Annotated in this window: 54 protein-coding genes; 25 read left to right on the top strand and 29 right to left on the bottom strand. The window is 70.0% G+C overall.

Features of this window, described 5'->3' with window-relative positions:
• Window positions 1–391 precede the first annotated feature (391 nt).
• A complete protein-coding gene (locus AC3EU2_RS17695; protein ID WP_488177584.1) occupies window positions 392–673 on the bottom strand; it encodes a hypothetical protein in 282 nt (93 codons plus the stop codon).
• Between the two features lie 600 nt (window positions 674–1,273).
• Here AC3EU2_RS17695 and AC3EU2_RS17690 point away from each other — a divergent pair.
• Window positions 1,274–2,206, top strand: coding sequence for a phosphotransferase (locus tag AC3EU2_RS17690; RefSeq protein WP_488177583.1), 933 nt, complete (start codon window positions 1,274–1,276; stop codon window positions 2,204–2,206).
• Window positions 2,207–2,233: 27 nt separating this feature from the next.
• On the opposite strand, the gene AC3EU2_RS17685 is transcribed toward AC3EU2_RS17690, so the two are convergent.
• From AC3EU2_RS17685 to AC3EU2_RS17670, 4 genes are all read right to left on the bottom strand, one after another.
• A complete protein-coding gene (locus AC3EU2_RS17685) occupies window positions 2,234–2,827 on the bottom strand; it encodes a DUF4386 family protein (protein WP_488179510.1) in 594 nt (197 codons plus the stop codon).
• 85 nt (window positions 2,828–2,912) lie between these two features.
• Entirely contained in the window at window positions 2,913–3,464 is a 552-nt protein-coding gene (locus AC3EU2_RS17680) for a hypothetical protein (RefSeq protein WP_488177582.1), read from the bottom strand.
• The gene (locus tag AC3EU2_RS17675) at window positions 3,461–4,579 is read right to left on the bottom strand and encodes a serine hydrolase domain-containing protein (RefSeq protein ID WP_488177581.1); all 1,119 of its coding nucleotides are present in this window, start codon (window positions 4,577–4,579) and stop codon (window positions 3,461–3,463) included. The genes AC3EU2_RS17680 and AC3EU2_RS17675 overlap by 4 nt, the downstream gene beginning before the upstream one ends.
• Entirely contained in the window at window positions 4,579–5,208 is a 630-nt protein-coding gene (locus tag AC3EU2_RS17670; RefSeq protein WP_488177580.1) for a DJ-1/PfpI family protein, read from the bottom strand. The genes AC3EU2_RS17675 and AC3EU2_RS17670 overlap by 1 nt, the downstream gene beginning before the upstream one ends.
• Before the next feature lie 95 nt (window positions 5,209–5,303).
• Here AC3EU2_RS17670 and AC3EU2_RS17665 point away from each other — a divergent pair, with 95 nt between their 5' ends.
• Both AC3EU2_RS17665 and AC3EU2_RS17660 read left to right on the top strand, forming a co-directional pair.
• Window positions 5,304–6,038 (top strand): AraC family transcriptional regulator, encoded by a 735-nt coding sequence (locus AC3EU2_RS17665; RefSeq protein WP_488177579.1) that lies wholly within the window; start codon window positions 5,304–5,306, stop codon window positions 6,036–6,038.
• A complete protein-coding gene (locus AC3EU2_RS17660) occupies window positions 5,968–6,360 on the top strand; it encodes a helix-turn-helix domain-containing protein (protein WP_488177578.1) in 393 nt (130 codons plus the stop codon). Before AC3EU2_RS17665 ends, AC3EU2_RS17660 begins: the two co-directional genes overlap by 71 nt.
• Window positions 6,361–6,832: 472 nt before the next feature.
• On the opposite strand, the gene AC3EU2_RS17655 is transcribed toward AC3EU2_RS17660, so the two are convergent.
• Together AC3EU2_RS17655 and aspA are read right to left on the bottom strand one after the other, a co-directional pair.
• The gene (locus tag AC3EU2_RS17655) at window positions 6,833–8,146 is read right to left on the bottom strand and encodes an anaerobic C4-dicarboxylate transporter (protein ID WP_488177577.1); all 1,314 of its coding nucleotides are present in this window, start codon (window positions 8,144–8,146) and stop codon (window positions 6,833–6,835) included.
• Window positions 8,143–9,600 (bottom strand): aspartate ammonia-lyase, encoded by a 1,458-nt coding sequence (gene aspA / locus AC3EU2_RS17650; RefSeq protein WP_488177576.1) that lies wholly within the window; start codon window positions 9,598–9,600, stop codon window positions 8,143–8,145. The genes AC3EU2_RS17655 and aspA overlap by 4 nt, the downstream gene beginning before the upstream one ends.
• Before the next feature lie 197 nt (window positions 9,601–9,797).
• On the opposite strand from aspA, the gene AC3EU2_RS17645 reads away from it, so the two are divergent.
• Window positions 9,798–10,253, top strand: a complete 456-nt coding sequence (locus AC3EU2_RS17645) for a helix-turn-helix domain-containing protein (RefSeq protein WP_488177575.1) — start codon at window positions 9,798–9,800, stop codon at window positions 10,251–10,253.
• A 44-nt stretch (window positions 10,254–10,297) separates the two neighbouring features.
• On the opposite strand, the gene AC3EU2_RS17640 is transcribed toward AC3EU2_RS17645, so the two are convergent.
• From AC3EU2_RS17640 to AC3EU2_RS17630, 3 genes are all read right to left on the bottom strand, one after another.
• Window positions 10,298–10,441, bottom strand: coding sequence for a hypothetical protein (locus tag AC3EU2_RS17640; protein WP_488177574.1), 144 nt, complete (start codon window positions 10,439–10,441; stop codon window positions 10,298–10,300).
• 1,046 nt (window positions 10,442–11,487) lie between these two features.
• Window positions 11,488–12,303 (bottom strand): ABC transporter permease, encoded by an 816-nt coding sequence (locus tag AC3EU2_RS17635; protein WP_488177573.1) that lies wholly within the window; start codon window positions 12,301–12,303, stop codon window positions 11,488–11,490.
• Window positions 12,300–13,199, bottom strand: a complete 900-nt coding sequence (locus tag AC3EU2_RS17630; protein ID WP_488177572.1) for an ABC transporter ATP-binding protein — start codon at window positions 13,197–13,199, stop codon at window positions 12,300–12,302. The genes AC3EU2_RS17635 and AC3EU2_RS17630 overlap by 4 nt, the downstream gene beginning before the upstream one ends.
• Before the next feature lie 282 nt (window positions 13,200–13,481).
• Between AC3EU2_RS17630 and AC3EU2_RS17625 the strand changes: the two genes are divergently transcribed.
• The 4 genes from AC3EU2_RS17625 to AC3EU2_RS17610 all read left to right on the top strand — a co-directional run bounded on the left by AC3EU2_RS17625 (window position 13,482) and on the right by AC3EU2_RS17610 (window position 17,029).
• Complete coding sequence (locus AC3EU2_RS17625; RefSeq protein WP_488177571.1) at window positions 13,482–14,183, top strand: response regulator; 702 nt, start codon at window positions 13,482–13,484, stop codon at window positions 14,181–14,183.
• 303 nt (window positions 14,184–14,486) lie between these two features.
• The gene (locus AC3EU2_RS17620) at window positions 14,487–15,263 is read left to right on the top strand and encodes a methyltransferase domain-containing protein (protein WP_488177570.1); all 777 of its coding nucleotides are present in this window, start codon (window positions 14,487–14,489) and stop codon (window positions 15,261–15,263) included.
• A gap of 8 nt (window positions 15,264–15,271) precedes the next feature.
• Window positions 15,272–16,525 carry a DNA polymerase IV gene (gene dinB / locus AC3EU2_RS17615; protein WP_488177569.1) on the top strand — a complete coding sequence of 418 codons (1,254 nt, stop codon included), beginning with the start codon at window positions 15,272–15,274 and terminating at the stop codon, window positions 16,523–16,525.
• Window positions 16,526–16,633: 108 nt separating this feature from the next.
• Window positions 16,634–17,029 (top strand): DUF3040 domain-containing protein, encoded by a 396-nt coding sequence (locus AC3EU2_RS17610; RefSeq protein ID WP_488177568.1) that lies wholly within the window; start codon window positions 16,634–16,636, stop codon window positions 17,027–17,029.
• Between the two features lie 71 nt (window positions 17,030–17,100).
• Here the strand turns inward: AC3EU2_RS17610 and AC3EU2_RS17605 are convergent, their stop codons facing one another.
• Together AC3EU2_RS17605 and AC3EU2_RS17600 are read right to left on the bottom strand one after the other, a co-directional pair.
• Window positions 17,101–17,595, bottom strand: coding sequence for a DUF456 domain-containing protein (locus AC3EU2_RS17605; protein ID WP_488177567.1), 495 nt, complete (start codon window positions 17,593–17,595; stop codon window positions 17,101–17,103).
• Window positions 17,596–17,602: 7 nt separating this feature from the next.
• A complete protein-coding gene (locus AC3EU2_RS17600) occupies window positions 17,603–17,821 on the bottom strand; it encodes a DUF7455 domain-containing protein (protein WP_035933525.1) in 219 nt (72 codons plus the stop codon).
• A gap of 234 nt (window positions 17,822–18,055) precedes the next feature.
• Here AC3EU2_RS17600 and AC3EU2_RS17595 point away from each other — a divergent pair, with 234 nt between their 5' ends.
• Window positions 18,056–20,203, top strand: coding sequence for a DNA gyrase/topoisomerase IV subunit B (locus tag AC3EU2_RS17595; protein ID WP_488177566.1), 2,148 nt, complete (start codon window positions 18,056–18,058; stop codon window positions 20,201–20,203).
• A 117-nt stretch (window positions 20,204–20,320) separates the two neighbouring features.
• Window positions 20,321–21,796, top strand: a complete 1,476-nt coding sequence (locus tag AC3EU2_RS17590; protein WP_488177565.1) for an APC family permease — start codon at window positions 20,321–20,323, stop codon at window positions 21,794–21,796.
• Between the two features lie 42 nt (window positions 21,797–21,838).
• Here the strand turns inward: AC3EU2_RS17590 and AC3EU2_RS17585 are convergent, their stop codons facing one another.
• From AC3EU2_RS17585 to AC3EU2_RS17560, 6 genes are all read right to left on the bottom strand, one after another.
• Window positions 21,839–22,849, bottom strand: a complete 1,011-nt coding sequence (locus tag AC3EU2_RS17585) for a LacI family DNA-binding transcriptional regulator (protein WP_488177564.1) — start codon at window positions 22,847–22,849, stop codon at window positions 21,839–21,841.
• 28 nt (window positions 22,850–22,877) lie between these two features.
• Complete coding sequence (locus AC3EU2_RS17580; protein WP_488177563.1) at window positions 22,878–23,819, bottom strand: carbohydrate ABC transporter permease; 942 nt, start codon at window positions 23,817–23,819, stop codon at window positions 22,878–22,880.
• A gap of 3 nt (window positions 23,820–23,822) precedes the next feature.
• Window positions 23,823–24,842 carry a carbohydrate ABC transporter permease gene (locus AC3EU2_RS17575; protein WP_488177562.1) on the bottom strand — a complete coding sequence of 340 codons (1,020 nt, stop codon included), beginning with the start codon at window positions 24,840–24,842 and terminating at the stop codon, window positions 23,823–23,825.
• Between the two features lie 95 nt (window positions 24,843–24,937).
• Window positions 24,938–26,320: an ABC transporter substrate-binding protein gene (locus AC3EU2_RS17570; RefSeq protein ID WP_488177561.1), complete on the bottom strand. Its 1,383-nt coding sequence runs from the start codon at window positions 26,318–26,320 to the stop codon at window positions 24,938–24,940.
• A gap of 157 nt (window positions 26,321–26,477) precedes the next feature.
• Window positions 26,478–28,928 (bottom strand): DNA gyrase/topoisomerase IV subunit A, encoded by a 2,451-nt coding sequence (locus tag AC3EU2_RS17565; RefSeq protein ID WP_488177560.1) that lies wholly within the window; start codon window positions 28,926–28,928, stop codon window positions 26,478–26,480.
• 70 nt (window positions 28,929–28,998) lie between these two features.
• Entirely contained in the window at window positions 28,999–29,640 is a 642-nt protein-coding gene (locus AC3EU2_RS17560; protein ID WP_488177559.1) for a nitroreductase family protein, read from the bottom strand.
• Window positions 29,641–29,671: 31 nt separating this feature from the next.
• Here AC3EU2_RS17560 and AC3EU2_RS17555 point away from each other — a divergent pair, with 31 nt between their 5' ends.
• From AC3EU2_RS17555 to AC3EU2_RS17540, 4 genes are all read left to right on the top strand, one after another.
• Window positions 29,672–32,335: a bifunctional acetate--CoA ligase family protein/GNAT family N-acetyltransferase gene (locus AC3EU2_RS17555; protein ID WP_488177558.1), complete on the top strand. Its 2,664-nt coding sequence runs from the start codon at window positions 29,672–29,674 to the stop codon at window positions 32,333–32,335.
• Window positions 32,336–32,397: 62 nt separating this feature from the next.
• Window positions 32,398–33,024, top strand: a complete 627-nt coding sequence (locus tag AC3EU2_RS17550; protein WP_488177557.1) for a DUF5998 family protein — start codon at window positions 32,398–32,400, stop codon at window positions 33,022–33,024.
• Entirely contained in the window at window positions 33,021–34,193 is a 1,173-nt protein-coding gene (locus AC3EU2_RS17545) for an alkaline phosphatase family protein (protein ID WP_488177556.1), read from the top strand. The genes AC3EU2_RS17550 and AC3EU2_RS17545 overlap by 4 nt, the downstream gene beginning before the upstream one ends.
• An 11-nt stretch (window positions 34,194–34,204) precedes the next feature.
• Window positions 34,205–34,882 (top strand): thymidine kinase, encoded by a 678-nt coding sequence (locus AC3EU2_RS17540; RefSeq protein WP_488177555.1) that lies wholly within the window; start codon window positions 34,205–34,207, stop codon window positions 34,880–34,882.
• 136 nt (window positions 34,883–35,018) lie between these two features.
• On the opposite strand, the gene AC3EU2_RS17535 is transcribed toward AC3EU2_RS17540, so the two are convergent.
• Window positions 35,019–35,354 (bottom strand): hypothetical protein, encoded by a 336-nt coding sequence (locus AC3EU2_RS17535; protein WP_488177554.1) that lies wholly within the window; start codon window positions 35,352–35,354, stop codon window positions 35,019–35,021.
• A 367-nt stretch (window positions 35,355–35,721) separates the two neighbouring features.
• Between AC3EU2_RS17535 and AC3EU2_RS17530 the strand changes: the two genes are divergently transcribed.
• Window positions 35,722–36,702, top strand: coding sequence for an HNH endonuclease signature motif containing protein (locus AC3EU2_RS17530; protein WP_488177553.1), 981 nt, complete (start codon window positions 35,722–35,724; stop codon window positions 36,700–36,702).
• A gap of 50 nt (window positions 36,703–36,752) precedes the next feature.
• On the opposite strand, the gene AC3EU2_RS17525 is transcribed toward AC3EU2_RS17530, so the two are convergent.
• The 4 genes from AC3EU2_RS17525 to sepH all read right to left on the bottom strand — a co-directional run bounded on the left by AC3EU2_RS17525 (window position 36,753) and on the right by sepH (window position 39,973).
• On the bottom strand, window positions 36,753–37,037 hold the full coding sequence (locus AC3EU2_RS17525) for an Ada metal-binding domain-containing protein (protein WP_488177552.1): 285 nt from the start codon (window positions 37,035–37,037) through the stop codon (window positions 36,753–36,755).
• A gap of 54 nt (window positions 37,038–37,091) precedes the next feature.
• Window positions 37,092–37,931 carry an alpha/beta fold hydrolase gene (locus AC3EU2_RS17520; protein ID WP_488177551.1) on the bottom strand — a complete coding sequence of 280 codons (840 nt, stop codon included), beginning with the start codon at window positions 37,929–37,931 and terminating at the stop codon, window positions 37,092–37,094.
• A 73-nt stretch (window positions 37,932–38,004) separates the two neighbouring features.
• Window positions 38,005–38,553 carry a GNAT family N-acetyltransferase gene (locus AC3EU2_RS17515; RefSeq protein WP_488177550.1) on the bottom strand — a complete coding sequence of 183 codons (549 nt, stop codon included), beginning with the start codon at window positions 38,551–38,553 and terminating at the stop codon, window positions 38,005–38,007.
• 64 nt (window positions 38,554–38,617) lie between these two features.
• Window positions 38,618–39,973 (bottom strand): septation protein SepH, encoded by a 1,356-nt coding sequence (gene sepH, locus AC3EU2_RS17510; protein WP_488177549.1) that lies wholly within the window; start codon window positions 39,971–39,973, stop codon window positions 38,618–38,620.
• A gap of 114 nt (window positions 39,974–40,087) precedes the next feature.
• Here sepH and AC3EU2_RS17505 point away from each other — a divergent pair, with 114 nt between their 5' ends.
• From AC3EU2_RS17505 to AC3EU2_RS17475, 7 genes are all read left to right on the top strand, one after another.
• Entirely contained in the window at window positions 40,088–41,206 is a 1,119-nt protein-coding gene (locus tag AC3EU2_RS17505; RefSeq protein ID WP_488177548.1) for a ferrochelatase, read from the top strand.
• Window position 41,207: 1 nt separating this feature from the next.
• On the top strand, window positions 41,208–42,056 hold the full coding sequence (locus AC3EU2_RS17500) for an inositol monophosphatase family protein (protein WP_488177547.1): 849 nt from the start codon (window positions 41,208–41,210) through the stop codon (window positions 42,054–42,056).
• A 159-nt stretch (window positions 42,057–42,215) separates the two neighbouring features.
• Window positions 42,216–42,515 carry a DUF4193 domain-containing protein gene (locus AC3EU2_RS17495; RefSeq protein WP_035933564.1) on the top strand — a complete coding sequence of 100 codons (300 nt, stop codon included), beginning with the start codon at window positions 42,216–42,218 and terminating at the stop codon, window positions 42,513–42,515.
• A 53-nt stretch (window positions 42,516–42,568) separates the two neighbouring features.
• The gene (gene dut / locus AC3EU2_RS17490) at window positions 42,569–43,063 is read left to right on the top strand and encodes a dUTP diphosphatase (protein ID WP_488177546.1); all 495 of its coding nucleotides are present in this window, start codon (window positions 42,569–42,571) and stop codon (window positions 43,061–43,063) included.
• Complete coding sequence (locus AC3EU2_RS17485) at window positions 43,060–43,827, top strand: DUF3710 domain-containing protein (RefSeq protein WP_488177545.1); 768 nt, start codon at window positions 43,060–43,062, stop codon at window positions 43,825–43,827. The genes dut and AC3EU2_RS17485 overlap by 4 nt, the downstream gene beginning before the upstream one ends.
• Window positions 43,827–44,195, top strand: coding sequence for an OB-fold nucleic acid binding domain-containing protein (locus tag AC3EU2_RS17480; RefSeq protein ID WP_035933567.1), 369 nt, complete (start codon window positions 43,827–43,829; stop codon window positions 44,193–44,195). Before AC3EU2_RS17485 ends, AC3EU2_RS17480 begins: the two co-directional genes overlap by 1 nt.
• Window positions 44,192–44,938, top strand: a complete 747-nt coding sequence (locus AC3EU2_RS17475) for a DUF3159 domain-containing protein (RefSeq protein WP_488177544.1) — start codon at window positions 44,192–44,194, stop codon at window positions 44,936–44,938. Before AC3EU2_RS17480 ends, AC3EU2_RS17475 begins: the two co-directional genes overlap by 4 nt.
• Here the strand turns inward: AC3EU2_RS17475 and AC3EU2_RS17470 are convergent.
• Window positions 44,923–45,609, bottom strand: coding sequence for a potassium channel family protein (locus tag AC3EU2_RS17470; protein WP_035933569.1), 687 nt, complete (start codon window positions 45,607–45,609; stop codon window positions 44,923–44,925). The two genes, AC3EU2_RS17475 and AC3EU2_RS17470, sit on opposite strands and share 16 nt — an antisense overlap.
• Before the next feature lie 18 nt (window positions 45,610–45,627).
• Entirely contained in the window at window positions 45,628–46,290 is a 663-nt protein-coding gene (locus AC3EU2_RS17465; RefSeq protein ID WP_488177543.1) for a potassium channel family protein, read from the bottom strand.
• 63 nt (window positions 46,291–46,353) lie between these two features.
• Between AC3EU2_RS17465 and AC3EU2_RS17460 the strand changes: the two genes are divergently transcribed.
• From AC3EU2_RS17460 to AC3EU2_RS17450, 3 genes are all read left to right on the top strand, one after another.
• The gene (locus AC3EU2_RS17460) at window positions 46,354–48,363 is read left to right on the top strand and encodes an APC family permease (RefSeq protein WP_488177542.1); all 2,010 of its coding nucleotides are present in this window, start codon (window positions 46,354–46,356) and stop codon (window positions 48,361–48,363) included.
• Entirely contained in the window at window positions 48,360–49,667 is a 1,308-nt protein-coding gene (locus AC3EU2_RS17455) for a class I SAM-dependent RNA methyltransferase (RefSeq protein ID WP_488177541.1), read from the top strand. Before AC3EU2_RS17460 ends, AC3EU2_RS17455 begins: the two co-directional genes overlap by 4 nt.
• Before the next feature lie 105 nt (window positions 49,668–49,772).
• A complete protein-coding gene (locus AC3EU2_RS17450) occupies window positions 49,773–52,583 on the top strand; it encodes an aconitate hydratase (protein ID WP_488177540.1) in 2,811 nt (936 codons plus the stop codon).
• 101 nt (window positions 52,584–52,684) lie between these two features.
• Here the strand turns inward: AC3EU2_RS17450 and AC3EU2_RS17445 are convergent, their stop codons facing one another.
• Genes AC3EU2_RS17445 through AC3EU2_RS17430 form a run of 4 tightly spaced genes read right to left on the bottom strand, consistent with a single transcriptional unit; the run spans window position 52,685 to window position 56,491 of the window.
• Window positions 52,685–53,212, bottom strand: a complete 528-nt coding sequence (locus AC3EU2_RS17445) for a DinB family protein (protein ID WP_488177539.1) — start codon at window positions 53,210–53,212, stop codon at window positions 52,685–52,687.
• A 40-nt stretch (window positions 53,213–53,252) separates the two neighbouring features.
• Window positions 53,253–54,107 (bottom strand): carbohydrate ABC transporter permease, encoded by an 855-nt coding sequence (locus AC3EU2_RS17440; RefSeq protein WP_488177538.1) that lies wholly within the window; start codon window positions 54,105–54,107, stop codon window positions 53,253–53,255.
• Window positions 54,104–55,231: a carbohydrate ABC transporter permease gene (locus AC3EU2_RS17435; protein WP_488177537.1), complete on the bottom strand. Its 1,128-nt coding sequence runs from the start codon at window positions 55,229–55,231 to the stop codon at window positions 54,104–54,106. Before AC3EU2_RS17435 ends, AC3EU2_RS17440 begins: the two co-directional genes overlap by 4 nt.
• A gap of 3 nt (window positions 55,232–55,234) precedes the next feature.
• Window positions 55,235–56,491 carry an extracellular solute-binding protein gene (locus AC3EU2_RS17430; RefSeq protein ID WP_488177536.1) on the bottom strand — a complete coding sequence of 419 codons (1,257 nt, stop codon included), beginning with the start codon at window positions 56,489–56,491 and terminating at the stop codon, window positions 55,235–55,237.
• Window positions 56,492–56,526: the final 35 nt, after the last annotated feature.

Here is a 56,526-nt window from a genome sequence, read left to right as displayed (position 1 = left end):
CGGCGTCAATAGGCGCCAACCTCACGTCCAGGGACTCGGCCCGCGGCAAGCGCAGAGAGCGACGACACTGGCCGGAGGAATCCTCGCTGGCAAGCGTCTGTACCCGTACCTGCGTCGATCCGCCGCCAGAGAACGCGGGCGGCGCGACTATCGGAAGAGGGCCAGCGTCCGCGTGGTCGGTGCCTGGTCGTGAGAGCGGCGACCAGGGTCAGGCCGTGCTGCTGGTCGCCGCCTGAGGTGACTCCATGTCCGCTTCGAGACTCTTCTGCCGTTCCAGCCGTCGTCTACGTCGACCGCCCAGCTGGCGGCCGTCTCCTACCTGGCCCGCTACAGCGGGCGAACGCACACCCTGTACTCCTTCCAGCTGAAGGAGTGGTTCGCGTGGTGTGAGTCAAACACGCTCGACGCCCTGGTGGGGGGTCCAGCGCAGCACGTCGAGCTGTACATCCGGAGCCTGGGTGACCGGGGCCTGATGGATTCCTCTGTCGTGACGATGATGCACGGCGTTCGCGGATACTTCCGGTTCGCGCACATCGACGGTCTGATTCCGGCCGACCCTGCCGTGTGTGCGCGGCTCCCGAAGGTGCATCGCGACGAGTCCCGCACCCAAGGGCTGGACCCGCTTGAGCTGATTCGCTTTCTGCAGATCGCCCAGACCATCACGGTCCATCACGGGCGCTGGCTTACCTGCTCGGGATCAATGCGCTGCGTGCCTCGGAGGCGGCCGCAGTGCGGATCGAGGACTACGCCGACACCCTTCGCGGGCACCGGGTGCTGCACCTGGTGGGCAAGGGCAATAAGCCTGCCACCATGCCCGTGACGGTCCCGGTTTTGCTGCATTGGAGGCCTGCCACGGTCAGCGCACTGACGGCCCTCTGATCCTGCGGCCCGTGACCGGCAAGCCGGTCGATCGCCGGGATGTCTATCGGATGGTCGCCCGGGTCGCGAAGGCGGCGGCCTCCCGCGGCACATCAGCCCGCACTCGCTGCGGCACGCGGCGATGACCAACACCCTGGACGCCGGGGTCCCTTTGCGCGACGCGCAGATCCTGGCTCGGCACGCCGACCTTTGAACCACCGAGCACTACGACAGGGCACGCGGCAACCTCGACCGACACGGCGTCCACTTCCTCACCGCCTACGTCGCCGGCATCTGAACCGACTGCCCCGACCCGCGTCAACTCTGCCCAGATTGATGCGGGCAGCCGCCCGGCGGGAACGAGGCGTTCTCAAAACCGGGTGCGGGACTGAGCGCCAGCCGCTACAACGGGACAGTGACCGAGCCCTGGACCGACCCCCAGTGGCTTGCGGGTGCGCACGCGTGGGTTGACGAGCAGACCGACGCTCTCGGGCTGGAGCGCGCCGGCGACGCGGAGCAGCCGCACATCACGGTCTGGTCGACCGTGCTCAAGGTTCCGACGACCGCCGGGCCGGTGTGGTTCAAGGCCAACCACGCTCCCCTTCGCCATGAAGCGGCACTGGTCACGCTGCTCGCTGAGCGCGTCCCCGACCGGGTCGAGCCGCTCCTGGCCGCGGACCTCGACCGGGGCTGGATGCTGATGCGCGATGCGGGCACGCGGATGCGTGAGCTGGTGGTCGTCGAGGCGAGCCTGGCGCGGTGGCACCCCGTGCTGGACTCGGTGGCGCGGATCAGCGTCGCCATGGAGGACGACATCGACGCCCTCCTCGGGATCGGGGTCCCCGACGTGCGGCTGGCCATCCTCCCGGCGAGCTACGCCGCGCTCATGGAGGAGAGCGACGCCGCGCCTCGCTTCCGGGCCGCGACCAGCTGGGTGGCGGAGCTGTGTGAGCAGCTCGCGGTCTACGGCATCAGGGAGTCCCTGCAGCACGACGACCTTCACGACGGGCAGGTCTTCGTGCGCGATGGTCGCCACTGGGTCGTCGACTGGGGGGACGCCTGCGTCTCCCACCCGTTCTTCGCACTCGCCGTCGCGCTGGAGGGTCAGATCGCCTGGGGCCTTGACGACGTCGAGAACTCCGTCGACACCGGACCGTTCCGCGACACGTTCCTCGCGCCCTACGCGGCCGCATACCCGAACCTCTCGCACGCCGACCTGGTGGAGGCCGCGCGCCTCGCGACCCGGCTTGGCTGGGCTGCCAGAGCTGTCAACGGGCATCTCTCCGTCGACCGGGCGAGCACCCGGCGGCGGCTGGAGATGTTCGTCGACGGCCGGGTGGAGGACTGAGCCCAGAACAAGTCACTGCCCGGTGGATCAGGGAAAGAGCGGCGCTGCAGAAAGATGCCCGCGTTGGACCTGCGTCTCTCCGCCGCGGGCCGGTCGCGGGTACTCCCAAGCAACAGTCGCTAGGTGCGTGGGATGGCGGACGATTGTGATTGCCCGACCCGCTAGGCGAGGCATTCTCCTCAGCGAGGATCCGGGCCCTGTCCCTGGGCCGAAGCGGTCCATCGTTGCGGGCGGCGGGCCGCTTCTGCTCCGGCTGTGCGTCAGGCGCCAGGAGGTGCTGCGGCGCCCCAGTCGCGCTGATGGCTGAAGCCTTGGACGACCAGGCAGATAGCGAGGGTCAGCTCCCAGACGAAGATCAGCGCGCCACGGGGGCGAAGCAGACGGAGCCCTGCTCGATGAACCCGAGGTCGTTGCGATGCTCGCTGCGAGGAGCGGGAGGACGGCGAGCGGGCCCATGGCCGGGATGATGCGCGACACGATGCGCGACCGGTACAAGATCATGCCGATCATCAGCGCGTTGAGGGCGGCACTGACGTCCTGGCCGAACCGGAAGGTGGAGTCGCGGATCGCGACGAGTGTGTGGCCGGTAGTTGTGAGGGGTTCTGCGTTCCGGGGGGCAATAGCGGCGAGGGGGCCATGTCAGCCTCTTCGACGTGTGTGTTGAGGCGTCCTGAGCGATGTATGGGGCTACCCCGGCTACATGGGCTCAGGCGAGGCTCGCACCCACGATTGCTGCGGACATGAGCAGGTTTGCGAAGACACCAACAGGGTGCCGGTGGGCCGAGGTGTCGTGCTCGACCCACGTCAGGGCGGGCCAGCGCCATGCTGCTCTGAAGGCGCTGGCGCTCACCAGGGCGACCAGGAGAAGCCAGACGCCCAGCGGTGTCGTGACCCAGTTCAGGTTGAGCCACGCCATGGCCAGGCCTGCTGCGGCTGCGGCGAAACGACTGAGCAGCGCCCAGCGGTTGTTGGCGGCGAGCTGGCCGTGGGTTCTCCAGACTCCGGTCGCGAAAGCGGCGATGAGCCAAGCGATGGCGGCGAGCTTCCAATCGTCCAGAGCGTCGGTGGCCAGCGCGACAACGGCGAACGCAGTCATCGCCCTGAGGTGGCCCGTTCCGAGCATCTGACGGACTCGCTCCGGGATGGTGCCGTGGGAGTGCGCGAGAGCCACGATGAGGGAAGTCAGGAATCCGATGGCCATGCCCAACGGAGCGTGCAGAGCCAACGAGGCGGTGGTGGCAAGAACCACGTAGGTCATGACATGCCTACGAGGATCGTGAGGGCGGCGTCCTCGACCGGCGCCCTGGTATTGGACAGGATGATCACCGCTCGATGGTTGGCCCGGTCAAGCGCGATCGCCGCGCAGAAGCCCCCCGTGGCGCCGCCGTGAAAGGTCACTGTCCTCCCTTCCAGCTGCATGGTGTTCCAGGCGTAGCCCACCCGGGTGCCGTGTCCTTGGTCCCATCGTGGGGTCAGGGCGTCCATTCCCGGTGCGCTGCTGTTCAGGAGCGCCGTCGCGTACGCCGTCATGTCTGCCGCAGTCGAGCGCATCCCTCCCGCTGGCGCCCATGCGTGCGTCACCGACGGCTTGTGAGGTTGCCCGTCTGCGCCGTAACCCTGCGACGCATCGGCCGGCAGGTCGCTGCCCCTGATGGGAACACTCGTGCTGCTCATGCCGAGCGGCCCGAAAATGCGCTGCTGCATGAGCTGGCGATAGTCGGTGTTGGCCACTGAGGCGAGGCCCTCGCCTAGCAGGGCCGTTCCCAGGTTGGAGTACGCGTAGCGCCCCCGGTCGGTCAGTCGTGCCGAGCGGGCCACGGCGAGCAGGTCCGGGAGATCCTGCGTGAAAGCGTCACGGTGGGTCAGCAACCGCAGGTTCTCGCGAACCGTGGGGCTTGTCCCCACGCGAGGAAGCCCGGAACGGTGGCTGGCGAGCTCTGCCAGCGTCACGTTCTCGACTTCCTTCCCGCGCACCGGCAACAGGTCACCCAGCTTGGTGTCGGCCGTGACCTCCCCGCGTGAGATGGCGTCTGCCAGCGCGGCGGACGTGAACGTCTTGGTGACCGAACCGATCTCGTAGACAGTGGTTTCGTCGGCGCCGAATCCGGCGTAGCGGATCGTGGCGTCGTCGACGGTGGCGATGCTCACCACGTCCAAGGCGTCCCGCAGGTGGGGAAGAGCTTGGGCCGCCAGGTCCTGGTCCCCGGTCACCTGCGTCGACATCGAGGGCACCCGCGGCATGAATGCAAGTCCCAGGAGTGCGACCAGCACCCCCAAGGTGGCCGCCACCAGGACGCGGGCTGGGGTGGGGCGCCACGCCCCGGATGAATCATCGTGAGGGTCTGCGAAGAAAAGGTTCTGGTTGGGGGACATCAGCTGCACCTCTGTGCGTAGTAGGAACGGACGAGCTCGCCGATGTCGGCGGGCGCCTTCGCCGGAGAGCCGGCGTCGAAGGGGGGTTGGGGGTCGTACTCCAGGGCGAGCTGCACGGCTTGAGCGACAGCCGGGCCGTGGCTGAGGCCCAGGAGGGTCAGGGCGAGGTCGATGCCGGCAGTGGCGCCGGCCGAGGTCAGGACCTTCCCGTTGCGCACGACGCGCTGCGCGCTGTAGGTCACTCCCGCGTCGGTCAGGCGCTGCGCTGAGGCCCAGTGCGTGGCGGCCGTCCCGCCCTCCAGTGCGCCCGCGGCCGCCAGGTAGCTGGAGCCGGTACCGACGCTGAGCGTCCACGTCGTCGTCGGGTGCACCGTGCGGATCCACTCGACCAGCTCGGGATCAAGGCCGCACGAACAGTCGCTGCCGGGGACGACGACCACGTCGGCGGACACGACATCACCCAGGCACGCGGACGCGTGGAGCGCGCAGAGCCCGGTGTCGTCGATGACGGACCCGGCGGAGGTGGCCACGAACACGCTGCGGACGCCCGGTGCGGCGGCCAGGACCTGGAAGGGCCCCACCACGTCCAGCGCGGTGAACCGGGGGTAGAGCAGGTAGGCAACCTTCATGACTTCAGCGTGTGGCCGGGCTGGTCGAGCCACAAGGACACGTCCTTGACGATGACGGCCTCGCCCCGGGCGTACCGTCGACGCATGGACACCCAATGACCGCGGCGATGACGGCACCGTCGAGCGAGGTGGGCCTCGATCTACCCACCGAGCGGCGAGTGGTCATCGTGACCTTCGAATCAGGCCAGATCCTCGATGTCACCGGGCCCATGGAGGTCTTCTCTCACGCCTCCCGCTTCCTGCCCTCGGTCCGCTACCTCACCCAGGTCGTGACGAATGGTGGTGGCCCCGTCGTCGCCAGCTGCGGACTGGAGTTCACGTCCTCCGCGGTCAGTGACGTCACCGACCCCATCGACACGTTGGTGGTGGCCGGTGGCGCCGGCATCGACGCGGCCGTGGCGGATACCGAACTGCTCGACCAGATTCGACGACTCGCCCGTGACGCACGGCGCGTGACCTCGGTGTGTTCCGGTGCGTTCCTCCTTGCTGCTGCAGGGCTCCTCGATGGACGACGTGCCACCACGCACTGGGCGGACTGCGGGCTCCTCGGCAGCACCTACACCGAGGTGACCGTCGACCCCGACGCCATCTACGTCCACGACGGCAACGTCTGGACCTCCGCAGGCGTCACGGCCGGCATCGACCTCTCCCTTGCGCTGGTGGCTGACGACCACGGACGTCAGGCCGCCGCCACCGTCGCCCGCCAGCTCGTCGTCTACCTCCAGCGCACAGGCGGTCAGGCCCAGTTCTCCGCGCTCCTTGCGGGACAAGCAGCCGACACAGCCGGTTCGCGACCTGCTCGCCTGGCTGCACGACCACCTCACCGATGACCTGTCCATCGCCGCGCTCGCCCGGCAGATCAACCTCTCCGAACGGCAGTTCACTCGTGTCTTCAAGGCCGAGGTGGGTGCCACCGCAGCGGACCACGTCGAAGCGGTCCGCCTCGACTCCGCGTGCCGGCTCCTCGAGAGCACCAACAGGACTATCGAACAGATCGCCAAGACCTGTGGTTTCGGCACACCCGAAACCATGAACCGGGCCTTCCGCAGGCGGCTGAACACCACCCCCGGTGAACATCGCCACCACTTCCGCGGAGACCAAGGGCTCCGCAGCAATCCGGCGCATGAGCAGGCTCAGACCGCACAGCAGTAGAGGCATTGCGTCGCCCGCGATGCGCTCGGACGGCCAGCGCGTCACTCCGGCTCCGAGCTGACCGTGCCAAGGGGCGGCAAGTCGGTCGGAATGTTGGACCTTTCCGCCTCCGGTCATGTGACGGTATGGATACCGATGGGTGCCACCAAGAGGGAGTGCGCAGACAGCAGGTCGCCTTCGCAGGAGACCGGGGGAGTGCGGCCCCCAGCCACTGTCGATCCAGAACCCTTTTCGAGGGGGACTGCGGTGCTCACGCCACCGGTAGGGCTGCTGCTGGTGGTCCCGGCAGGGCGACCCCCGTCCCTGCGACGGAGGTCGCCAGCTGCCAGCCGCCGGACGTCGTGGTGGCCACATGGTTGATGGTCTCGCCCTCCGTGCGGGGTCGCACTTCGCCCACCGCACACCGGCGGCCGGGACAGCCGACAGGCCGTAGCGCATCGGTGCGACGCGCCAGCGGAGTTTCACCGCCCGATCAGAGGATGAACGATCCGAACAGGAAGCCCAGGGCCACTGCGATCGTGATGTTGATCGCCCCCGGCACCAGGAACGGGTGGTTGAACACGTACTTGCCGATCTGGGTTGTGCCGGTGTCGTCAAGCTCGACCGCGGCCAGCAGGGTCGGATAGGTGGGCAGGACGAACAGGGCCGACACCGCCGGGAAGGCAGCCACGATGCCCAACGGGGCGACGCCGATCGCCAGCGCGGTGGGCATCAAGGCCGCGGTGGTTGCCGCCTGCGAGTAGAGCAGGGCCGAAGCGAAGAAGAGCACAATGGCGAGCGTCCAGGCGTGGTTGCGCAGCAGGTCGCCCGCGGCATCGGTGATCTGGGTCTCGTGGGCGCTGACGAAAGTGCTGCCCAGCCAGGCGATACCCAGGACGCAGATGCTCGCGCTCATCCCCGACTTGAAGGTCGACGCCTCGAGGATCGCAGGGGTTTTCACCTTGCAGGCGACGACGATGACGATGGCGATCGTCAGCATGAAGGCGATGATCGCGGAATCCCGCTCCATCACCGGATCGGTCACCAGCCCCACCTTCTCGCTGATGAAGATGGAGTAGCCCACCACAGCCACCAGTCCGATGGCAAAGGTCAAGACGGAGAGCCGGGCTCGCGGCAGGAGGTGTCGCTCCAACTGCCCCTTTGCGCTGACGGTGCCCAAGGCAAGTCGTCGCTGGTACTCGGGATGGGTGTCCAGGTCGGTCGCGTGCCGCATTCTGTCAACGGTCATCATGATCGCCGCTGTCGCCATGCAGGCGATGAAGGTCGAGGGCACGGCGACCGCCAGCAGCTCGAGGTAGTCCACGCCCTTCTTCTCCAGCACGCTGGAGAAGAACACGACCGCCGCCGAGATCGGCGAGGCCGTGATGGCGAGCTGGGAGGCCACGACCGCGATGGACAGGGGACGCGAAGGCCGGATGTTGTTCTCCTTCGCGACCTCGGTGATGACCGGCAAGGTCGCGAACGCGGTGAACCCGGTGCCGGCCATGAACGTCATCGAGTAGGTGATGATCGGAGCAAGGAAGGTGAGATGGCGGGGGTTCTTCCGCAGGACCCGGTCGGCCAGGTCAACCAGATAGTCCATTCCTCCCGCCACCTGCATCGCGGCGATGGCCACGATCACGCTGATGATGATGGAGATCACGTTGAGCGGGAGCTCGCCGGGTGAAACCCCGAGTATCGCCAGGACGAGCACCCCCAGGCCACCCGCGAAGCCGATCGCAATGCCGCCCATCCGCGCACCGATGAAGATCGCCGCAAGGACGACTGCGAACTCGACAACGATCATCTGGGGTCCCCGGCCACCACGGTTGAACGCTCTTGGTCGGCGTACACCTTGCCGCGGTAGAGCGGCCGCATGAGGTTCTCCGGGGCGAAGTTCTCGTCCAGCTCGGCCTCGGTCAGCAAGCCCAGCTCCAAAACGACCTCGCGCACACTGCGTCCGGATCGGGCGCACTCCTTCCCGACGAGGTCACCGTTGTGATGACCGATCACGGGGTTGAGGTAGGTGACGATGCCGATCGAGTGCATGACGTAGTCGTTGCACACCTCACGGTTTGCAGTGATCCCGTCGACGCACCTGTCCCGCAGGCTCCGACAGGCGTTCCGCAGCAGAGAGACCGACTCGAAGAGCGCCTGGGCCATCACGGGCTCCATCACGTTGAGCTGGAGCTGCCCAGCCTCGGCAGCCATCGAGACTGTCACGTCGTTGCCGATGACCTTGAAGCACACCTGGTTGACCACCTCCGGAAGGACCGGGTTCACCTTCGCCGGCATGATCGAGGACCCAGCTTGGAGCTCCGGCAGGTTGATCTCGTTGAGGCCGGTGCGGGGTCCGGAAGAAAGCAGACGGAGGTCGTTGCAGATCTTGCTGAGCTTGACGGCCACTCGCTTGACCGCGGCGTGCATCGACACGTACGCACCGGTGTCGGAGGTCGCCTCGATGAGGTTCCCCGCCAGCACCACCGGCAGACCCGTGACCTCGGCCAGCTTCGATACCGCACACTGCGCGTAACCGTCCGGGGTGTTCAGACCGGTGCCGATGGCCGTCGCGCCGAGGTTGACCTCGAGGAGCAGCTCGGCCGCCCGCGTGAGCTGCCGGATCTCGTCGCGCATCAGGTCGCCGTACACCTTGAACTCCTGGCCCAAGGTCATCGGAACGGCATCCTGAAGCTGGGTCCGTCCCATCTTCAGGACGTCGGCGAACTCCACGGCCTTGCTGTCGAAGGCGTCCGACAGCTCCGCTATCTCGTACTTGAGCTCCTCAACGGCGTTGAAGACCGCGAGGTGCAACCCGGTCGGATAGGCGTCGTTGGTCGACTGGCACCGGTTGACGTGGTCGTTGGGGTCGATCACGTCGTAGCGTCCCTTCGCCAGTCCCAGTGTCTCGAGGGCGAGGTTCGCGATCACCTCGTTGGTGTTCATGTTGACCGACGTGCCAGCACCGCCCTGGAACACGTCGATCGGGAACTGGTCCATGCATCGACCCTCTTGGAGGATCTGGTCACAGGCAGCGACAATCGCGTCTGCCTTCAGGCCCGACATGGTGCGCAGCTCCTTGTTGGCCAGCGCTGAGGCCTTCTTGACCTGGACCATCGCGCGCACCATCTCTGGTAGGTCGCTGATGGTGACGTCACTGATCGTGAAGTTCTCCATGGCGCGGACCGTGTGAATGCCGAAGTAGGCATGACCCGGAACGTCCTTCGGCCCCAACAGGTCTTCTTCTACGCGTACGTCGTCCATGACGGATGCCTCCTCGACTGGCCCAGAGCCGTTCGATTGACGCCGCTGAGCGGGTCACGAGGCAACGGGGGTGGTGCGGGCCACTGGATGGAGGCCCTGCTGTCGCAGTTTGTCGTCCAGGACCACCGGTCGCCAAGGGACCAATGTCCTGACTTGCTCGTCGAAGGCGATCGGTACAGGTGCGCAGCCGTCCCGGCGTGACCCGAGCCGAGTCCGAGGAGGTCAGGGACCTGCGTCGGCGCAACCGGCTGTTGGCGCAGGGCAATGAGGTCCTGCGCCGGGCCGCGGCGTACCTGTCGCAGGCGAACCTGAGGCTTGGGTCAGTCCCCACAATGACGTTCCCGCTGGTCCTGGACCTTGCCGCGTACGGGATTCCCGTCGCGGTGACCTGCGGGTTGCTCGGCTTCTCCCGGCAGCCGTTCTACGCGTGGAGGGCGAGCCCCATCAGCCAGCGCGAGCTCGTCGATGCCTACGCCACCCACGCCGCCCGCGGGGTCCACGCCGACGACCCGGGGTTCGGGCACCGGTTCATCGCGGACGAGCTCGCGGAGGCCGGCCACGCCGTGTCCGAGCGGCGGGTGTGGCGCCTGTGCTCCCAGGCCGGCCTCGTCTCGGCGCACTCCCGCAACCAGATCTTCAGCAGTCCCCAATGAACACGTAGCCAGTGCGGACATCTGAGTATCGACGAAGTCCAACGTCATGCGGCTCGTTCGAAGCACTCGAGCGCGAGGTCGGCGATCGCGGCCGGGGCGTCATCGGTGATCAAATGCGCCGCGTCATCGACGAGGGGGAACTCGACGCGATCGGCGAACCGCTCCGGGTCGCGGCAGACGTGCGCCATGATCTCCTCGGTCCGGGGGCGACGGGGCGGCCGATGACGACGAGGGTGGGCACCGTGAGGCGCTGGCGTCGGTACACGCCGCACGCTATGCGAATGGCTTCGGGCAGGACCATCCCGCGGTAGCGAACGCACTGCGCCGTCGATGTCGGGGCGGCGCATCGGGGCGAGGTGGGCATCGACGACTTGCGTCGGTATCGGGCGCGCGACGAACTCCTTCGAGAAGGTCCCGCGCAGTGAGGCTGTCGCAGCGGTGTGGCGATGTCGACCTCAGTCGGCTCAGTGCCGTACAGCAGGCCGACCGGCATGTCAGGGGCCAGGTCCTTGTGGACGCGCAGCCAGACGTGGTCGAAGGACTGGACCACGACACGCTCGGCCTTGAGTGCGCGCTCGAGCGCCGGCCGCGAGCGCAGCACCTTGTCGAGATCGCGCTCGATGCCGAGTGCAGCTCGGGCGTCCTGGGCTCGAGCAGCATCCCGGCCTGCTGTCAGCCGCTGTTGACCCCCTCGTCAGGGTCGGCACCCGCTCTCCGGTGAACTCAGGGGCGAACCTGGAACCCGCGTCGAGCTGCTCGATGTCGGCGAGGCAGAAGGCACGGACGTTCCAAGGAGCCCAAGGCCACCTGCAAGGCTGGGTTCCACAAGGCGCTCGATGCTCTCGGCGGGTCTCCGACCGTCCTGCGGTTCAGGGGCTGGACTGGTCGTTTCGAGTCAATCCACGTGGTGGGCCGCGGTCGCGACCTTCACCGTGGTTTCGGCCATCCCGAGGTGCACCTGACATTCGGGTGCGTGCCCTGACCGCCCACCACCGAGGACCCTCCGAGAGTCGCAGCGCCACGCGGGCCACCGGCATACCCGAATCAGGTTAAGCCCCAACGAAATCCCACTGCAATGATCACGAGCCCACGCCGGTGGCCCCATGAAACAGCGTCGTGAGCCAGGGCCGCGCCGCTGACCGGGCACAACGTCGCTTCAAGGAGCCGCCGACCGGACACAAGCTGTGACAGCGTGTGCCCGGTCAGCGCCTCTCTCAGGAACCTGGTTGCCCGGTCACTTCACCTCGGAGTGGCGCAGGAACCACAGCCCGACCACGAGTGGAGCCACGATCCAGATCGACGTGGTGGAGCCGAGCATGGCCCACTCGCGACCTGTGTCGGTGGCTCCCTCGAAGAGGTTGACCTGGGTGTAGTTCCAGTCGATCCAGGGCTGCAGGTCGGCGAACCACTCGCGCACCTGGGCGAGCAGCGCGAGGATGCCGGGCAGCACCAGCGAGACGACGAAGTAGCCGACGATGGCCGCGGCTGAGTTGCGGAGGACGACGCCGAGCGTGAAGCCGATGGCCATCCCCACGACGTTCCCCAGCACGATCTGCGACGCATCGACGAGGGTGACGTCCCAGAGGGTGTCGACACCGGCGAGGTTCGAGCCGATCACATTGCCGAGGGCGCCGATGGCGAAGGCGACGGCCATCGACACAACCCCGACCAAGAGGGTCGCGATCGCTTTGGCCCCGATCACGCGGCCGCGACTCGGCATCAGGGTGAACGTCGTGAGCCCGCTGCGCTGACTCCACTCGCTGGTGACGGAGAGAATCGCGATCATCGGCAGGATCACCGACATCGGGAAGCCAAACGCGGTGGCGAAGTTCGTGTAGGTGACGGCCTCGTCCGGCGCGAGGATGATCACGGCGCCGGTGGCGATCACCGAGAGGACACCGATGCTGACCAGCATCCAGAAGCCGGAGCGGGTGTTGAACATCTTGCGCAGCTCGACCTTGACGAGGCGAGTCGTCGGGATGGGGCGGGCAGTGCGTCGTACGGGCGCAACCGCCGCGGCGGTGCGGGGAGAGATGGTCGTGGCGGTCATGCCGCAACTCCTTCGCGTTGGGTGTCGGCGGTGAGGGACAGGAACATGTCTTCGAGGCCCGCGCCTTCGGCGGACCTGAGTTCAGTGAGAGCGATGCCGGCAGCCAGGGCGACGCTGCCCACCTGGGCGGGATCGGCGTCGGTACGAACCGAGCCGTCACCGGCCAGGTTGCTGGGGATCCCCGCCTGCTCGAGAGCATGGGCCAGGTCGCGAGGTGACGCAGCGCGGGCGAGGGTGCCAGCCGCGGCAAGCAGTTCCTCCTTGGTGCCGGAGGCGACGATCCTGCCGTTGCCGATCACGACGAGGTCGTCGGCGATGACCTCAATCTCGTGCAGCAGGTGCGAGGACAGCAGCACGGTGCCGCCGTTGTTGGCATAGCCGCGCAGCAGGTCGCGCATCCAGCGGATGCCGGCCGGGTCGAGACCGTTGGCCGGCTCGTCGAGGATCAACACCTTCGGGTCACCCAGTAGTGCGGTGGCGATGCCGAGGCGCTGGCGCATGCCGAGTGAGTAGTTGCGCACGCGCCGCCTTGCCTCAGTCGGGGTCAGGCTGACCAGGTCGAGCATCTCGTCGACGCGCTGGCGGGACAGGCCCATCGTGTCGACAGCGACGGTGAGGATCTCGCGGCCGGTGCGTCCCGCGTGCTGCGCCGAGGCGTCGAGGAGGACGCCGACCTCGAGGCCCGGGTTGGGGAGGTCGGCGTACCGGACTCCGTCGATGGTGGCGGTGCCGGAGGTGGGGGCGGTGAGGCCGACCATGACCCGCATGGTGGTGGACTTGCCAGCGCCGTTCGGGCCGAGGAATCCTGTGACGCGGCCGGGCCGGGCAGTGAAGGAGACGTTGTCGACGGCGGTGAAGCCGGCGTACTTCCGGGTGAGGGAGTCAATGGTGATCATGTGCTCCATGCTTGCGGCAGAGCACGGTGGGGCACATCGGGTGTCGCCCCCCAGACAACCCCGATCTGACCCCCGGTCGACCCTGAGTTGCAGATGGCGTTGCGCAGTGGCCGGCCACGAGCGAGAACGCCGGCCACGTGGTCGAGATGGGCCGTGGCGGGGTGCCGATCGGATGGGCACCAGTCCGGAGTGGCGATGGCGAGGGGCCTGGCCCGTTCGACTGGGCGGACACGTCGTGCCGCTCGAGATGCGGAAGAAGGCCGCGTGTTGCACCATGAGCCCGTGACCACTGCCCCGGACTCGTCCGACCGTATTCGGATACTCATCGTCGACGATCACGACCTCTACCGTCGCGGCATGCAGGCAGTCCTGGGACTCGAGCCCGACCTGGACATCGTGGCCGAGGCCGAGTCGGCCCGCGAGGCGATCGGCAAGGTCCGTGAGGTCCAGCCCGACCTCGTCCTTCTCGACCTCCGCATGCGCGGAATGAGCGGCATCGAGGCGTGCCGAGCGTTCAAGGAGGAGTCGTTCGGCACGAGGGTCGTGCTGCTCACGGCGTCCGACGACGAGGCCGACCTGTTCTCGGCGATCAAGGCAGGAGCCAGCGGCTACGTCCTCAAGGACGAGCCGACGGAACGGATCGCCGAGGTGATCCGCCTGGTTCATTCGGGGCAGTCCGTCATCCCTCCCCGTCTGGCCAGTCTGTTGGTTGCCGAGTTCGGGCGACTGGGCACCGTCCCTGCTCCGGAGACCCCGTTGGGGATTCGCCTCACACCACGTGAGCGCGAGGTGCTCGTCCTGCTCGCACGGGGATGCTCCAACAGACAGATCGCGAAGCAGTTGTTCGTCAGCGAGAACACGGTGAAGAACCACATGCGCAACAGCATGGAGAAGCTGCAGGTGCGCACGCGTGTTGAGGCGGCGATGTACGCGCTTCAGCATGGGCTCGAAGGACTGGAAGCTCCCACGGCGTCCCAGCCCTAGCCGTCCACAGGGTGGACGAAGAACCTGCCGGGCGAGGTGGCCCTGCGTTCCTGAACCGGGAGTCGTGCGCGTGAACGGCCCCAGCGGCCGAGTGACCCCCGACTCGCACGGTCCTACCCCAAGTCCAGCTGCTCGTTGACCTGGATCAAAGCGCCCACGCGGGTAGCAGCTGCCCTTCGCGCAGGACTTCATCGTCCCGCCCGCCACGCGACCAGTGGCTGTCCCCGCAGACAACTAGGCTCGGTCGCGCACACCGCGACGTCGGCGTGCGCCCGAGCAGAGCCCCCAGGAGAGGTGACACCCGTGAGTGACGACCCGTCGAGCACCCGACGCGCGGGAGTCTCGACCTCACCCCGGACCGCCGCCATGTGGGCCGCCGTCGACGAGGTCGTCCACGCCCGCTCGGACGAGCTCCAGCGCCCGCTCCGCGTCATCGACCTGGGCGGAGGCACCGGCGGCCTCGCGGTGCCGCTGGCCGTCGCCGGCCACGACGTCACGGTCGTCGACCCCAGCCCGGACGCACTCGCCTCGCTGCGCCGCCGAGCCGCGGAGGCCCAGGCGTCCTCGCGGGTGAGCGCGGTCCAGGGCGACGCCGACACCCTGTCCTCGCTCGTGGGCCGCGACCAGCCCGACCTCGTCCTCTGCCACGGCACCCTCGAGTACGTCGACGACCCGGCGACCACGCTCGCCCAGGTCGCCGCCGTCCTGCCGCCCGGCGGCATCCTCAGCCTCGTCGTCCCGCAACGGGCCGGCGCCGTGGTGGCGCGAGCCCTCGCCGGGCAGTTCGCGCAGGCCCGGGCCGCGATGGAGCGCCCCGACGGGCGCTGGGGCGACGCCGACCCGGTCCCGCGACGCTTCGACCGGGACGGCATCATCGCCCTCCTCGAGACCGCCGGCCTCACGACGACGCGAGCACACGGCATACGCATCTTCAGCGACCTCGTGCCCTCGGTCCTCGTCGACTCCGACGCCGACCGGGCCGCCCTGCTCGACCTCGAGCGGGCCGTGGCCACGCACCCCGACTTCGCCGCCCTCGCCGACCTCGGGACCTCCCTGCACGTCATCGCCACCCGAGCCTGAGAGCGGCCATGAGCCGTCGCCAGTTCAGCCTCCCCCAGCGCTCGTCGAGCGAACCGCCCGACGACACCGGGTGCACCGTCCTGCACGTCGACATGGACGCCTTCTACGCGTCGGCGACCCTGCTCTCGCACCCCGAGCTCGTCGGCACCCCCGTCATCATCGGGGGCGGCAACCGCGGCGTCGTCCTGTCGGCGACCTACGAGGCACGCCGGTTCGGGGTCGCCTCCGCGATGCCGATGACCCGGGCCCGCCGGCTCTGCCCCCAGGCGGTCGTGCTCCCGCCCGACCACGCGCTCTACGCGGAGATCTCGGCCGGCGTGATGCAGACCTTCCGAGCGGTCACCCCCGACATCGAGCCGCTGTCGCTCGACGAGGCCTTCCTCGACGTGGCGGGTGCCATCCGCCGGCTCGGCTCACCGGCGAGCATCGGTGCACGCATCCGCGACACGGTCCACGACGAGCAGGGCATCACCTGCTCGGTCGGGGTGGCCTCGACGAAGTTCGTCGCCAAGATCGCGTCCGGGCTGGCCAAGCCCGACGGGATGGTCGTCGTCCCGCGCGACGAGGTCATCCCCTTCGTGCAGCAGCTGCCCGTGGGGGCACTCTGGGGCGTGGGGGAGAAGACGGAGGAGCAGCTGACCCGGCTCGGCCTGCGCACCGTCGCCGACATCGCGCACACCCCCCTCCCGACCCTCGTCCGAGGGCTGGGGGAGGCGACGGGCCACCACCTTCACGAGCTCTCGTGGGGGCGCGACCCGCGCACCGTCCAGCGCGAGCAGCGCGAGAAGAGCGTCGGTGCCGACGAGACCTTCGAGTACGACATCGACGACCCCCGCGAGATCCACCGCCACCTGCTCAAGCTGAGCGACCGCGTCGCTGCCCGGCTCCGTGCGGCGGGCCTCACCGGGCGCACCGTCTCGATCAAGGTCCGCTTCGCCGACTTCACGACCATCACCCGGGCCCGCACCCTGCGCGAGCCGACCGACGGCAGCCGTGAGATCTACGAGACGGCCACGTCGCTCTACGACGCCCTCGGGCTGCAGCGGGCCCGGATCCGGCTCGTCGGCGTGCGTCTCGAGAAGCTCGTCGCCGTCGAGGCCGCCCCCATCCAGGGCATGCTCGGCGAGAACGAACACGGCTGGCGCGAGGCCGATCGGGCCGTCGACAGGGCCAGCGCCCGCTTCGGCGCGGGGTCGGTCCGGCCTGCGAGCCTGATCACCCGGGGCCAACCTTCCCCCCGGACCGATCGCGACCTATCCTGAGGAGACCAGCACCCCAGCTGGCGAATGCAACGAAACCGCGGCGTCGTGCGTTGTCCCTGATGGAGGATGATCAGAGGACCACGCACCGTCGCACACCGGGAGGACGCCGTGCCGCTTTCAGAGCACGAGCAGAGGATGCTCGCGCAGTTGGAGCAGGCCCTCGCCGAGGAGGACCCCAAGTTCGCCTCGAGCATGGAGGGCACGCGCCGCGGCGGTCCCACGCGTCTGCGCTGGATCATCGGCGTCACCGGTGTGGTCGTCGGCCTCGGCCTCGTCCTCGTCGGCATCAACACGACGATGTGGGTCGGTGCGGCCGGATTCGCCGTGATGGTGGCGGCTGTCGCCTTCTCCCTCACCCCGCCGCGACGCGGCAAGCTCACCGTCGTACGCGACGACGGCACGGCCGGTCCGGCCGGGTCGGGGCGCCGCCAGAAGAGCGGCTCGGGGTTCATGGACAAGCTCGACGACCGATGGGACCGGCGCGGCCGCGACGGCTGGAGCTGACCGCCGGCGTATGCCGGCCGCGCGCCTTCCCGGGTCCCGCTCGGTGGCCGGATCTCAGGTGCGGCTGGACCTCAGGTGGCGAGGACGCCGACGACCCACGTCACGGCGATGAGCACGCCGGCGCACAGCTCGATGCCCATGCTCGTCATCACGGCGACGACGGCGTGCTTGGTGCGGGCCCACGCCTGGGCCCGGTCACGGCTGCGGCCCTGCTCGACGAGGAAGATGCCACCGACGAAGCCGATGACGAAGCCGACGACCGGGATGACGAACATCCCGACGACGCCGAGGAGGACGGCGAGGAGCAACGTCGAGGTCGTGACGCCCTGGGAGCGCAGCCGCTTGCCCGGCACGAGGAACTGGATGACCACGCCCGCAAGGTAGATCGCGACGCAGATGCCGAAGACGGTCCACGCGGTGGAACCGCCGGTCTCGTAGGCCCAGAGGAGCACCCCGACCACCGCGACGAGCAGGCCGGGGACGACCGGGACGACGATGCCGACGATCCCCACGATGATGAGGATCGCCGGCACCCAGACGCTGGTGCCCTCCGGAAGGAGGTTCAACCCGGGGTCAGACGTCGATGTCCGCGGCGGCGGGCGGCTCCGTGAGTCGGTCGCTCTCGTCCACGATGTCGGCGTGGTCGCGCAGCTTGGGCAGGTGCTCGCGCCCGTGGTGGGCGCAGAAGAGCAGCTCACCACCGACGTGGAGCGTCGCTCGCACATAGGCCTGGGCACCACAGCGGTCGCAGCGGTCCGCGGTGGTCAGGATGGGTGCCAGTGCGGTGGTCACATCGGCCTCCTTGGCTGATCTCGTCAATGGGCCCACGCGATTACGTGGGCGTCAGGCGTTGCAACAGTCAAACACGCCCAGCTCTTCCCGAGGGGGAGGCGCCCGTGATGTGACCGTTCCGATGCCAACACGAGGAATTCTTCCCCACGGGTCCGACAGCGCGCCTCGGCGGGGTCGTCAGGGGCCCCGGTTAGCCTGTGGACTCCGCCCGCACGAGCTCCCCGAGAGGACCGCATGACCCCCGCGTCCACGGCCAAGAAGGTCGCGACGAGCAAGTCGTCGTCCGACTACAGCGCCCACCACCTCCAGGTCCTCGAGGGCCTGGAGGCCGTGCGCAAGCGGCCGGGCATGTACATCGGGTCGACCGACAGCCGCGGCCTCATGCACTGCCTCTGGGAGATCATCGACAACGCGGTCGACGAGGCGCTCGGCGGGCACGGCGACCGGATCGAGGTCATCCTCCACCTCGACGGCTCGGTCGAGGTCCGCGACACCGCCCGTGGCATCCCCGTCGACATCGAGCCCCGCACGGGGCTCACCGGCGTCGAGGTCGTCTTCACCAAGCTCCACGCGGGCGGCAAGTTCGGCGGCGGCTCCTACACCGCCTCCGGTGGCCTGCACGGCGTCGGCGCCTCGGTGGTCAACGCCCTCTCGGCCCGCCTCGACGTCGAGGTCGACCGCGGCGGCAAGACCTACGCGATGAGCTTCCGCCGCGGTGAGCCCGGCTACTTCCCCGACGTGGCCAGCTCGGACAAGAGCCCCGACCACGAGTTCACCCCCTACGAGCGCACCAGCGAGCTCGCGGTCATCGGCAGGTCCAAGCGGGGCGCGACCGGCACGCGCGTGCGCTACTGGTCGGACCCGCAGATCTTCCTCAAGGACGCCGACTTCGACTACGAGGGCCTCGTCGGTCGCGCCCGCCAGACCTCCTTCCTCGTCCCCGGGCTCACCCTCGTCATCCGTGACGAGCGCCGCCTGCCGGGCACGCCGGGGGAGCACGGACCGCACGAGGAGGTCTTCGTCCACGACGGCGGCATCAGCGAGTTCGCCGAGTTCCTCGCGCCGGACCCGTCCGTGACCGACGTGTGGCGCCTGCGGGGCACGGGCCACTTCACCGAGACCGTGCCGGTGCTCGACGCCAAGGGCCACATGAGCCCGCAGGACGTCGAGCGCGAGTGCGAGGTCGACATCGCCGTCCGGTGGGGGACCGGCTACGACGCGAAGGTGCGCTCCTTCGTCAACATCATCGCCACGCCCAAGGGCGGCACCCACATGGCCGGCTTCGAGCAGGCGCTGCTCAAGGTCTTCCGCAAGCAGCTCGAGGTCAACGCCCGCCGCCTCAAGGTCGGCAGCAACAAGGTCGACAAGGACGACGTCCTCGCCGGGCTCACCTCGGTCGTCACCGTGCGCCTGGCCGAGCCGCAGTTCGAGGGCCAGACCAAGGAGGTGCTCGGCACCAACGCCGTGCGCGCCATCGTCGCGCGCGTGGTCGAGAAGGAGCTGACCAACGCCCTCACCTCGACCAAGCGCGGCGAGAAGCAGCAGGCGGCGATGCTCCTCGAGAAGGTCACCGCGGAGATGAAGTCGCGGATCAGCGCGCGGCTGCACAAGGAGACCCAGCGCAAGAAGAACGCGCTCGAGACCTCGTCGCTGCCCGCCAAGCTGGCCGACTGCCGCAGCAACGACCTCGAGCGCACCGAGCTCTTCATCGTCGAGGGCGACAGCGCGCTCGGGACCGCCAAGCTCGCGCGCGACTCCGACGTCCAGGCGCTGCTCCCGATCCGCGGCAAGATCCTCAACGTCCAGAAGGCCTCGCTCACCGACATGCTCGGCAACGCCGAGTGCGCGGCGATCATCCAGGTCATCGGCGCCGGCTCCGGGCGCAGCTTCGACGTCGACGCCGCCCGCTACGGCAAGGTCATCATCATGACCGACGCCGACGTCGACGGCGCCCACATCCGCACGCTGCTGCTCACCCTCTTCTTCCGCTACATGCGTCCCCTCGTCGAGGCCGGCAAGGTGTATGCCGCCGTGCCCCCGTTGCACCGCATCGAGGTCTCGGCGGCGGGCGCCCGCAAGGGCGAGCTGCTCTACACGTACTCCGAGGGGGAGATGCGCCGGACCGTCGCGTCCCTGACGAAGCGGGGCCGCACGATCAAGCAGCCGATGCAGCGCTACAAGGGCCTGGGCGAGATGGATGCCGACCAGCTGGCCGAGACGACGATGGACCCGCGCCACCGCACGCTGCGCAAGGTGACGATGGCCGACGCCGAGGACTCCGAGCGCGTCTTCGAGCTGCTCATGGGCAACGAGGTCGCGCCCCGTCGTGACTTCATCGTCAGGGGTTCGGCCCAGCTCGACCGCGAGCGGATCGACGCCTGACCCGCGAACCCATCTCGCGGCATACCGCGCGTTTGCGTTGCCCTCGGACGTGATGTGGGACACAGTGAGCCCCAAGGCGTCCCGATGTCCCGGGACCCCGGACGAGGAGGCCTGCAGATGAGTGGTCACACCGACGACCGCGGTGGCACGGGGGTCATCGACGAGTCCCACCACGGTGAGCCCGAGCTCAACCGGGTCATGGGCCCGAAGCTGTTGCTCCTCTTCATCGTCGGCGACATCCTCGGCACCGGCGTGTACGCCCTGACCGGTGCCGTCGCAGGCGAGGTCGGTGGCGCCGCCTGGGCGCCCTTCCTCGTCGCTTTCGTCATCGCCACCATCACGGCGTTCTCCTACCTCGAGCTCGTGACGAAGTACCCGCAGGCGGCCGGTGCGGCGCTCTACACGCACAAGGCGTTCGGCATCCACTTCGTGACCTTCCTCGTGGCGTTCGCCGTCATGTGCTCGGGCATCACCTCGGCCTCGACCGCCTCCAACGCCTTCGCCGGGTTCCTGCGCGACGGCATCGGGACCGACTGGGAGGCCGGCAGCACCCCGCTGCTCCTCATCGCCCTCGGCTTCATGGCGCTGGTCGCGGCGATCAACTTCCGAGGTGTGGGCGAGAGCGTCAAGGCGAACGTCGTCCTGACGATGGTGGAGCTCTCCGGTCTGCTCCTCATCATCTTCATCGGCCTGTATGCCGTCACGCAGGGCAAGGCGGACTTCTCCCGTGCCGTCGTGTTCGACAGCCCGAGCGACAAGAGCACCTTCTTCGCGATCACCGCGGCGACGTCGCTCGCGTTCTTCGCGATGGTCGGCTTCGAGGACTCGGTCAACATGGCCGAGGAGACCAAGGACCCGGTCCGCGACTTCCCCCGGGTGATGCTCACCGGCCTGGGGATCACCGGTCTCATCTACGTCCTCGTCTCCATCACCGCGGTGGCGCTCGTCCCGGTGGGCGAGCTCGCCAACCCCGACAACGATTCGGCGCTCACCCAGGTCGTTGCGACCGGAGCGCCGGACTTCCCGTTCGACAAGGTCTTCCCCTTCATCGGGATGTTCGCCGTGGCCAACTCGGCGCTCATCAACATGCTCATGGCCAGCCGGCTGCTCTACGGCATGGCCAAGCAGGAGGTGCTTCCGCCGGTGCTCGGGCGCGTGCACCGCAGCCGCCGCACCCCGTGGGTCGCGATCCTCTTCACCACGGCGATCTCGTTCGGGCTCATCTACTTCGTGTCGACCCAGTCCGACTCCGAGATCATCGCGGCGCTGGGCGGCACCACCGCCCTGCTCCTGCTCGGGGTCTTCACGATCGTCAACATCTGCGTGCTCGTCCTGCGCAAGAACCCGATCGACCGGAAGCACTTCGTCGCCCCGACGGCTCTGCCGGTCCTCGGGGCCCTGCTCTGCGCCTTCATGGTCGGCCCTTGGACCGGGCGCGACACGATCCAGTACCGCATCGCCGGGTGGCTGCTCGCCATCGGCGTCGTCCTGTGGGCCCTGACGTGGCTGGCCAACCGGTTCTTCTTCGCGAAGAAGACCTACATGCGTGACCCGGAGGAGCTCGAGGACCCCGACCACGCCCGTCACCACTGACCAAGAGTCGCCACCCCTGCCTCGGCGGGGGTGGCGAGGCAGTCAGGCCGGGGGAGCGGTGCTCGCGCGCACGACGAGCTCGGTCGGCACGACCACGTGGGTGCCCGCGTCCTCGCCGGCGGTGAAGCCGAGCTGCCGGAGGAGGATCTCGGCCGCCAGCCGTCCCTGCGCCGTGACGTCCTGGCGCACCGTGCTCAGGCCGAGGACGTTGCTCAGCGCGTGGTCGTCGATCCCGATGACCGAGAGGTCCTCGGGGATGCGCAGGCCCTCCGCTCGCGCGGCCGCCATGACGCCGATGGCCATCTCGTCCGAGGCCGCGGCGACGGCGGTCGGCCGCTCGGGCGCGTGCAGCAGCACGCGCGTGTCTGCGGCGGCGCTGTCCGCGCTCCAGTCCGAGCCGAGGATCCACTGCTTGTGCTCGGCGAGCCCGTGGCTGCGCATGACGTCGCGGAAGGCCTCGAGGCGGGCCTGAGGCGTCTGGATGTGCGCGACGTTGGAGGGCACGGCGCCGACGTAGGCGATGCGCTGGTGCCCGAGGGAGACGAGGTACTCGGTGGCGTCCCGCATCGCCTGGGCGTCGTCGATGCGGACGTTGGGCCGGTCGGCGACCGGTGTCCCGATCGCGACCAGCGGCAGCCCGAGCCGGTCGACGAGCTCGAGCTCCTCGGCCGTCATGGGCAGGTTGAGGGTGATGACGCCGTCGACGCGCTTCCACAGCATGTTCTGTGACAGGGGGAGGCGTCGGTCGTAGGACTCGTCCTCCAGGTCGAACAGCAGCACGTGGTGGCCGTGCTGGCGCAGCGTCTTCTCGATGGCGCTGACCACCGTGGCGAAGAACCAGCGGGTGAGGAACGGCGCGACGACGCCGACGACCTGGGTGCGACCCGAGGCCAGCGACGTCGCCGTGGGGCTGGCGACGTAGTCGAGGCGCTCGGCGACCTTGAACACCCGCTCACGGGTGCGCGGGCTCACGCGGTCCAGGCCGCGGAGCGCGCGGGAGACCGTGGCCACGGAGACCCCGGCCTCCCGCGCGACATCGGTGATGGTGCTCATCCGCCGACGCCGGTCTGGGGCAGTCATGTCAGCCCTTCAGGCCACCTGCGAGCAGGCCTCGGACGAAGAACCGCTGCAGGGCGAGGAACACGGCGACGGGGACGATCATCGAGATGAACGCACCTGCCGACAGGAGGTACCAGGCACTGCCTCGAGAACCCGAGAGCTCGGCCACCCGGACGGTGATCGGAGCGACGTCGGGCGTCCCACCGAGGAAGACCAAGGAGACGAGCAGGTCGTTCCAGACCCAGAGGAACTGGAAGATCCCGAACGCCGCGAGGGCCGGGGTGAGCAGGGGGAGGAGGATCTTGAAGAAGATCGTCACGTGCCCCGCGCCGTCCACCCGTGCCGCCTCCATGAGCTCGGCCGGCAGCTCGCGCATGAAGTTGTGGATGAGGAAGGTCGCCAGTGGCAGCGCGAAGATCGTGTGCGACAGCCACACGCTCCAGTACGACGCCCCGAAGCCGAGCTTGTTGACGTAGATGTCGAGCAGCGGGATGAGGGCGATCTGCAGCGGGACGATCTGCAGCGCGAACACGGCGACGAAGAGCGCGTTGCGCCCCGGGAACGGCATCCACGCGAACGCGTAGGCCGCGAGCGAGGCCAGGAAGAGCGGCAGGAGCACCGCCGGCACCGTGATGACGATCGTGTTGATGAAGTACTGGCTGAGGCCGGCCGAGCTGCCGGGCTGGAGGGCCTCGCGGTAGTTCTCCAGCGTGAAGCCGCTGGGATCGGTCAGCGCCGTCCACCAGCCGCTGCGGTTGATGTCCCGCTGGGTGCGGAACGACGTGACGAGCAGGCCGAGGGTGGGGGTCGTCCACAGGACCGCGATGAGCACCGCGACGAGCGAGGCCCAGCGGGACTGCAGGGCGCCGGCTGCCTCGCCGGTCGACTTCTTGAGCTTCTGGGCGACGGGCGCGGCGTCGGGGGCCACCGACTCGGGCGTGACCGCGGGTTGCAGGGTGCTCACGGCTCAGGCCTCCTTTCGCATCTGGATGATGTTGTAGACGACGATCGGGATGACGAGGATGAAGAGCAGCACCGCCAGCGCCGCACCGAGGCCGGGGGCGTTGTAGCGGAAGCTCTGGCTGTAGAACTCGTTGGCGACCACCGAGGTGTCGAACTGGCCCGCGGTCATGGTCCGCACGATGTCGAAGACCTTGAGCGTGCCTATCGCGATGGTCGTGAGGACGACCACGAGAGCCGCGCGGATGCTCGGCAGGGTGATGTGCCGGAACATCTTCAGGCCGGCGACGCCGTCGAGCCGCGCGGCCTCGATGATGTCGTCGGGGATCGCCTTGATCGCGGCCGACAGGATCGTCATCGCGAAGCCGGCCTGGATCCAGACCATGACGATGATGAGCATGATGGTGTTGAGCGGTGCATCGAGCAGGAACTGCCGCGACTCGAAGCCGAGGCTCTTGAGGATCTGGTTGAGCAGGCCGATCTGGGGACGCTCGGTCTGCTTGTACTGGTAGACGAACTTCCAGATGATGCCGGCGCCGACCATGGAGATGGCCATGGGCAGGAAGATGAGCGCCTTGGCGAACGCCTCGCCCCGGGCCCGGTCGATGAGGATCGCGTAGAGCAGGCCGATCGCGGTCGCGAGGAACGGCACGAGGATGACCCAGAGGGCGGTGTTGCGCAGCACGACGAGCAGCTCGGGCTGGGTGAACATCGCCACGTAGTTGGAGAAGGTGAAGCCGCCCTCACCCGACTTGCCGCGTACCGACTGGATGATCGTGAGGACGGCCGGGTAGACGAGGCCGATGGAGAGGAGCAGGACGGCGGGCGCCGCGAACAGCGCGCCCTGCGCCTGCTCGCCCTTGCGGCCCTTGAACAGCGAGGCCACGAAGAGCACCAGGCCGAACACGGCGGCGAAGAACGCCACCGCGAAGAACATGAGGAAGAACTTCCCCGCGACGCTCTCGGCTCGCAGGAACGGCTCGGGGATGATTCCCGACGGCGCGACGCTCAGCACGCTCGCGACCATGACTCCACCTCCAGGTGTGGGGGGTGCAACGAAGGAAGCCGGGGTGGGGTGGGCGAACCACCCCACCCCGGCGTGTGACCGATCAGCAGATCAGGTCAGGACTTGGGCCAGGAGTTCTCGATGTAGTCGAGAGTGGCCTTGTCGTCCTGCCCCGTGATCCAGTTGGTCATGCCCTTCCAGAAGGTGCCCGAACCCACGGCGCCCGGCATGAGGTCGGAGGCGTCGAACCGGAACGTCGCACTCTTGTCGGTGAGGATCTCCGCAGAGAGCTTGTCGACCGGGTTCTTGAGCAGGGTCGGGTCGGCGTTCTTGTTCGCGGTCACGCAACCGCCGCCACCACAGGACTTGGCGCGGCTGTCGGCCCACTCGACCGAGGCGAGGTAGGTCTGGAACGCCTTGACCTCGGGACGGTCGGCGAAGGCGGCGACGAACTCGCCACCACCGAGGACCGGCTTGGTCGAGGTGTCCTTGGCCGGGAGGTAGAAGGCCCAGACGTCGCCATCCTCGGCGACGTTCGTGCCCTTCGGGAAGTTCGCCGCGTAGAACGACGCCTGACGGTGCATGTAGCAGCCACCGTTGTCGAGGAGCGGCAGACCGGCGTCCTGGAACGCCGTGGACGCGATCGTCTTCACGTCACCCTGACCGCCGTTGACGAACTTGTCGTTCTTGAGGATCTTGCCGACCTCGGCGAGGGCCGTGGCGACCGCGGGGTCGTTGAAGGGGATCTCGTGGTTGGTCCACTTGTCGTAGACCTCGGGACCGGCCGTGCGGAGCATGACGTCCTCGACCCAGTCGGTGGCCGGCCAGCCGGTGGCGTCGCCGGACTCGATGCCCGCACACCACGGCTTGGAGTCGGGGTCGTCGGCGGCGATCTTGTCGGAGAGTGCCAGGAGGTCGTCCCACGTGGTGGGGATCTCGTAGCCCTTCTCCTCGAAGGCGGCCGGCGAGTACCAGACGAAGGACTTGACGTTGGCACCGAGCGCGGCAGCGTAGAACTTGCCGTCGACCGTGCCGTAGTTCTTCCAGTCGGGCATGTTCTTGTCGACGTTCGCCGCGACCTCCGCCGGGGCGGGGATGACCTTGCCGGTGGCGACCATGGTCTTGAGCAGGCCGGGCTGGGGCAGGTAGGCGATGTCGGGGGCGTTGCCACCCTTGACGCGCACGGGCAGCTGGGCCTCGAACTCCTTGGAGCCCTCGTACTTGATCTCGGCGCCGGTGCAGTCGATGAACGGCTTGTACGAGGCGATGTGCGGCGCGTCCTCGGGGGCGGTGATCGAGGTGTAGACCGTCACGGTCTTGCCCTTGATGTCACCGAACGCCTCGTACGGCTTGCAGTCGATCGCGCTCGCGCTGCCGGACGCACCGGCGTCCGCGCCGTCGTCTCCGTCGTCGGAGGAGCCGCAGGCCGCGACACCGAGGGAAACCGCCACGAGGCTCGAGAGGAGCATCGCGGATCGGCGCTGTGATTTGTGGGCCATTGCCCGCCTCCATCTGTTGGGGGACGCGCCGGGCCCTGGCTTAGGTCCTCGGCGCTGAGGGATCCTTTGGCAGTGTAAAAGCGCTTACACACGAGCGGAATGCTTTGGCCGCGATTCCCGGTCACGATCCCGTAACGCGGCGGTCACCGCGCCCACCTCACGAGAGCGGGCCGGCGATCCCCGTGATGACGGCCGAGCCCGGGATGCCGGAGCCGTCCCGGCGACCAGTGGCCTCGGGCAGCTCGAGGGCGACACCGCCGGCGCCACTGGCGCGGGCCGGGATCGGGCCGACCCACGCGAGCACGAGCGTGTCCTCACCCTTGAGGAAGCGGTGCGCGCGCACCCCGCCGGTGCCGCGTCCCTTGGCGGGGTACTCGGTGTAGGGGGTGGCCTTGATGGCTCCCGGCTGGGTGCCGGGGAGGGCGTCGGCCGCGCCGCTGGCGGTGACGACGACCGACTCGCGGGACGGGTCGACGACGCCGAAGAAGGCGACCTGCTCACCCGCAGCGAGCCGGACGCCCGCCATGCCACCGGCCGAACGGCCCTGCGGCCGGACCGCGCTGGCCGGGAAGCGCAGGAGCTGGGCGTCGGTGGTGACGAAGACGAGGTCCTCGTCGCCGGTGACGACCTGGCCGGCGCCGACGACGCGGTCGCCGTCCTTGAGGGAGACGACCTCCCAGTCGCGCGAGCGCGGTTGGTCCGGGATGACCCGCTTGACGACGCCCTGCGCCGTCCCGAGCGCCAGTCCCGGACCCTCAGGGTCGATCGAGACGACGGTGACCGGCTCCTCGCCGCGGGGGAGGTCGACGTAGGCGGCGAGCGGAGCACCGCCCGAGAGACTGGGCGCCCCGCCGAGCGGCGGGAGCGTCGGCAGCTCGAGCGCGCTGATCCGGACCATCCGGCCGAGGCTGGTGAGCAGCCCCACCTCGCCCCGGGCGGTCGTGCGGACGGCCGCGATGACGGCGTCGTGCTTGGCGCGCGGGCCCTCCGCGGGGATGGGGTCGTCGGTGGACGTGCGGGCGAGCAGCCCGGTGGAGGACAGCAGGACCCAGCAGGGGTCGTCGGTGACCTCGAGGGGCGCGGCGGAGCTCACCGGGTTGCCGGCCGACTCGAGGAGCACCGTGCGGCGTGGGGTGCCGTGCTTCTTCGCGACGTCGGCGAGCTCGCTGGACACGGTGCGCTGCAGGAGCTTCTCGTCGCCGAGGATGGCGGACAGCTCCTCGATCCGGGTCCGCAGCTCGTCGCGCTGGGTCTCGAGGTCGAGGCGGGAGAACTTCGTCAGCCGGCGCAGCTGGAGGTCGAGGATGTGGTTGGCCTGGATCTCGGACAGGTCGAAGACGCTCATGAGCCGGGAGCGCGCCGTGGCGGTGTCCTCGCTCGTGCGGATGAGCTGGATGACCTCGTCGATGTCGAGGATCGCGACGAGCAGGCCCTCGACGAGGTGCAGCTGGGCCTCGGCCTTGCGCAGCCGGTGGGCGGTGCGTCGCCGGACGACGTCGATGCGGAACTCGACGTAGTGGCGGAGCAGGTCCTTGAGGCCGAGGGTCTGCGGCTGGCCGTCGACGAGGGCGACGCTGTTGATGCCGAAGGAGTCCTCCATCGGCGTGAGCTTGTAGAGCTGCTCGAGGACCGCCTCGGGGTTGAAGCCGTTCTTGACCTCGATGACGAGCCGGAGCCCGTGCTTGCGGTCGGTGAGGTCCTTGACGTCGCTGACGCCCAGGAGCTTCTTGCCCTGGACGAGCGTCTTCATCCGCTCGATGACCTTCTCCGGGCCGACGAGGTAGGGGAGCTCGGTGACGACGATCCCGGCCCTGCGCGGGGTGATCTTCTCGATCCGCACCGTCGCGCGGGTCCGGAAGCTGCCCTTGCCGGTGAGGTAGGCGTCGCGGATGCCGTCGAGGCCGACGATCCGACCACCCAGGGGCAGGTCCGGGCCGGGGACGAACTTCATGAGGTCGTCGAGGCTGCAGTCCGGGTGGGCGATGAGGTGACGGGCGGCGCCGACGACCTCGACGAGGTTGTGCGGCGGCATGTTGGTGGCGAAGCCGACCGCGATGCCGGCGACCCCGTTGACGAGCAGGTTGGGGTAGGCGGCGGGCAGCACGCCCGGCTGGAGCAGCTGGTCGTCGTAGTTCGGCACGAAGTCGACGGTGTCCTCGTCGAGGCCGGCGGTCATGACGAGCGCCGCGGCGGCGAGGCGGGCCTCGGTGTAGCGGGAGGCGGCCGGGCCGTCGTCGAGCGATCCGAAGTTGCCGTGACCGTCGACGAGCGGCAGCCGCATCGTGAACGGCTGGGCCATGCGCACGAGGGCGTCGTAGATCGCCGTGTCGCCGTGGGGGTGGTACTTGCCCATGACGTCGCCGACGACCCGGGAGGACTTCACGTGGCCGCGGTCGGGTCGCAGCCCCATCTCGCTCATCGAGTAGAGGATCCGGCGCTGCACCGGCTTGAGGCCGTCACGCACGTCGGGCAGGGCCCGCGAGTGGATGACCGAGACGGAGTACTCGAGGAACGCGTTCTGCATCTCGAGGCCGACGTCGATGTCGACGACGCGGCCGTCACCGACCGCGAGGTCGTCGGGAGGGGTGGTCGTCGTGCGCTTGGCCATGGGGCGGGGGTCTACCTCGGTGGTGTCGTGGTCTCGCGGACCTGCCGCGGGTCGATCACCGCATCCTCCCTCAGGGGCTCGACGTCCCCGACCCCGACGCGCCGAACCGTCCGCGGTGCAGGACGTCCTCGACCGGGCGGCGCCCCCTCGTGAGGGACGGGCTGCGCACCCGCTCCGCCTCGTGGCCCAGAGCGATGACGCCTACGACCCGACGGTCGGACGGGACGGCATACGCCGTCCTGAGCGCGTCGTGACGGGACCCGGGGACGCCGAAGAACAGGGCTCCGAGCCCGGCGTCGACCGCCCCGAGCAGGACGATCATCGCGGCCATCGCCGTGTCGGTGTCCCAGTACGGGATGGGCCAGCGGTCGAGGGAGCGGTCGGTCCACCCCTTGTCCGGCTCCGCGTAACGGTCGAGGTATGCCGTCGGGTCGGCGAGCATGACGAGCAGCACCGGGGCGGCCGACACCCCGCGCAGCCATCGAGAATTCTGGTCGGGCTCCGGTGCGTTTCGCTCGCGGGTCACCTCCCAGAAGCGCTCGCGGTCGGCGGCGTCGGTGAGCGCGAGGACGTCCCAGCCCTGGGTGTGCCCGGCGCTGGGGGCGCGCTGCGCCAGACGGACGAAGCGCTCGACCGTGTCGAACGGCACGTCGCGATCGGGCCGGAAGCGTCGCACCATCCGGCGTCGCGACACCGCGTCGATGAGATCCATGCCGCACATCGTGCCGTGCCACGATGTGCCCATGAGCGAGGACGTCGAGCTGCCGCCGGGCTACCCGGTGCAGTGGGAGGCCGACGTCGTGCTCCGTGACGGCAGCGTCGGCCACCTGCGCCCGATCCTGCCCACCGACGAGGAGAAGATCCACGCGTTCCACGCGCGGCAGTCGGACGAGTCGATCTACATGAGGTTCTTCGCGCCGCTGCGGCGCCTCTCCGACAAGGACGTCCACCGCTTCACCCACGTCGACTACGCCGACCGCGTCGCGCTGGTCATCACGGTGAGCGACGAGATCCTCGGCATCGGGCGCTACGACCGGATCGACGCCACCTCGGCCGAGGTCGCCTTCAACGTCAGCGACCACTACCAGGGTCGTGGCATCGGGTCGGTGCTGCTCGAGCACCTGGCCGCGATCGCCCAGGAGTTCGGCATCACCCGCTTCACGGCCGAGGTGCTGCCCCAGAACCGCAAGATGCTCACGGTCTTCTCGGAGGCGGGCTACGAGGTCAGCCGCAAGGTCGAGGACGGCATCGTCGCCCTGCACTTCGACATCGAGCCGACCGACCGCTCCAAGGCCGTCGCGATGTCGCGCGAGCACCGCGCCGAGGCGATCAGCGTCAGCCGGATCATGCGTCCCCGGATCGTCGCCGTCATCGGCGCCGGGCGGTCCCCGCAGACGATGGGGCACCACTTCCTCAAGAACCTCCTCGAGGGCGAGTTCACGGGCGAGGTCCACCCCGTCAACCGCAAGGCGAAGGCGATCCTCGGGCGGACGGCATACGACACGATCGGTGACGTGCCCGGTCCGGTCGACCTCGCGGTCATCGCGGTGCCGGCGCCGAAGGTGCTCAAGGTCGTCGACGAGTGCGCGGAGGCGGGCGTCGCGGCGCTGCTCGTCGTCAGCTCCGGGTTCGGCGAGGGTGGGGGCGAGGGGGACGAGCTCCAGGCGGAGCTCGTGCGGCGGGTGCGCGGGTCAGGGATGCGCATCGTCGGGCCCAACTCGTTCGGGATCATCAACACCCACCCCGGGATGTCGCTCAACGCCTCGCTGTCGCCGGCCATGCCCCCGGTCGGGCACCTCGGCCTCTTCGCGCAGTCCGGCGCGCTCGGCATCGCCGTCCTCGCGTCGGCGGCCCGGCGCAACCTCGGGATCTCGACGTTCGCCTCGGCGGGCAACCGGGTCGACGTCTCGGGCAACGACCTCATGCAGTACTGGATCGACGACGACGACACCCACGCCGTCGGTCTCTACCTCGAGTCGATGGGCAACCCGCGCAAGTTCTCGCGGATCGCCCGCAACCTCGGCCTCATCAAGCCGGTCATCGTCGTCCAGTCCGGCATCTCGGCCTACGGCACCCCGCCCGGTCACCGGGTCCGGCGGACGAAGGTGCGCCCGGCGGTGTTCGGCGCGATGCTGCGGCAGGCCGGGGTGGTGAGGGTCTCCAACGTCCACCAGCTCTTCGACGTCGCCCAGCTCGTCGTCCACCAGCCCCTGCCCGCCGGGCGGCGCGTGGCCATCGTCGGCAACTCGGCGGCGCTGGGTGCGCTGTCGGCCGGTGCGGTCGCGGGTCGCGGGCTCACCGTGACGCACGGGCCCGTGAGCCTGCCGTCGGACGCCACCCTCGAGGCGTTCCGGGACGCGCTCACCACCGCCTTCGACGACCCCGACGTCGACTCGGTGATGACCTGCTTCATCCCCCCGATCGTCGCCCACGACGAGGACGTCACCGATGCCGTGCGCGCCGCGGCCCGCGGGTCCGACAAGACCTGCGTCGCGACGTTCCTCGGGATGCGGGGGGTGGACTCCTCCACCCACATCGACGAGGGTGGCACCGGGCAGGCGATCCCCATCTACGCGATGCCGGAGGACGCGGCATACGCGCTCGCGAAGGCGACGAAGTACGCCGAGTGGCGCAACAAGGACCACGGCGTCCCGGTCGCCCCGGTGGGGATCAACCGGCGCGTGGCCGAGGACGTGGTCCACACCGTCCTGTCGGTCAGCCCCGAGGGACGGCGCCTCAACCCGGACGAGACACGGGCGCTGCTGACCGCCTACGGGATCGAGGTCTGGCCGTCCCGGCAGGTGACGACGGTCGAGGAGGCGGTGGAGGCGGCCGACGAGATCGGCTACCCCGTGGTCCTCAAGTCGACCGCGCCGATGCTGCGTCACCAGGGCGGGATCACCGGGGTACGGGTCGACCTCGGCAACGCGCAGTCGGTGACCGAGGCATGGGTCTCGCTCCACGACCGGCTCTCGCCGCTCGCGGCCGGCCAGCTCGAGGTGCAGCAGATGGCGACCCCCGGTGTCGCGTGCCTCGTGTCGTCGGACGAGGACGCGCTCTTCGGGCCGGTGGTGAGCTTCGGCGTGGCGGGGCTCCCGACCGAGCTGCTCGACGACATCGCCCACCGCATCCCGCCGCTCACCGACGTCGCCGTCTCGGAGCTCATCTCCTCGGTCAAGGCGGCGCCGGTGCTGCACGGGCACCGCGGGTCGACCCCGGTGCACCGCGCCGCGCTCGCCGACCTCATCGCGCGGGTGTCGGTCATCAGCGACGACATGCCCGAGGTGGTCTCGATGCGGCTCAACCCGGTCAACGCGCACCCCGGGGGCGTCGAGGTACTCGGCGCCGAGGTCACCGTGGCACCGATGGCCCGCCGCACCGACCCGGGGCGGCGCTCGCTCACCTGAGCACCGCGGGCGGACGGCGGGGACGGGGCGGACGGCGGGCGGGGTCGGCGCCGTGCGGCAGAATGGCGGGTATGAAGCCCTCGTTCGACGTCCCCACCCTGCCGGTGGACCTCACCTCCGCGATCGAGCGGGCGGGGTACTACCCGGCGCTCGTCGGCGACGTCGTCTCGGCCGCGCTCGCCGGTGAGGAGGTCCGCTCGCACCTCGTCCACCTCGAGACGACGTTCGACCGCGACGTCATCCGGCGCCACGTCACCGTCCTCGTGCTCACGCCGTCGCGGCTCGTCATCGCCCACGCCGACGACCACGCCGACGAGGGGGCCGGTGAGGCCGAGGGCGCGCCCGCCGGTGTCGTCGAGCAGGAGGTCGCCACCGCGACCACCGAGAGCATCCCGCTCTCCGCCGTGCGCGGGGTCATGCTGACCCACGTCGTCGCGGACCCCCAGAACTACGTCCCCGGGTCACTCGGGCGTGAGCTCACGCTGACCCTCGGCTGGGGCGCCGTCAGCCGCGTCGACCTCCTCCCCGCGACCTGCGGCGAGCCGGGCTGCGACGCCGACCACGGCTACGACGGCACGATCTCCAGCGACGACATCGCGCTGCGCGTCTCGGCCACGGCCGACGGCGACTCGGCGCTCCAGCAGGCCATCTCGTTCGCGCACGCCCTGTCGGCCTCGCTCGGCCGGTGACGTCGAGCGCGCCGGTGCCGTCGTCCCGGGCTGCACCCGGGCTCGCACCCGCTCCGTCGTATGCCGCGGGCGGACTCGGTGACGTCCTGCCGTCCGTCCTCGCCGCCCTGGGCGTGCCCGGTTCCGGGCCTCGCTGGACGCTGGCGCCGGCGCGCAGCGCCGTCGTCGTCCTCGTCGACGGCCTGGGCTACGACCTGCTGCGCCGCCGCGGTGGGCACGCCCCCTGGCTGCGCACCCTCTTCGCCGACGGGCTGCGGGTGGCCAGCGGGTTCCCGTCGACGACGCCCGTGTCGATGGGCTCGTTCGGCACGGGTCTGAGCCCGGGCTCGCACGGGCTGGTCGGGTTCGAGGTGCTCGTGCCCGGCGAGGACCGGCTGCTCAACGAGCTGTCGTGGGAGAACGGCCCCGTGCCCGAGCGCTGGCAGCCGCGCGCGACCTGCTTCGAGCGGGCCGTGGCCGGTGGTCTCGACGTGGCCCGGATCGGACCGGCGTTCTTCGACGGCTCCGGCCTCACCCGCGCGGCCCTGCGGGGAGGTCGCTTCGTCTCCGCGAAGACCCTCGACGCCCGCGTCGACGCAACCCTGGCCCACGCACGCTCCCGGCCGGCGTCGCTGACCTACCTGTACTGGGGTGACCTCGACAAGGTCGGCCACGTCCACGGGTGCGAGTCGTGGCAGTGGGGCGACGAGCTCGAGACGATCGACCGGGCGCTGGCGCGGCTGGCCGACGGGCTGCCGTCCGACTGCTCGCTCACCATCACCGCGGACCACGGGATGGTCGACGTCCCGATGGCCAACCGCGCGGACGTCGCGTACGACGCGGAGCTCGCCGCGGGGGTGCGGCACACCGGCGGTGAGCCGCGGGCACCCCAGCTGTACTGCGAGACGGGCGCGGTGGACGACGTCCTGGCGACGTGGCGCGCCCGGCTGGGCGACGTGGCCTGGGTGCTGTCCCAGGAGGAGGCGGTCTCGGGCGGACTCTTCGGTGCCGTCCACGACGAGCACCTCGCCCGCATCGGTGACGTCGTCGTCGCCATGCGCGAGCCGCACGCCGTCGTCGACTCGCGCCACCACCGCCCGGAGCTGCTGGCCCTCGTCGGCCTGCACGGCTCGCTCACCGACGACGAGGTGCCGGTGCCGATGTTCCACGTCCCCGCACGCTCGTCATAGGGTGTCGGCTCGTGGCTGAGTTGGTGTTCTTCTCCGGGACGATGGACTGCGGCAAGTCCACCCTCGCGCTCCAGATGGACCACAACCATCGGGCTCGCCAGCGGGTCGGGCTGATCTTCACCAAGCTCGACCGCATGGGGGAGTCGGTGCTCTCCTCCCGGCTCGGCCTCTCGACGCAGGCGCACGAGGTCTCCGACGACCTCGACTTCTGGGACGTCGTCGTCGAGCACCTCACCCACGGCCAGCGCGCCGACTACCTCATCTGCGACGAGGCCCAGTTCTTCACCTCCGCGCAGATCGAGCAGCTCGCCCGGATCGTCGACGAGCTCGGCATCGACGTCACCTGCTTCGGCATCACCGCGGACTTCCGCACGGAGCTGTTCCCGGGCTCGAAGCGGCTCTTCGAGCTCGCCGACCGCGTGCAGGTCCTCCAGGTCGCGGCGCTCTGCTGGTGCGGCGCCCGAGCCACCCACAACGCGCGCATCATCGACGGTGTCATGGTCGTCGAGGGGGAGCAGGTCGTCGTCGGCGACACGGCGGCCACGAGCGACAGCCTCGTCGAGTACGAGGTGCTCTGCCGGCGCCACTACATGCGCCGGATGAACAGCCACGCGGCGCGGCTCGCGTCCGCGACCCCGGACGTCCTGCCGTTCGACCTCGACGTGTGTGCGGTGCCTCCGAGCGGCTGACCGCCCGCTCCTTCTCCGCCGTATGCCGTGTGCTCGCGCCGGTGTTCGCGCACGGCCTCGTGGGCCAACGCCGTTCTCCTGCATGCCTGGTGACCGGTTTCGGCCACGGGTGACTGTCAGTGGTCGCCGGTAGGTTTCAGGTATGGAGATCGACGAGGCACTGCGGACCCTGCGGGAGTCCACCGCCGGTGTCGCGCGCGCTCTGGCCGACGCCGACCTCGCAGCGCTGTCGCGCGAGCAGCTGCTCGCGGTCGTCGAGGAGACGCACCGGTCGACGAACATCCTGGCCGGCGTGCAGACCGTCGCGGTCGCGCACGTCGCCGCGGTGGAGGACGTCGTCGACCGCAACGGCGAGTGGGTGCAGCAGCACCGCGGGCTGGGGCACCGGTCCCTGGACGCCCCCGAGCTCGTCGGACCGATGCTGGGGATCACCGAGCAGGCCGCGACGACCCGGGTCGAGGTCGCGATCCACCAGGTGACCACGACGCCACGATTGGTCACGGAGATGGTGTCCGGCGAGCTCGACGCGTGGCGGGCGCGGGTGGTGACGACGGAGGTCGAGGTGTGCCCCGACGGGAGTGCGCGCGCCATCGTCGACGCGCTGGTGGCGCACTACGGCGCCCGGGGTGGGTGGGACGAGACCACGGGTCCGTTGCGGGCTCGGGTGCGGCGGATGATCGCGCGGGCTCACCCGGAGCTGGTGGCGGCGCAGGCCAAGGCGGCCCGGGAGGGGCGGTCGGTGCGTCGCTCGCCGGCGTCGCTGGGGACCGACCACTGGGAGGCCGAGCTCCCGGTGGAGCAGTCGGCCCCGATGTGGCAGGCCGTCGACACGTTGGCGCGTGCCCTGCGCCGCGCCGACCCCGACCTCACCCTCTCGCAGGCCCGCGCCGACGCGCTGGCCCAAGCTGGTCCTCGCGCAGGCCGACGTCACCGTCCACCTCCACGCGACGGTGCCGGCAGATGCCACGGTCCCCGCGGAGGGCGCCACCGCGACCTCCGTCCGTACGGACGCACCACAGGGTGCATCGCCCCGGACCGCCGCCGCCGCCGACGTCGCGACCGATGCGACCGATGCCTCCTCGCGGCTGACCGAGGTCGGCGGCCTGGGGTCGACGGTGCCCACCCTGGTGGACCTCGAGGCCCTCGCGGCGAGCGTGTCGCTGGTGCCGTCGACGCCACTGTCGTGCGACGCGGACACCGGCGCCGTCGTCGGTGGGGTCGTCCCGGCGTCGTTGGCCAAGCGTGCTCGCAAGGACGCCGCGCGCCGCAGCGACGGGTATGTCGTCCCACCGGACATGGCGCGCCTGGTCCGGCTGCGCGACGGGCGATGTCGGTTCCCGAACTGCTCCACCAACGCGATGTTCACCGACCAGGACCACGTCATCGCCTGGCCCGTCGGAGCCACCACGCCCACCAACCTCATGTGCTTGTGCCGTCGACATCACCGGATCAAGCAACGACGCGGGTGGACCGTCCGACTCGACCCCGACGGGACCGCGTACTGGACCGACCCCGCCGGCCGGAGGTCGACGACCCACCCCATCGACCACCTCGACCGCGCCATCGTCCCTCTCGCATCGTCGACGTCGCCTCCGTGTGACCCGACCAGGGGTGGCAGCGAACATGCCCCAGCGGCCCGGGAAGCACAGAGCGTCCGAGCCGAGGGCTCGTCACGGGGGCGCGAGCTCGGTGCTCATGACGTCCCGTCCTTGCTCGAGGACCACCTGTGGCGGCAGGTCGAGCTGCTGGAGCGGGACGGGGCGCCGGCCCCGGTCACGGTGTGGTGGGTGCCGCGGGCGACGGCGCAGCCACCGTTCTGAACCGCGGACGCGCACGGCCGAAACGCCGAGGCTGGGTGGCGACACGAGGCTCAGGCCTCGGCATCCGAGACCTTGCGCGACTCCTCGCCTGCCAGCCACTGGCGGTACGTCGACCGGAGGCAGTGGCCGCAGGGTCGGTACCCGGCAGCGATGGCCACCTCCTCGTCGGCGAAGAACACCCGGTGCTGGACGTACTGGCCCTTGGCGAGGTGGCGCAGGGCCGTCGGGCAGTCGAGCCGGCCGTAGATCTTGCCGCGCCGGTGTCCGCCGACCGTTCCGGGTGCGGCTGACTGGAACGGTCGACCATCGTGATCCAGCATGGTGTAGGTCTTCACAGCTCCGAGTGTGCTCGGGAGGAGCCACGTGCGGGGCGGGGTTGGGCGAGCTGCTCAGGCGTTCTCAACGAGCCGGTCCATCGCGGCGAGGACGCAGCCCGGTGCCTCGTGCCAGAGGAAGTGTCCCGCGCCCGGCTCGATGTGGGACCAGGCGCCCGGGATGCGCTCGGCGGTGCCGACGCCGGCGCTGGGTGGCATCGGGCTCAGCTCTCCCACGAGGACGCCGACGGGCACGCTGATCGTCGGAAGCGACGCTTCCAGCTCCGGCAGGTGGGTCATGAGGTCGGAGAACAGACCTTGGCTCGCGGGCTGGGAGAACTCCACGTGTGGCATCGGCGGGGCCGAGCGAGGATCGGCGAAGTACGACCCCCAGAAGAGGGACAACGCCTCGTGCACCTCATCGGGCGTCGACTGCCCGGCGGAGTCCTTCTCGTCCAGGGCGCGAGCCCGGTCCCGCAGGGCCTCCGGGACGCGCGCGAGCATCTCGGCCGCGAACGCGCCTTCGCCGCCGTCGCCAACCCCACCGAGCGGGTCGACCGACAGCACGCCGGCGAGCCGGTCCGGGAGGGCCACCGCGGCATGGAACGCCAGGTGTCCACCCCATGAGTGACCCATGAGGTGGGCCGTCTCCCATCCCAAGCCGTCCAGGACGGCGGCGATGTCGGCCAAGGCCTCGGCGATGGTGAACTCGCCCTGATCCGTGGAGGGGGCGAGACCCCGTTGTTGGTAGGTCGCCACCGTGTAGCGGGCTGCCAGCTCCGCCACGGCATCGTCGAGGTAGTCATAGTTCATCCCCGGACCGCCGTGAATCGCCAGCACTCGCGGCCCTACGCCGCTGACCCAACCCGACAGCGCACCGGAGCTGGTGGGAACCGAGAAGCGAGCTCGTTCCATGACCGAAGCGTAGGACTCCGCCTTGTGTTGGGCAGCGCTTGCGCCCGAGCAGACGATCGAACCGTTCGACCGGTCAGGGACCCGCGACGACGTCGTGCCACGGCCGTGGGTCGGTCCGCAGCAGCGAGTAGAGCAGCACGTCCTGGTTGCGACCGTCGTTGAAGAACGCGCCGCGCACGGTCCCCTCGAGCACGAACCCGCACTTGTCGGCGACGCGGCGGGAGGCGAGGTTCTCGCCCACGATGACGAGGTGGATGCGGTGCTCCTTCTTGGCGCCGAAGAGGTGGTCCACGAGCAGCTGGACCGCTTCGGTCACGAAGCCCCGGCCTGCGTACCGGTCGTCGTACAGCTGGTAGGACAGCTCGAACGCATCCCAGTACGAGACCGGACGGAAGAACTCGATGTGCCCGGCGATCTCGCCGTCCGGGGACTCGATGACGAGCATCCCCTCGGTCTTCTGCCAGAAGCCGTGCTCGGCGAACTCGCGACGGAAGGCGGTCTGCGACATGACCCCGAGCGGGAAGTAGGCACCTCGGTTGCGGATGTTCGTGTGGGCGTCGTACAGCGCGTCCAGATCCGTCTCGCGGACCTGACGCAGGGTCACCGACCTACCCGCCAGCACCCGTCCAGCGTAGGCCCGGACCGAAACCCCGCGGGAGGTCACGGGCGACCCCCCCCCGTGCGGGTCAGGCGCTGCTGCCGCCGCGTCCGCCGCCGAACATGATGTCGTCCCAGCTGGGGACGCTGGTGCGGCCGGCCTTGCGGCCACCGCTCTTGCGGCCTCGCGGGGCCGCCGTCGGAGCGGCCACCGGCTCGTCCCGCGCCGCCGGGCTCCGGTCGCCGGCCTCGTCCGAGTGGTCTGGATCGTCAGCGTCAGCGTCAGCGTCGGCCCGGCCGTCGTCCGTGTCGACCTCGTCCGTGTCGCCGTCGATCGAGTCGGTGTCCGCCGAGCCGTCCGGCACCACGTCGTGCGCCGCCGGCGACCCGGAGAGCTCGTCGTCGGAGAAGGACGCGCTCGGGTCGGACGGCTGCTCGTCGTGCGCATCGACGTCGGAGAACTCCGGGGTCGTGTCCAGGTCAGCCTCGGCACGCTCGTCGAGGTGCGCGCCCACCGGGTGCTCACCCCGTGCAGCGGGAGGCTCAGGAGCGTCGGCGGTGTCCATGACGAGGTCCTCGAGCGGGAGGGCGTCCTCGCGCGGCGCGTCGGTGACGGGCGTGTGGGTCGGCGTCGTGCGGCCACGAGAGCGTCCACGACGCGAGCGGGTCGACTGCTCCCGCATCGCCGCCATGAGGTCGATGGGCTCACGAGCCGACGACGACGACGATGACGACGACGACGACGACGCACGGCGCGCCGGCTTCGTCGCGTCGACGCCACCTTCGGCCTCGAGGTCGAAGACCGCGTTGGCCGGGTTGGCGTTGCTCGCCACGTGCGGGGTCGGGATCGCCGAGTCGGCGCTGACCTCCTCGCTCAGCCAGCGGGCCTCGTCGTTGACGGGGATCAGCGAGCGCAGGCGCGGGTCGAAGCGCCACGACGCGGTTCGCTCCCGACCGCCGGCGGGGAAGGTCACGGCGACGGTCCAGCGGCCGTCGTCCAGGCGGGCCGAGTCCCACTGCACGAGCTCGCCGCGCACGCCGCGCTCCTTGAGCCGCTCGTCGGAGCGGGACCCGAGGGTCTGCTCCGGACCGGCGGAACCCGACGCGGACCGGAGGTGCCCGACGACGCAGGTGCGGGCCTGCTGGGCGATGTACTCGCGCTCGGCCAGCACCGGGCCCTCGAACTTCTGCACCTTCTGGATGGTCCAGCCGGCACGGTCGGCGACCTCCTCGGTGGACAGCCCCGACCGGATGAGGGCCTGGACGTCGCGCGGACGCAGCCCCCCGTCGATCTCGATCTGGAGCTGGCCGAGCCGTGGCCGGTCGCGCCGGGCCGCAGCGCGCATGGCCTCGTCGAGGGGTGCCCGGTAGCGCTGCCCCTCGGCGTCGGACAGGAGGACGTGCTCGCCGTCCTCGTGGACGCCGATGAGGCGAAGGTCCTTCATCTGAACTCTCCCGGGCTGTGGTGCGGTCCCCCTGACTGTGCCATCCCTGGCCCGCACGTCAAAGCAGCCCACGCCGGTCACGATCTCCTGACCTCGCCTCGTTAGGTTGGACCCATGCCGACCACGTCCCACGACGACGCCCTCGCCCCGTACGACGCCGTCCTCCTCCTGTCCTTCGGGGGCCCCGAGGCGCCCGACGAGGTCATGCCCTTCCTCAGGCGCGTCACCGCCGGCCGGGACGTCCCCGAGGACCGCCTCCAGGAGGTGGCGACGCACTACCACCACTTCGGTGGGCGCAGCCCGATCAACGACCAGAACCGGGAGCTCCGCGCCGCCCTCGAGGCCGAGGTCGCGCGTCGCGGCTCGACGGTCCCGGTCCTCTGGGGCAACCGCAACAGCGACCCCTACGTCACCGACACCCTGCGCGGGGCCCGGGCCGAGGGGATGCTGCGCATCTGCGTCGTCGTCACCTCCGCCTACTCGTCCTACTCGGGGTGCCGCCAGTACCGCGAGGACCTGGCCGCGGCCACCGAGGAGCTCGGCGGCGCCGGAGTCGACCTCGAGATCGACAAGGTCCGCCCCTACGCCCTCCACCCGGGCTTCGTCGCGGTCAACACCGAACGCCTCGTCGAGGCCGTCGCCGACGTCCCCGCGGCCGACCTCGCCGGAGCACGGCTCCTCTTCGTCACCCACTCGGTGCCCGAGGCGATGGACGACACCTCCGGTCCGGGCGACGGTGACGGCAACCTTTACGTCGAGCAGCACCTCCGCGCCGGCCACCTCATCGCGCAGGGCCTCGCAACGCGCACCGGCACGACCCTCGAGCACGAGCTCGTCTTCTGCTCCCGGTCGGGCAGCCCCCGCACCCCGTGGCTCGAGCCCGACGTCAACGACCGGATCGAGGAGCTGGCCGCCGAGGGTGTCTCCACCGTCGTCGTGGCCCCCATCGGCTTCGTCTCCGACCACATGGAGGTCGTCAACGACCTCGACCGCGAGGCGCAGGAGACGGCCGACCGGGTCGGCGTGCGCATGATCCGGGTCCCCACCGCCGGAACCCACCCGGTCTTCGTCGAGGCGCTCGTCGACCTCCTCCACGAGCGCGCCGCCGAGGCGCGTGAGGAGGTCGTCGTCCCCGCCCGGGCCGACCAGGGCGACCTGCGACCCTCCGTCTGCGACCCGGGCTGCTGCCCGAACCTGCGTTCGGCCAGGCCCGCCCTCTGCGGCAGGGACTGACATGGACCTCTCCCTCCCCGACGACGCGCTCGCCTCCGCCCTAGAGGCCCTCGCCGCCGACGTCGCCCGCTCGGCCGGCCGGCTCGTCGTCGACGAGCGACCCGACGCCGTCGAGGTCTCCGCGACGAAGTCCAGCGCCACCGACGTCGTCACGGACATGGACCAGCGCTCGCAGGACCACCTCGTCGCCCGCCTGCGCGAGGCCCGCCCCGATGACGGCGTCCTCGGCGAGGAGAGCGGGGGGGCCTCCGGCACGTCCGGGATCACCTGGGTCATCGACCCGATCGACGGCACGGTCAACTACCTCTACGGCATTCCCGCGTATGCCGTGTCCGTCGCCGCCGTGGTCGGCGACCCCACGACGGCCGGAGCCTGGCGTCCCTTCGCGGGCGCCGTCTACAACCCCGTCACCGACGAGCTCTACCGGGCCCGCGCCGGTGGCGGGGCCCACCTCGTCGTCGGCGACGGGCAGCGCCGGCTCGCGCCCACCCCGTGCTCCGAGCTCGGCCAGGCGCTGGTCGGGACCGGGTTCGGGTATGCCGCGCGGCGCCGCGAGAGCCAGGGGCGCCTCGTTCTCGACCTGCTCCCGCAGGTGCGCGACATCCGCCGGATCGGCAGCGCGGCCCTCGACCTCTGCGCGGTCGGTGCGGGGCTGCTCGACGCCTACTACGAGACCGGTCTCAACCCGTGGGACCTCGCCGCCGGGTGGCTCATCGCCACGGAGGCCGGTGCGGTCGTCGGAGGGCTCGACGGTCCGGGCGCGGCGCTGACCTGGGCCTGCGCGCCGGGACTGTCCACGACCTTCCCCGTTCTCGTCGAAGCAGGGACGCGGGAGCACCTGGAGGACTAATCTCAGGCACTCGGTGGCGTCCCTGCGGCAGATGGTGCACAATCACGGCTCCCAACGGGCACAAAACCATCAGTCCGTGCGTTGACTGGGCGAAGCAGGGACGCCACGCACCGGCAGATGAGCCGGTGACGGGCCACAGGACATGTGGAAAGGAGAGCAATGGCAACTGACTACGACGCGCCACGCAAGACCGACGACGAGATGTCCGAGGACTCCATCGAGGAGCTGAAGACACGTCGCAACGACAAGCGGTCCTCCAGCGTCGACGTGGACGAGACGGAGCAGGCCGAGGGGTTCGAGCTCCCGGGAGCGGACCTGTCGGGCGAGGAGATGTCGGTGCGGGTCATCCCGCGCCAGGCCGACGAGTTCACCTGCTCGCGGTGCTTCCTCGTGCATCACCGCAGCCAGCTGGCGAGTGAGAAGAACGGCCAGATGGTCTGCAGCGAGTGCGCCGCCTGAGAGAGGGCGGCACCGGCCGGAACGAGCCGGAGTTCGAGATAGGGTCAGTCACCGTGACTGGCCCTTCTCGCATTCCGGTCGCCTTCCGGCGGCTGTCCGCGCAGGCCCACATCCCGGCATACGCCGCAGAGGGTGACGCGGGAGCCGACCTCTCGGCGACGGCCACCGTGACCCTCGCCCCGGGTGAGCGCGCGCTCGTCCCGACCGGCATCGCCATCGCGCTCCCGCCCGGAACCGTCGGCCTCGTCCATCCCCGGTCGGGCCTGGCCGCGCGCCACGGGATCTCCGTCGTCAACGCGCCCGGGACCATCGACTCCGGCTACCGCGGCGAGATCCTCGTCAACCTCGTGAACCTCGACCCGACCGAGCCGTTCACCGTGCACGTGGGGGACCGGATCGCCCAGCTCGTCGTCCAGGAGTACCTCCACGCCGAGTTCACGGAGGCCGGTTCGCTCCCGGAGAGCGATCGGGGTGACACTGGACATGGATCCACCGGAGGCTTCGGCACGACGCCTCCAGCAACCTTCGAGGAAGTGACCACACCGTGAGCATCTTTCGCCGGCGCAAGGCCGACGCAGAGACCGCAGTCGACGGTGACACCGACACCGGTGCCACCGACCCGAGCGAGCAGGACGAGGCCGCGGACGACGCGGAGACCACCGTCCCCGACGCTCCCGTCGACCGCACCACCGGTCCGTTCGACGCCGCCGAGGTCGAGGACGACGACGGCCGGCTCGACCTGGGCGCCCTCCGCCTCCACGGACGTGAGGGCATGGAGCTGCGCCTCGAGATCGACCAGGAGCAGCAGCACGTCATCGCCGCGACCGCCGTCCTCGGCGAGTCAGCGCTGCAGATGCAGGCCTTCGCCGCCCCCCGGACCGGTGGCCTCTGGGCCGACATCCGCTCCGAGATCGCCGTGGCCATCGAGACCCAGGGCGGCACCGCGGACGTGGAGCAGGGCGACCTCGGCGCGGAGCTGCGCACCCGCATGCCCAGTGCCGGGCCCGACGGCCGCACCGTCTTCGCGCCGGCGCGCTTCCTCGGCGTCGACGGCCCGCGCTGGTTCCTGCGCGGCGTGATCTCCGGCCGCGGCGCCATCGACGAGGCGGCGGCGGCCCCGCTCCTCGAGATCTTCCGCGGCACCGTCGTCGTGCGCGGGAGCGACCCCATGGCTCCGCGCGAGCTGCTCCCGCTGCGACTGCCGCAGGAGGACGCGGCGCCCATGCCGACCGCCCCCACCGACCTGCCCCCGACGTCGACGGACGACCTCAACCCCTTCGAGCGCGGGCCAGAGATCACCGAGGTGCGGTGATGGGACTCAAGGAGCGGCTGCGCGACCTCGCCCGGACCGAGACCCAGCTCGAGGCCGACGAGATCCGCGAGCGGACCCTGGCCGACCCCGAGTCGGCCGTGGCCTGCGCCGGCGAGCTCGTCGACCGCCGCCCGGCCACCGTCGCCGGCAGCATCCGGTGCATCACCATGCCGCCGCGCCAGAGCGTCCCCGTGCTCGTCGCCGAGCTCTTCGACGGGGAGCGGTCGGTCAACCTCGTCTGGGTCGGCCGGCGTCGCATCGCGGGCATCGAGCCCGGCGTCTTCCTCGTCGCCGAGGGCCGGGTCGCCAAGGTCAAGGGCCACGCGACGATCTTCAACCCGACCTACCAGATCGTCCCCACCAAGTGACGACCGACCGCACGCCCGACGCCTCCGCCGTGACGACGCCCGCGGGGAGGCAGACCGCCCAGACCGTCGAGCAGCTCATCCGGCACCGGCTGTCCACGGCCCTCGGCGGCTGGCGCGGCTCGTTCGAGACCGCGCTGCCGACGGTCGCCTTCATCGCCCTGTGGAGCTGGCGCCAGGACCTGCGCCTCGCCGTGTGGTCCGCGGTCGGGGTGGCGGTCGTGCTCGCCGTCGTCCGCGTCGTGCAGCGCTCCAGCCTCCAGCACGTCCTCGGTGCCGTCTTCGCGACGGGCATCGCGGCGTTCTTCGCGATGCGCAGCGGCAAGGCGGAGGACGCGTTCCTCCCCGGGATGCTGCTCTCCGGTGGCTACCTCGTGGGCACGATCGTCTCGATCCTCGTCCGGTGGCCGGTCGTCGGCTTCCTCGTCGGGGCCGGCGACCCGCGCGCCGCGGACGACCCCTTCGGCTGGCGGCGCGACTCGGGCATGATCCGGGTCTGTTCGCGGCTCAGCTGGGTGCTCGTCGCCCTGTACGCCATCCGGCTCTCGATCCAGGTCCCGCTGTACCTCGCCGCCCAGGTCGAGGCCCTCGGCGTCGCCAAGATCGTCCTCGGCTGGCCCCTGTGGATCGCCGGCGTGGCCGTCATGGGGTGGCTGCTCATGCGGGGGAGCACCCCGCAGGAGCTCGACCCGCGCCTCGTCGCGGACCCCGACGACCCGCGAGGACCCGCTCAGTCGTCGAGCTGACGCTTCTGGCGGGTGCCGGGGCTGAGCATCGACTCGAGGTCGGCCTCGCCGTCGACGGTCGTGATGAAGAGCAGCTCGTCGAGCGGCTCGAGCGCGTCGTCGCGGCTCGGGGCGATCGGGTGCCCGCCGCGGATGATGCCGGTGAGGACCGTGTCGGCGGGGAAGGCGATGTCCCCGACACGCGCGCCGGCATACGGGCTCCCCTCGGGCAGCGTCATCTCGACCATGGCCGCGTGTCCCTGCTGGAACTCGAAGATCCGCACGAGGTCCCCGACGGAGACGGCCTCCTCGATGAGGGCCGTCATGAGCCGCGGGGTGGAGACGGCGACGTCGACGCCCCACGCCTCGTCGAACATCCACTCGTTCTTGGGGTTGTTGACCCGCGCGACCGTCCGGGGGACGCCGAACTCGGTCTTGGCGAGCAGCGAGACGACGAGGTTGGCCTTATCGTCGCCGGTCGCCGCGACGACGACGTCGCAGTCGGCGACCCCGGCCTCGGTGAGCGCGCTCAGCTCGCAGGCGTCCGCCTGCAGCCACGCCGCGTCGGGGACCTTGGCCACCCGCTCGCCGTCGGCGTCACGGTCGATGAGGAGGAGCTGGTGCCCGTTGCGGATGAGCTCGCGGGCGATGGAGCGGCCCACGCTGCCGGCTCCGGCGATGACGACGCGCATGTGGTGGGGTCCTAGCTGTCAGCGGGTGGTGGGGGCGGCGTCGAGGACCCGCTCCGCCTCGGCGAGGTGGTCCCGGTCGAGGGCGAGGTGGACGAGGTCGCCGTCCTGGAAGACGGTGTCGGCCCCGGGGATGAGACCCTCGCCCAGACGGCTGACGTAGGCCACGCGCCCACCCGCCGCCTTCTCGAGGTCGAAGAGGCGGTGCCCGACCCAGGCCTCGTTGATCGGCATCTCGGCGATGACGACCCGGCCGCTGGGGTCGGTGTACTCGGGCACGTGGCCCTGGGGGAGCAGCCGACGCAGCACCTGGTCGCTCGTCCACTTCACGGTGGCCACGGTGGGGATGCCGAGGCGCTGGTAGATCTCGGCGCGACCGGGGTCGTAGATGCGGGCGACGACGTTCTCGACGCCGAACTTCTCGCGGGCCACCCGGGCCGCGAGGATGTTGGAGTTGTCACCGCTGGAGACCGCCGCGAAGGCGTAGGCCTTCTCGATGTCCGCCTGCCGCAACGTGTCCCGGTCGAAACCCACCCCAACGACACGCCGCCCCTCGAAGGACGTCCCCAGCCGGCGGAAGGCCGTCTCGTCCTGGTCGATGATGGCCACCTCGTGGCCGGCCCGCTCGAGGGCTCGGGCCAGGGAGGAACCGACGCGGCCGCAGCCCATGATGACGAAATGCACGCTTCGACGCTACACCGGCGCACCCGGACCGCGTCGCGGCGCGCAGGTGCATAGAGTGGCGCCGTGAGCTCATCGGGTCGCGTCGTCAAGCGCGTCATTCTCGGCCGCGCGATGCGGTCGGACCGCCTGGGGGAGACCCTTCTCCCGAAACGACTGGCGCTCCCGGTCTTCGCCAGTGACGCCCTCTCGTCCGTGGCCTACGCGCCCGACGAGATCCTGCTGACCCTGGGGCTCGCGGGCGGCGCCCTCGCCGCGACCCACTCGTGGGAGATCGCCCTCGGGGTGGTCGTCGTCATGGCCGTCGTCGTGCTCAGCTACCGCCAGAACGTCCACGCCTACCCCTCCGGTGGCGGGGACTACGAGGTCGCCAGCGTCAACCTCGGCCCTCGGGCCGGGCTCACCGTGGGCAGCGCCCTGCTCGTCGACTACGTCCTCACCGTCGCCGTCTCGGTGTCCTCCGGAGTGCAGAACGCGGCGTCGGCGTTCACCTTCCTGCGCGGGCACGAGGTGGCCGCGGCGGTGACGATCGTCGTGCTGCTCACGGCGATGAACCTGCGCGGTGTGCGCGAGTCGGGCAAGGCGTTCGCCATCCCGACCTACCTCTTCATGGCCACCATCATCGGCATGGCCGTCATCGGCTTCTTCCGGGAGGCCGCCGGGACGCTCCCTCCCGCCGAGAGCGCGGCATACGAGCTCGCGCCCGTCGAGGGCATGGGTGCCCTCGGCACGGCGGCGATGGCCTTCCTCCTCCTGCGCGCCTTCTCCTCGGGCTGCGCCGCCCTCACCGGGGTCGAGGCGATCTCCAACGGGGTGCCGGCGTTCGAGAAGCCCAAGAGCCGCAACGCCGCGACGACGCTGGCGCTCATGGGCGGCGTGGCGATCACGATGCTCGTCTCGATGATCGCGCTGGCGCGCTGGACCGGCGTCAAGATCGCCGAGGACCCCGAGACCCAGCTGCTCCAGGACGGTCGGCCGCTCGGGGAGGGCCACATCCAGGACACCGTCATGGGCCAGGTCGCCAAGTCGGTGTTCGACAACTTCCACCCCGGCGTCGTCCTCGTCTCGATCGTCACCGGGCTCATCCTCGTGCTCGCCGCCAACACCGCCTTCAACGGCTTCCCGGTGCTCGGCTCGATCCTCGCCCGCGACGGCTTCCTGCCGCGACAGCTCCACACCCGCGGCGACCGGCTCGCCTTCTCCAACGGCATCCTCCTGCTCGCCGGGGCGGCCGCGGTCCTCATCGCGCTCTACGACGCGCAGGTCAGCAAGCTCATCCAGCTCTACATCGTCGGGGTCTTCGTCTCGTTCACGTTGAGCCAGATCGGCATGGTGCGGCACTGGAACCGCCACCTGGCGCTGGAGCGCGACCGGCGAGCGCGGGCGCGCATGCAGCGCAGCCGGATCATCAACGGTGTCGGCGCGGCCATGTCCGGGCTCGTCCTGGTCGTCGTGCTCGCGACGAAGTTCCTCCACGGCGCCGGCTACGCGATCGCGGCGATGGCCGTGCTCTTCGCGATCATGGTCGCGATCCGCAAGCACTACGACCACGTCCGCAGCGAGCTCGCCGTGGTGCCGGGGGACACGAAGGCGCAGCTGCTGCCGTCCCGCGTCCACGCCATCGTCCTCGTGTCCAAGATCCACAAGCCGACGCTGCGGGCCCTCTCCTACGCGCGCGCCACCCGCCCCTCGATCCTCGAGGCGCTCACCGTCGACGTCGACCCCGACGAGACCGCGACGCTCCAGCGCGAGTGGGACACCCGCGACATCCCCGTGGCGCTCAAGGTGCTCGAGTCCCCGTACCGCGAGATCACCCGACCGGTCGTCGACTACGTCAAGTCCGTGCGCAGCGACAACCCGCGCGACCTCGTCGTCGTCTACATCCCCCAGTACGTCCTCGGCCACTGGTGGGAGCAGGTGCTCCACAACCAGAGCGCGCTGCGCCTGCGGACCCGGCTGCTCTTCACGCCGGGCGTCATGGTCTCGAGCGTGCCCTGGCAGCTCGCCTCGTCCGCGGGGGTCGAGGACCGGCTCGACGGTCCGGTCGCCGGTGACGTGCGGCGCGGCGAAGGATGAGCGAGGGGACGCCGCCCGTCCCCGCCGCGGACGCGCTCGGCGTCGGTGACGAGGTCGAGGTCGACGCGGGGCCGATCGCCCACGGCGGGTTCGTCGTCGCCCGCCACGAGGGCCGGGTCCTGTTCGTGCGGCACGCGATCCCCGGCGAGCGCGTGCGGGCCCGCGTCACCGAGGGCGGTGCGGGGGACCGGTTCCTGCGCGCGGACGCCGTCGCGGTGCTCGACGCCTCACCGGAGCGGCTCGAACCGCCCTGCCCGTATGCCGGCCCCGGACTCTGCGGGGGCTGCGACTTCCAGCACGTCCGGGTCCCCGAGCAGCGGCGGCTCAAGGCGGCGGTCGTGCAGGAGCAGCTGCGCCGCCTGGCCGGTCTCGACCGTGAGGTCACGGTCGAGCCCGTGCCCGGCGACGCCGACGGACTGCGGTGGCGCACCCGCACGGAGTTCGCCGTCGACCCCTCCGGCCGGGCCGGCATGCGACGTCATCGCTCCCACGACATCCTGCCCGTCGACGACTGCCTCATCGCGAGCGAGCGGGTCATCGGCACCGGTGTGCTGCAGGGCGACTGGTCCGGGGAGAAGGCCGTCGACGTCGTCGCGCCGGGCGTCGGGTCGCCCGTCGTCGTCCGCGTCCCGTCCGGTGCCGACGACGCGCCTGTCGTGACCGAACGCGTAGAGGCACGGGCTCTGTCCCGTGACGTCGACGTGAGTGCCCGTGGCTTCTGGCAGGTCCACCCCGGTGCGGCCGCCACCTTCGTCGACGCGGTCCTCGACGGGGTGCAGCCTCGTGCGGGCGAGCGCTGCCTCGACCTCTACGCCGGCGTCGGCGTCTTCGCGTCGGCCCTCGCCCTCGCGGTGGGGGAGGGCGGGCAGGTCGTCGCCGTCGAGTCCGACCCGGCCGCGGTCGCGCAGGCGCGCCTCAACCTCGAGTCCACGCCGTGGGTCCACTACGTCCAGGGCCGCGTCGACCACGTCTTCGGCGTCGAGTCGACCGGTCGCGTCGCCGGCCCCCGGCGAGGCCGTCGGCGCGCCACACCCCGCCGTCCGCACAGCGACCTCCCGCCGTCGGCCGACGTCGTCGTCCTCGACCCGCCGCGCACCGGGGCGGGCAAGGCGGTCGTCGACGCCGTCGTCGCCCTCGGGCCCCGAGCCCTCGCCTACGTGGCGTGCGACCCGGCAGCGTTGGCCCGCGACACGGCATACCTCATGGGTCGTGGCTACACGCTCGGGTCGCTGCGCGCCTTCGACGCGTTCCCGATGACCCACCACGTCGAGTGCGTGGCGATCTTCGGGCCGCAGCACTCGTGAGCCCGGACCGGGCGTGGGAAGGTGGACAGGGACGGCTCACCATAGTATCTTGACATCAAGATAAATGGTCGATCAGACGCGATGACGCGTGGAAGGAGCAGGCTCGTGACGAGCACTGACAGCTTCAAGGCACACGGCGAACTCCAGGTGGGTGACAAGGCCTACGACATCTACCGCCTCTCGGCGGTCGAGGGCAGCGAGACTCTGCCGTACAGCCTCAAGGTCCTCCTCGAGAACCTTCTGCGGACCGAGGACGGCGCCAACATCACCGCCGACCACATCCGCGCCCTCGGCGGCTGGGACGAGAACGCCCAGCCCGACACCGAGATCCAGTTCACGCCGGCGCGCGTGATCATGCAGGACTTCACCGGCGTGCCCTGCGTCGTCGACCTCGCCACCATGCGCGAGGCCGTCGCCGACCTCGGCGGCAACCCCGAGAAGATCAACCCGCTCGCGCCCGCCGAGCTCGTCATCGACCACTCCGTCATCATCGACGTGTTCGGTCGCTCGGACGCCTTCGAGCGCAACGTCGAGATCGAGTACCAGCGCAACCACGAGCGCTACAAGTTCCTCCGCTGGGGCCAGACCGCGTTCGACGACTTCAAGGTCGTCCCGCCGGGCACCGGCATCGTCCACCAGGTCAACATCGAGCACCTCGCCCGCACCGTCATGACGCGCACGGAGAACACTGCCGACGGGTCCGTGACCTTGGCCTACCCCGACACCTGTGTCGGCACCGACAGCCACACGACGATGGTCAACGGTCTCGGCGTCCTCGGCTGGGGCGTCGGCGGCATCGAGGCCGAGGCGGCCATGCTCGGCCAGCCCGTCTCGATGCTCATCCCGCGCGTCGTCGGCTTCAAGCTGTCCGGCTCGGTGCCCCAGGGTGCGACGGCCACCGACGTCGTCCTCACGATCACCGAGATGCTGCGCAAGCACGGTGTCGTCGGGAAGTTCGTCGAGTTCTACGGTGAGGGTGTCGGGGCCGTCCCGCTGGCCAACCGCGCCACGATCGGCAACATGAGCCCGGAGTTCGGGTCGACGTGCGCGATCTTCCCGATCGACGACGTGACGCTGGAGTACCTGCGCCTCACCGGCCGCTCCGAGGAGTCGGTCGCCCTCGTCGAGGCCTACGCCAAGGAGCAGGGCATGTGGCTCCACGCGGGGCCGGACCAGCCCGAGGCCCGCTACTCCGAGCGCCTCGAGCTCGACCTGTCCACGGTCGTCCCCTCCATCGCCGGGCCGAAGCGCCCGCAGGACCGGATCTCGCTCACCGCCGCGAAGGAGTCCTTCCGCAAGGTCCTGCCGACCTACGTCTCGCACCAGGAGGGCGACGAGGGCGACGCGACGTCGTTCCCCGCGAGCGACCCGACGCCGCAGGGCTCGCCCGAGGGCCAGAACGGCGGAGACAAGCCGGCCGACCAGGGCAACGGCCTCGACCGGCCGACGCGCAGGGTCGCGATCACCATCGACGGCCAGGCGACCGAGGTCGACCACGGCATCGTCGCGATCGCCTCGATCACGTCGTGCACCAACACCTCGAACCCGTCGGTCATGATGGCGGCGGCCATGCTCGCCAAGAACGCGGTCGACAGGGGTCTCACCGTCGCCCCGTGGGTCAAGACCTCGATGGCCCCCGGCTCCAAGGTCGTCACCGGCTACTACGAGAAGGCCGGCATGTGGCCCTACCTCGAGAAGCTCGGCTTCCACCTCGTCGGCTACGGCTGCACGACCTGCATCGGCAACTCCGGCCCGATCATCGACGAGGTCAGCCGGGCCGTGAACGAGCACGACCTCGCCGTCGTGTCGGTCCTGTCGGGCAACCGCAACTTCGAGGGCCGGATCAACCCCGACGTGAAGATGAACTACCTCGCGTCGCCGCCCCTCGTCATCGCCTACGCCCTCGCCGGGACGATGGACTTCGACTTCGACACCGACTCGCTCGGCACGGACCACGACGGCAAGGACGTCTTCCTCAAGGACATCTGGCCGAGCCCGACCGACGTCGAGTCCACCATCGCCGGTGCCATCAGCCAGAAGCTCTTCACCGACGACTACGCCGACGTCTTCGCCGGGGACGAGCGGTGGCAGAGCCTGCCCACCCCCGAGGGCAACACCTTCGAGTGGGACCCCGAGTCGACCTACGTCCGCAAGCCCCCGTACTTCGACGGCATGCAGATGGAGACGACCCCGGTCACCGACATCGAGGGCGCCCGCGTCCTCGCGAAGCTCGGCGACTCGGTGACGACCGACCACATCAGCCCGGCCGGTGCGATCAAGACCGAGAGCCCCGCCGGCAGGTACCTCGCGGACCACGGCGTCGAGCGCAAGGACTTCAACTCCTACGGCTCACGACGCGGCAACCACGAGATCATGATCCGCGGCACCTTCGCGAACATCCGGCTCAGGAACCTGCTCCTCGACGGGGTCGAGGGTGGCTTCACCCGCGACTTCACCCAGGGCGGAGAGCAGAGCACGATCTTCGACGCGTCCGCCAGCTACCAGGCGGCGGGCACCCCGCTCGTCATCCTGGCCGGCAAGGAGTACGGCTCCGGCTCCTCGCGTGACTGGGCCGCGAAGGGCACCGCCCTCCTCGGCGTGCGGGCCGTCATCACCGAGAGCTACGAGCGCATCCACCGCTCCAACCTCATCGGCATGGGCGTGCTGCCACTGCAGTTCCCCGAGGGCCAGAACGCCGACTCGCTCGGGCTCGACGGCACGGAGACCTTCTCGGTCTCCGGCGTCACCGAGCTCAACGAGGGCCGCACGCCGAAGACGGTCAGGGTCGTCGCCTCCAAGGAGGGCGGCGAGGACGTGAGCTTCGACGCGGTCCTGCGGATCGACACCCCCGGTGAGGCCGACTACTACCGCAACGGCGGCATCCTCCAGTACGTCCTGCGTTCGCTCGTGAAGTAGTCCCGACCCCGTCGGGAGACGACGACGCCGGTATGCCGTGAGCTCACGGCATACCGGCGTCGTGCGTTCTCCGCCCGGGGGGTCGAGACGGGTCGGCGGGATCAGCCCATCGTCTTCTGGCCGTCGAGGGATTCGCGGATGATGTCGGCGTGGCCCGAGTGCTGCGCGGTCTCGGCGGCGATGTGGAGCAGGACCCGGCGCGCCGTCCAGCGCGCACCCGGCTCGTACCACGGGGCCTCCGGCAGCGGCTGGCTCGCATCGAGGTCGGGAAGCGTCTCCACGAGGGAGTCGGTCGCCGCGGCGACCTCGTCGTAGGTCGCGAGCAGGCCCTCGAGGGTCTCGTCCTCGGTCATCCGGTGGGTGTCCATGAACGCGCGGACCTCCGGCGGCGGGTCGCTCCAGTCGACGCTCTCCCAGTCGACCCGCCCTCCCTGCTGCGGGCCGTCGGTGATGAAGCTCGCCCACTGCCGCTCGGTGGCGGCGACGTGCTTGATGAGACCGCCGAGGGTCAGCTCGCTGACCGTGGTGCGCTCCCGCGCCTGGTCGTCGGTGATGCCCTGCACGGTGAACCGCAGGAACTGGCGGTGCGCCCGCAGGAACTCGATGAGGTCGGAGCGTTCGATGTCCATGACGAGACGCTACCGGTGCGGCCCGACCGTGGTCAGTGGCTCACCCCTTGACCCCGCCCTCGTTGGCGCCCGAGGTGAAGTGGCGCTGGAAGACGAAGAACAGGATCGCGACCGGGATCGTCGTGATCAGTGCTGCCCCCAGCTTGAGCGGGTACTGCGTCCCCGCGCTGAGCTCGCCACTGGCAAGGCTCGCCAGGCCGGTGACGAGGGTGCGTTTCTCGACGTCCTGCGTGACGACGAGGAAGTGGGTGAACTCGTTCCAGGAGCCTTGGAACGACAGGATCGTCAGGGTGATGATGGCCGGCTTCGCCATGGGGAGCACGACCGACCAGAAGGTGCGGAAGACGCTGGCTCCGTCGATGCGGGCGGCCTCCTCGATCGAGATGGGGATCGAGTCGAAGAACTGCTTCATGATGAAGACGCCGGCGGCATCGACGATGAGGGGCAGGATCATCGCGGTGTAGGTGTCGTAGATGCCCAGGTAGTTGACGATGAGGAACCGGGGAAGGAGCAGCGCCACCCCGGGCACACTCATCACGGCGAGCACCGTCGCGAACATGAAGCCGCGGCCGCGGAACTTCAGCCGCGACAGTGCGTACCCGGCGAGGCTGTCGAGGAAGACCCGCAGGACCGTGACGACGGAGGCCACGAAGAAGGAGTTCATGGTCCACAGGGGGATGGGAACCGCCGAGCCGCCCTCGAGTCCGAAGATCCGCCGCCAGGCGTCGAGGTCCAGCGGGTTGGGGATCAGGCTGAGCGGGTCCTCCGTGGCTGCCGGGTTGGACTTGAACGAGGTCGCGATCTGGATGAAGAACGGGTAGATGAACCCGATCGCGAACAGGATGAGCAGGCCATAGAGCACCAGCAGCTTCCACTGGGGTGTGCGGAGGGTCATTTCCTTGCTCCGGTCTGGGTGTTGGAGGCCGCGATGCTCGCCGCTCTCGCCTTGCGCCTCGACGGCACGTCACGGTCTCGCAGGAGCCATCGCTGGCCGGAGGTGAGGGCGATGATGAGGGCGAAGACGACGAACGAGATCGCCGCCCCCGTGCCGTAGTCGAGGGTCGTGAACGCCTGCTTGTAGGAGAGGAACGCCGGCGTCAACGTCGTGTTCGCCGGCGCGCCTTTGCCCATGACGTAGATCTGGTCGAAGATCTGCCACGTGCCGATGAGCCCGAGGGTCGTCACGAGGAAGAAGGCCGGCTTGAGGATCGGCACCGTGACGTGACGCATCTTCTGCCACCCCGTGGTGCCGTCGAGCATCGCGGCCTCCTCGACCTCGACCGGGACGTCCTGCAGGGCCGCGAGGAACATGAGCATGAACGTGCCCGTCGTCGTCCAGATGACGAGGATGATGACGACGCACATGGCCACCGACGGTCCGGAGAACCAGTCCCATAGGCTCCGGCCGAACACCTCGGCCTGGGCGAAGCCCGGGGCCGTGTCGACGCCGACCCCTCCGGCGGCGATGTGGAACAGCCCACGCGAGTCGCTGAACCACGCCGGGCCGTCGACCCCGAGCTTGCCCAGGACGGCGTTGACCGCCCCCGAGTTCGCGAAGAGGAAGATGAAGACGACCGAGATGGCGATGGAGCTGGTCACCGAGGGGAAGTAGAACGCGGTGCGGAAGAAGCTCTTGCCCTTGAGGAACTTGTTGTTGACGATGATGGCGAGGAAGAACGACAACGCGGTCTGGAGGGGGACGACGAAGAAGACGAACCAGAAGTTGTTGCCGAGGCTCTGCATGAAGTTCTGCCGACGAAGACCGTCCTCGGCGAAGAGGGAGGTGTAGTTGTCGACCCCGACGAACTTCGCGTTGCCCCCACCCGTGAACGGCGAGCCGTTGCCGTTCCAGCTGGTCAGGCTCACGTAGAAGGCCATGAGCACCGGGATGAACAGGAAGATCCCGAGGATGACGAGCATGGGGGCGGTGAACAGCCATCCGGCGGTGGTCTCACCCCCGCGGGTACCGCCGCGGCCGGGAGCTTTCCGGCCGCGGCGGGGTGTGGTGGCTGTTGACATCGGTCACTTCCCGCCGAGGGCGGAGGCGCCGTTCTTCTGCAGGCTCTCGAGGATGGCCTTGGGCTCCTTGACCTTCAGCTGCTCGAGGTCGGTGTTGAACGCGGCCATGACCGGGTCGAACCCGGGGGCGTTGACCGGGCCCTGACCGTACTCACCGCCGGCGGCGAAGGCGGCGTCGTTGGGGAACTGCTGCGCGTACTGCTGGCTGCCCTCCTTCGTCGACGGCATGACGCCGAAGGCCTTGGCGAACTCCATCTGCTGCGTGGTCGACGTCAGCGTCTTGACGAGGTCGACTGCGGCGGCCTGCGCCTTGGACTTGGCGGCGATGCCCCAGCAGTTGCTGAAGAGGAGGGTGCCCTTCCCGGCGGGGCCCTCGGGGAGCTCGACGACCTTGGACTTGATGTTGGGGAAGTCCTTGGTGAGGGCGCCGCGGATCCAGTTGCCCTCGATCGTCATGGCCGCGACGCCCTTGCCGAGCGCCTCTCCGCCCCAGCCGGAGTCGACCTCCTTGGCGTACTTCATCGTCCCCGCCGCGATCATCTTCTTGGCCTGGGTGAGCCCCGCGAGGTTCTCGGCGGAGTCGGCCGTGACCTCGGTGCCGTCCTCGTTGACGACCCAGCCACCCGCCTGCCGCATGAAGACCCCGAGACGGGCCCACTCGCCGCTGACGACGAGGCCGGTGACCTTGCCGCTGGTGAGCTTGGTGGCGGCTGCCTCGAGACCGGCCCAGTCCTTGGGGATGTCGGCGTCGGTGAGGCCGGCCTTGGTCCACAGGTCGGTGTTGATGACGAGCGCCAGCGTCGAGAAGTCCTTGGGTGCGCACTGCAGCTTGTCGTCGTACGTGTAGGTCTTGATGAGGCTGTCGAGGAAGCCCGCGTCCTTGACCTGGTCGCCGTAGGCGAAGAGGTTCCCGGCCTTGGCGAAGTCGCCGATGCGGGCCGCGTCGGCGTAGAAGATGTCCGGCGGGGTCCCACCGGCGAAGCCCTGGCCGAGCTGCTGGTTGAGGTCGGAGGCGACGAGGACCTCGGCGGTGTTGCCGGTCTTCTTCGCCCACCCGTCCGCAGCGGCCTTGACCGCGGCGGTCTCGGCGTCACCCGAGGTTCCGATGAGGATCTGGAGCTTGGCGGGTCCGGTCGACTGCTGCGGGGCCGAGGACTCCTCCTCGAACCCTCCTCCGCCGCCGCACGCGGCGAGGGAGAGGACGACGCCTGCGGCGCAGACGATGGCGGCGCGGGAGCGGCGAGCGCGGTTGGTGTTCATGACTTCTCCTGGTGGTGGGTGGCAGGGATGGTGGG

Source organism: Knoellia sp. B-D-2, from assembly GCF_057714695.1.
This window is presented reverse-complemented; position numbering and strand designations above follow the sequence as displayed.

Coding starts and splice junctions, on each gene's coding strand:
- AC3EU2_RS17680 (WP_488177582.1), bottom strand. CDS start 3,464: ATGACCTACGTGGTTCTTGCCACCACCGCCTCGTTGGCTCTGCACGCT.
- AC3EU2_RS17675 (WP_488177581.1), bottom strand. CDS start 4,579: ATGTCCCCCAACCAGAACCTTTTCTTCGCAGACCCTCACGATGATTCA.
- AC3EU2_RS17670 (WP_488177580.1), bottom strand. CDS start 5,208: ATGAAGGTTGCCTACCTGCTCTACCCCCGGTTCACCGCGCTGGACGTG.
- AC3EU2_RS17665 (WP_488177579.1), top strand. CDS start 5,304: ATGACCGCGGCGATGACGGCACCGTCGAGCGAGGTGGGCCTCGATCTA.
- AC3EU2_RS17655 (WP_488177577.1), bottom strand. CDS start 8,146: ATGATCGTTGTCGAGTTCGCAGTCGTCCTTGCGGCGATCTTCATCGGT.
- aspA (WP_488177576.1), bottom strand. CDS start 9,600: ATGGACGACGTACGCGTAGAAGAAGACCTGTTGGGGCCGAAGGACGTT.
- AC3EU2_RS17640 (WP_488177574.1), bottom strand. CDS start 10,441: ATGGCGCACGTCTGCCGCGACCCGGAGCGGTTCGCCGATCGCGTCGAG.
- AC3EU2_RS17635 (WP_488177573.1), bottom strand. CDS start 12,303: ATGACCGCCACGACCATCTCTCCCCGCACCGCCGCGGCGGTTGCGCCC.
- AC3EU2_RS17630 (WP_488177572.1), bottom strand. CDS start 13,199: ATGATCACCATTGACTCCCTCACCCGGAAGTACGCCGGCTTCACCGCC.
- dinB (WP_488177569.1), top strand. CDS start 15,272: ATGAGCCGTCGCCAGTTCAGCCTCCCCCAGCGCTCGTCGAGCGAACCG.
- AC3EU2_RS17595 (WP_488177566.1), top strand. CDS start 18,056: ATGACCCCCGCGTCCACGGCCAAGAAGGTCGCGACGAGCAAGTCGTCG.
- AC3EU2_RS17590 (WP_488177565.1), top strand. CDS start 20,321: ATGAGTGGTCACACCGACGACCGCGGTGGCACGGGGGTCATCGACGAG.
- AC3EU2_RS17585 (WP_488177564.1), bottom strand. CDS start 22,849: ATGAGCACCATCACCGATGTCGCGCGGGAGGCCGGGGTCTCCGTGGCC.
- AC3EU2_RS17575 (WP_488177562.1), bottom strand. CDS start 24,842: ATGGTCGCGAGCGTGCTGAGCGTCGCGCCGTCGGGAATCATCCCCGAG.
- AC3EU2_RS17570 (WP_488177561.1), bottom strand. CDS start 26,320: ATGGCCCACAAATCACAGCGCCGATCCGCGATGCTCCTCTCGAGCCTC.
- AC3EU2_RS17565 (WP_488177560.1), bottom strand. CDS start 28,928: ATGGCCAAGCGCACGACGACCACCCCTCCCGACGACCTCGCGGTCGGT.
- AC3EU2_RS17560 (WP_488177559.1), bottom strand. CDS start 29,640: ATGGATCTCATCGACGCGGTGTCGCGACGCCGGATGGTGCGACGCTTC.
- AC3EU2_RS17555 (WP_488177558.1), top strand. CDS start 29,672: ATGAGCGAGGACGTCGAGCTGCCGCCGGGCTACCCGGTGCAGTGGGAG.
- AC3EU2_RS17550 (WP_488177557.1), top strand. CDS start 32,398: ATGGCGGGTATGAAGCCCTCGTTCGACGTCCCCACCCTGCCGGTGGAC.
- AC3EU2_RS17520 (WP_488177551.1), bottom strand. CDS start 37,931: ATGGAACGAGCTCGCTTCTCGGTTCCCACCAGCTCCGGTGCGCTGTCG.
- sepH (WP_488177549.1), bottom strand. CDS start 39,973: ATGAAGGACCTTCGCCTCATCGGCGTCCACGAGGACGGCGAGCACGTC.
- AC3EU2_RS17505 (WP_488177548.1), top strand. CDS start 40,088: ATGCCGACCACGTCCCACGACGACGCCCTCGCCCCGTACGACGCCGTC.
- AC3EU2_RS17500 (WP_488177547.1), top strand. CDS start 41,208: ATGGACCTCTCCCTCCCCGACGACGCGCTCGCCTCCGCCCTAGAGGCC.
- AC3EU2_RS17495 (WP_035933564.1), top strand. CDS start 42,216: ATGGCAACTGACTACGACGCGCCACGCAAGACCGACGACGAGATGTCC.
- AC3EU2_RS17480 (WP_035933567.1), top strand. CDS start 43,827: ATGGGACTCAAGGAGCGGCTGCGCGACCTCGCCCGGACCGAGACCCAG.
- AC3EU2_RS17470 (WP_035933569.1), bottom strand. CDS start 45,609: ATGCGCGTCGTCATCGCCGGAGCCGGCAGCGTGGGCCGCTCCATCGCC.
- AC3EU2_RS17455 (WP_488177541.1), top strand. CDS start 48,360: ATGAGCGAGGGGACGCCGCCCGTCCCCGCCGCGGACGCGCTCGGCGTC.
- AC3EU2_RS17445 (WP_488177539.1), bottom strand. CDS start 53,212: ATGGACATCGAACGCTCCGACCTCATCGAGTTCCTGCGGGCGCACCGC.
- AC3EU2_RS17440 (WP_488177538.1), bottom strand. CDS start 54,107: ATGACCCTCCGCACACCCCAGTGGAAGCTGCTGGTGCTCTATGGCCTG.
- AC3EU2_RS17435 (WP_488177537.1), bottom strand. CDS start 55,231: ATGTCAACAGCCACCACACCCCGCCGCGGCCGGAAAGCTCCCGGCCGC.
- AC3EU2_RS17430 (WP_488177536.1), bottom strand. CDS start 56,491: ATGAACACCAACCGCGCTCGCCGCTCCCGCGCCGCCATCGTCTGCGCC.